Annotated in this window: 57 protein-coding genes (2 of these 57 only partly in view); 39 read left to right on the top strand and 18 right to left on the bottom strand. The window is 56.3% G+C overall.

All coding sequences use genetic code 11. The features are described 5' to 3' along the window. From CVE23_RS16455 to hmpA, 4 genes are all read right to left on the bottom strand, one after another. On the bottom strand, positions 1-833 hold the 5' portion of the coding sequence (locus CVE23_RS16455) for a polysaccharide lyase (protein ID WP_038919873.1). 346 nt of this gene lie to the left of the window's left edge; the window shows 833 of its 1,179 coding nt (coding positions 1-833); its start codon is at positions 831-833; its stop codon lies off the left edge, out of view. 527 nt (positions 834-1,360) lie between these two features. Beyond that, positions 1,361-2,563, bottom strand: a complete 1,203-nt coding sequence (gene pelE2 / locus CVE23_RS16450; protein ID WP_038919872.1) for a pectate lyase PelE2 — start codon at positions 2,561-2,563, stop codon at positions 1,361-1,363. Positions 2,564-2,980: 417 nt separating this feature from the next. After that, entirely contained in the window at positions 2,981-4,159 is a 1,179-nt protein-coding gene (gene pelA, locus CVE23_RS16445) for a pectate lyase PelA (RefSeq protein WP_100849976.1), read from the bottom strand. Positions 4,160-4,670: 511 nt separating this feature from the next. Continuing rightward, positions 4,671-5,858: an NO-inducible flavohemoprotein gene (gene hmpA, locus CVE23_RS16440; protein WP_229705559.1), complete on the bottom strand. Its 1,188-nt coding sequence runs from the start codon at positions 5,856-5,858 to the stop codon at positions 4,671-4,673. Between the two features lie 335 nt (positions 5,859-6,193). Here hmpA and glyA point away from each other — a divergent pair, with 335 nt between their 5' ends. From glyA to CVE23_RS16415, 5 genes are all read left to right on the top strand, one after another. Next, positions 6,194-7,447, top strand: a complete 1,254-nt coding sequence (glyA, locus tag CVE23_RS16435; RefSeq protein WP_038919869.1) for a serine hydroxymethyltransferase — start codon at positions 6,194-6,196, stop codon at positions 7,445-7,447. Between the two features lie 134 nt (positions 7,448-7,581). Then, complete coding sequence (locus CVE23_RS16430; RefSeq protein ID WP_100849974.1) at positions 7,582-8,730, top strand: 3-phenylpropionate MFS transporter; 1,149 nt, start codon at positions 7,582-7,584, stop codon at positions 8,728-8,730. A gap of 45 nt (positions 8,731-8,775) precedes the next feature. Continuing rightward, the gene (locus tag CVE23_RS16425; RefSeq protein WP_100849973.1) at positions 8,776-9,438 is read left to right on the top strand and encodes a DUF1007 family protein; all 663 of its coding nucleotides are present in this window, start codon (positions 8,776-8,778) and stop codon (positions 9,436-9,438) included. After that, on the top strand, positions 9,429-10,469 hold the full coding sequence (locus CVE23_RS16420; RefSeq protein WP_100849972.1) for a nickel/cobalt transporter: 1,041 nt from the start codon (positions 9,429-9,431) through the stop codon (positions 10,467-10,469). The genes CVE23_RS16425 and CVE23_RS16420 overlap by 10 nt, the downstream gene beginning before the upstream one ends. A gap of 192 nt (positions 10,470-10,661) precedes the next feature. After that, the gene (locus CVE23_RS16415) at positions 10,662-11,783 is read left to right on the top strand and encodes an ABC transporter substrate-binding protein (protein WP_038919865.1); all 1,122 of its coding nucleotides are present in this window, start codon (positions 10,662-10,664) and stop codon (positions 11,781-11,783) included. A gap of 133 nt (positions 11,784-11,916) precedes the next feature. Here the strand turns inward: CVE23_RS16415 and CVE23_RS16410 are convergent, their stop codons facing one another. The 4 genes from CVE23_RS16410 to suhB form a co-directional block, all read right to left on the bottom strand. Then, a complete protein-coding gene (locus tag CVE23_RS16410) occupies positions 11,917-12,708 on the bottom strand; it encodes an ABC transporter ATP-binding protein (protein ID WP_038666793.1) in 792 nt (263 codons plus the stop codon). Continuing rightward, positions 12,705-13,694 carry a FecCD family ABC transporter permease gene (locus tag CVE23_RS16405; protein ID WP_225622696.1) on the bottom strand — a complete coding sequence of 330 codons (990 nt, stop codon included), beginning with the start codon at positions 13,692-13,694 and terminating at the stop codon, positions 12,705-12,707. The genes CVE23_RS16410 and CVE23_RS16405 overlap by 4 nt, the downstream gene beginning before the upstream one ends. A gap of 96 nt (positions 13,695-13,790) precedes the next feature. After that, positions 13,791-14,915 carry an ABC transporter substrate-binding protein gene (locus tag CVE23_RS16400; protein WP_038919862.1) on the bottom strand — a complete coding sequence of 375 codons (1,125 nt, stop codon included), beginning with the start codon at positions 14,913-14,915 and terminating at the stop codon, positions 13,791-13,793. A 163-nt stretch (positions 14,916-15,078) separates the two neighbouring features. After that, the gene (gene suhB / locus CVE23_RS16395; RefSeq protein ID WP_038666804.1) at positions 15,079-15,882 is read right to left on the bottom strand and encodes an inositol-1-monophosphatase; all 804 of its coding nucleotides are present in this window, start codon (positions 15,880-15,882) and stop codon (positions 15,079-15,081) included. Between the two features lie 126 nt (positions 15,883-16,008). Between suhB and trmJ the strand changes: the two genes are divergently transcribed. The 11 genes from trmJ to sseB all read left to right on the top strand — a co-directional run bounded on the left by trmJ (position 16,009) and on the right by sseB (position 25,181). Then, positions 16,009-16,758 (top strand): tRNA (cytosine(32)/uridine(32)-2'-O)-methyltransferase TrmJ, encoded by a 750-nt coding sequence (gene trmJ, locus CVE23_RS16390; protein WP_100849971.1) that lies wholly within the window; start codon positions 16,009-16,011, stop codon positions 16,756-16,758. 125 nt (positions 16,759-16,883) lie between these two features. Beyond that, a complete protein-coding gene (iscR, locus tag CVE23_RS16385) occupies positions 16,884-17,378 on the top strand; it encodes a Fe-S cluster assembly transcriptional regulator IscR (RefSeq protein ID WP_013318968.1) in 495 nt (164 codons plus the stop codon). Positions 17,379-17,435: 57 nt separating this feature from the next. Beyond that, positions 17,436-18,650, top strand: a complete 1,215-nt coding sequence (gene iscS, locus CVE23_RS16380; protein ID WP_033569585.1) for a cysteine desulfurase — start codon at positions 17,436-17,438, stop codon at positions 18,648-18,650. Positions 18,651-18,674: 24 nt separating this feature from the next. After that, complete coding sequence (iscU, locus tag CVE23_RS16375) at positions 18,675-19,058, top strand: Fe-S cluster assembly scaffold IscU (RefSeq protein ID WP_013318966.1); 384 nt, start codon at positions 18,675-18,677, stop codon at positions 19,056-19,058. A 25-nt stretch (positions 19,059-19,083) separates the two neighbouring features. Continuing rightward, positions 19,084-19,407, top strand: coding sequence for an iron-sulfur cluster assembly protein IscA (gene iscA / locus CVE23_RS16370; RefSeq protein WP_033569586.1), 324 nt, complete (start codon positions 19,084-19,086; stop codon positions 19,405-19,407). Between the two features lie 97 nt (positions 19,408-19,504). Beyond that, on the top strand, positions 19,505-20,023 hold the full coding sequence (hscB, locus tag CVE23_RS16365) for a co-chaperone HscB (protein ID WP_100849970.1): 519 nt from the start codon (positions 19,505-19,507) through the stop codon (positions 20,021-20,023). A 78-nt stretch (positions 20,024-20,101) separates the two neighbouring features. Then, complete coding sequence (gene hscA, locus CVE23_RS16360; protein WP_038919860.1) at positions 20,102-21,952, top strand: Fe-S protein assembly chaperone HscA; 1,851 nt, start codon at positions 20,102-20,104, stop codon at positions 21,950-21,952. Between the two features lies 1 nt (position 21,953). After that, complete coding sequence (gene fdx / locus CVE23_RS16355; RefSeq protein ID WP_013318962.1) at positions 21,954-22,289, top strand: ISC system 2Fe-2S type ferredoxin; 336 nt, start codon at positions 21,954-21,956, stop codon at positions 22,287-22,289. An 11-nt stretch (positions 22,290-22,300) separates the two neighbouring features. Further along, positions 22,301-22,501, top strand: a complete 201-nt coding sequence (iscX, locus tag CVE23_RS16350) for a Fe-S cluster assembly protein IscX (protein WP_013318961.1) — start codon at positions 22,301-22,303, stop codon at positions 22,499-22,501. A gap of 99 nt (positions 22,502-22,600) precedes the next feature. Beyond that, a complete protein-coding gene (gene pepB, locus CVE23_RS16345; RefSeq protein ID WP_100849969.1) occupies positions 22,601-23,896 on the top strand; it encodes an aminopeptidase PepB in 1,296 nt (431 codons plus the stop codon). 487 nt (positions 23,897-24,383) lie between these two features. Further along, on the top strand, positions 24,384-25,181 hold the full coding sequence (sseB, locus tag CVE23_RS16335) for an enhanced serine sensitivity protein SseB (protein ID WP_038666825.1): 798 nt from the start codon (positions 24,384-24,386) through the stop codon (positions 25,179-25,181). Between the two features lie 80 nt (positions 25,182-25,261). On the opposite strand, the gene sseA is transcribed toward sseB, so the two are convergent. Continuing rightward, positions 25,262-26,116, bottom strand: coding sequence for a 3-mercaptopyruvate sulfurtransferase (gene sseA, locus CVE23_RS16330; protein WP_100849968.1), 855 nt, complete (start codon positions 26,114-26,116; stop codon positions 25,262-25,264). 281 nt (positions 26,117-26,397) lie between these two features. Here sseA and ndk point away from each other — a divergent pair, with 281 nt between their 5' ends. The 10 genes from ndk (at position 26,398) to CVE23_RS16280 (ending at position 36,486) form a co-directional block, all read left to right on the top strand. Then, positions 26,398-26,829 (top strand): nucleoside-diphosphate kinase, encoded by a 432-nt coding sequence (gene ndk, locus CVE23_RS16325; RefSeq protein WP_038669379.1) that lies wholly within the window; start codon positions 26,398-26,400, stop codon positions 26,827-26,829. Positions 26,830-27,001: 172 nt separating this feature from the next. After that, positions 27,002-28,180: a dual-specificity RNA methyltransferase RlmN gene (gene rlmN, locus CVE23_RS16320; protein ID WP_100849967.1), complete on the top strand. Its 1,179-nt coding sequence runs from the start codon at positions 27,002-27,004 to the stop codon at positions 28,178-28,180. Positions 28,181-28,380: 200 nt separating this feature from the next. Beyond that, the gene (gene pilW, locus CVE23_RS16315) at positions 28,381-29,136 is read left to right on the top strand and encodes a type IV pilus biogenesis/stability protein PilW (protein WP_100849966.1); all 756 of its coding nucleotides are present in this window, start codon (positions 28,381-28,383) and stop codon (positions 29,134-29,136) included. Beyond that, the gene (gene rodZ, locus CVE23_RS16310; protein WP_100849965.1) at positions 29,126-30,127 is read left to right on the top strand and encodes a cytoskeleton protein RodZ; all 1,002 of its coding nucleotides are present in this window, start codon (positions 29,126-29,128) and stop codon (positions 30,125-30,127) included. The genes pilW and rodZ overlap by 11 nt, the downstream gene beginning before the upstream one ends. A gap of 36 nt (positions 30,128-30,163) precedes the next feature. Beyond that, positions 30,164-31,285 carry a flavodoxin-dependent (E)-4-hydroxy-3-methylbut-2-enyl-diphosphate synthase gene (gene ispG, locus CVE23_RS16305; RefSeq protein ID WP_049854858.1) on the top strand — a complete coding sequence of 374 codons (1,122 nt, stop codon included), beginning with the start codon at positions 30,164-30,166 and terminating at the stop codon, positions 31,283-31,285. 152 nt (positions 31,286-31,437) lie between these two features. After that, positions 31,438-32,712, top strand: a complete 1,275-nt coding sequence (gene hisS, locus CVE23_RS16300) for a histidine--tRNA ligase (RefSeq protein WP_042860684.1) — start codon at positions 31,438-31,440, stop codon at positions 32,710-32,712. Positions 32,713-32,725: 13 nt separating this feature from the next. Further along, positions 32,726-33,346: a YfgM family protein gene (locus tag CVE23_RS16295; protein WP_038666844.1), complete on the top strand. Its 621-nt coding sequence runs from the start codon at positions 32,726-32,728 to the stop codon at positions 33,344-33,346. 10 nt (positions 33,347-33,356) lie between these two features. Continuing rightward, positions 33,357-34,538, top strand: a complete 1,182-nt coding sequence (gene bamB, locus CVE23_RS16290) for an outer membrane protein assembly factor BamB (RefSeq protein ID WP_038919851.1) — start codon at positions 33,357-33,359, stop codon at positions 34,536-34,538. Positions 34,539-34,678: 140 nt separating this feature from the next. After that, the gene (gene der, locus CVE23_RS16285) at positions 34,679-36,169 is read left to right on the top strand and encodes a ribosome biogenesis GTPase Der (protein ID WP_038919850.1); all 1,491 of its coding nucleotides are present in this window, start codon (positions 34,679-34,681) and stop codon (positions 36,167-36,169) included. A gap of 80 nt (positions 36,170-36,249) precedes the next feature. Next, entirely contained in the window at positions 36,250-36,486 is a 237-nt protein-coding gene (locus CVE23_RS16280; RefSeq protein ID WP_100849964.1) for a zinc ribbon domain-containing protein, read from the top strand. A 139-nt stretch (positions 36,487-36,625) separates the two neighbouring features. Here the strand turns inward: CVE23_RS16280 and CVE23_RS16270 are convergent, their stop codons facing one another. The 3 genes from CVE23_RS16270 to xseA all read right to left on the bottom strand — a co-directional run bounded on the left by CVE23_RS16270 (position 36,626) and on the right by xseA (position 39,501). After that, the gene (locus tag CVE23_RS16270) at positions 36,626-36,994 is read right to left on the bottom strand and encodes a protealysin inhibitor emfourin (protein WP_100849962.1); all 369 of its coding nucleotides are present in this window, start codon (positions 36,992-36,994) and stop codon (positions 36,626-36,628) included. Next, a complete protein-coding gene (locus tag CVE23_RS16265) occupies positions 36,975-38,024 on the bottom strand; it encodes a M4 family metallopeptidase (protein WP_049854861.1) in 1,050 nt (349 codons plus the stop codon). Before CVE23_RS16265 ends, CVE23_RS16270 begins: the two co-directional genes overlap by 20 nt. Before the next feature lie 91 nt (positions 38,025-38,115). Continuing rightward, positions 38,116-39,501 carry an exodeoxyribonuclease VII large subunit gene (gene xseA, locus CVE23_RS16260; RefSeq protein WP_049854862.1) on the bottom strand — a complete coding sequence of 462 codons (1,386 nt, stop codon included), beginning with the start codon at positions 39,499-39,501 and terminating at the stop codon, positions 38,116-38,118. Between the two features lie 171 nt (positions 39,502-39,672). Here xseA and guaB point away from each other — a divergent pair, with 171 nt between their 5' ends. Further along, entirely contained in the window at positions 39,673-41,136 is a 1,464-nt protein-coding gene (guaB, locus tag CVE23_RS16255) for an IMP dehydrogenase (RefSeq protein ID WP_038919844.1), read from the top strand. A gap of 87 nt (positions 41,137-41,223) precedes the next feature. Then, positions 41,224-42,801, top strand: a complete 1,578-nt coding sequence (gene guaA, locus CVE23_RS16250) for a glutamine-hydrolyzing GMP synthase (RefSeq protein WP_038666867.1) — start codon at positions 41,224-41,226, stop codon at positions 42,799-42,801. 408 nt (positions 42,802-43,209) lie between these two features. Here guaA and CVE23_RS16245 read toward each other — a convergent pair whose 3' ends face one another. Further along, on the bottom strand, positions 43,210-43,626 hold the full coding sequence (locus CVE23_RS16245; protein WP_100849961.1) for a winged helix-turn-helix transcriptional regulator: 417 nt from the start codon (positions 43,624-43,626) through the stop codon (positions 43,210-43,212). A gap of 87 nt (positions 43,627-43,713) precedes the next feature. On the opposite strand from CVE23_RS16245, the gene CVE23_RS22950 reads away from it, so the two are divergent. From CVE23_RS22950 to CVE23_RS16205, 8 genes are all read left to right on the top strand, one after another. Continuing rightward, positions 43,714-43,920, top strand: a complete 207-nt coding sequence (locus CVE23_RS22950; protein ID WP_188726088.1) for a hypothetical protein — start codon at positions 43,714-43,716, stop codon at positions 43,918-43,920. 1 nt (position 43,921) lies between these two features. Then, the gene (locus tag CVE23_RS16235) at positions 43,922-44,929 is read left to right on the top strand and encodes a zinc-dependent alcohol dehydrogenase family protein (RefSeq protein ID WP_100849960.1); all 1,008 of its coding nucleotides are present in this window, start codon (positions 43,922-43,924) and stop codon (positions 44,927-44,929) included. A gap of 29 nt (positions 44,930-44,958) precedes the next feature. Beyond that, complete coding sequence (locus CVE23_RS16230) at positions 44,959-45,189, top strand: hypothetical protein (protein WP_145958429.1); 231 nt, start codon at positions 44,959-44,961, stop codon at positions 45,187-45,189. A gap of 58 nt (positions 45,190-45,247) precedes the next feature. Further along, positions 45,248-46,177 (top strand): LysR family transcriptional regulator, encoded by a 930-nt coding sequence (locus CVE23_RS16225; protein WP_100849958.1) that lies wholly within the window; start codon positions 45,248-45,250, stop codon positions 46,175-46,177. A 159-nt stretch (positions 46,178-46,336) separates the two neighbouring features. After that, a complete protein-coding gene (locus CVE23_RS16220; RefSeq protein WP_100849957.1) occupies positions 46,337-47,506 on the top strand; it encodes an MFS transporter in 1,170 nt (389 codons plus the stop codon). A gap of 311 nt (positions 47,507-47,817) precedes the next feature. Further along, positions 47,818-48,879 carry an NAD-dependent epimerase/dehydratase family protein gene (locus CVE23_RS16215; RefSeq protein ID WP_100849956.1) on the top strand — a complete coding sequence of 354 codons (1,062 nt, stop codon included), beginning with the start codon at positions 47,818-47,820 and terminating at the stop codon, positions 48,877-48,879. 26 nt (positions 48,880-48,905) lie between these two features. Next, positions 48,906-49,922 (top strand): AraC family transcriptional regulator, encoded by a 1,017-nt coding sequence (locus CVE23_RS16210; protein ID WP_100849955.1) that lies wholly within the window; start codon positions 48,906-48,908, stop codon positions 49,920-49,922. Between the two features lie 59 nt (positions 49,923-49,981). Next, positions 49,982-50,956 (top strand): AraC family transcriptional regulator, encoded by a 975-nt coding sequence (locus tag CVE23_RS16205; protein WP_197724564.1) that lies wholly within the window; start codon positions 49,982-49,984, stop codon positions 50,954-50,956. 115 nt (positions 50,957-51,071) lie between these two features. Here CVE23_RS16205 and CVE23_RS23175 read toward each other — a convergent pair whose 3' ends face one another. Beyond that, positions 51,072-51,194, bottom strand: a complete 123-nt coding sequence (locus tag CVE23_RS23175; RefSeq protein ID WP_263864494.1) for a hypothetical protein — start codon at positions 51,192-51,194, stop codon at positions 51,072-51,074. 71 nt (positions 51,195-51,265) lie between these two features. Between CVE23_RS23175 and CVE23_RS16195 the strand changes: the two genes are divergently transcribed. Continuing rightward, complete coding sequence (locus CVE23_RS16195) at positions 51,266-51,763, top strand: substrate binding domain-containing protein (protein WP_100849954.1); 498 nt, start codon at positions 51,266-51,268, stop codon at positions 51,761-51,763. A gap of 139 nt (positions 51,764-51,902) precedes the next feature. Here CVE23_RS16195 and fabV read toward each other — a convergent pair whose 3' ends face one another. Beyond that, the gene (gene fabV / locus CVE23_RS16190; RefSeq protein ID WP_049854871.1) at positions 51,903-53,099 is read right to left on the bottom strand and encodes an enoyl-ACP reductase FabV; all 1,197 of its coding nucleotides are present in this window, start codon (positions 53,097-53,099) and stop codon (positions 51,903-51,905) included. Between the two features lie 37 nt (positions 53,100-53,136). Continuing rightward, on the bottom strand, positions 53,137-53,388 hold the full coding sequence (locus tag CVE23_RS16185) for a TetR/AcrR family transcriptional regulator (RefSeq protein WP_038919833.1): 252 nt from the start codon (positions 53,386-53,388) through the stop codon (positions 53,137-53,139). Positions 53,389-53,790: 402 nt separating this feature from the next. Here CVE23_RS16185 and CVE23_RS16180 point away from each other — a divergent pair, with 402 nt between their 5' ends. After that, positions 53,791-54,564, top strand: a complete 774-nt coding sequence (locus tag CVE23_RS16180) for a DUF3750 domain-containing protein (protein WP_038919832.1) — start codon at positions 53,791-53,793, stop codon at positions 54,562-54,564. Between the two features lie 90 nt (positions 54,565-54,654). Here CVE23_RS16180 and CVE23_RS16175 read toward each other — a convergent pair whose 3' ends face one another. Continuing rightward, a complete protein-coding gene (locus CVE23_RS16175) occupies positions 54,655-55,362 on the bottom strand; it encodes a hypothetical protein (protein ID WP_049854872.1) in 708 nt (235 codons plus the stop codon). A gap of 324 nt (positions 55,363-55,686) precedes the next feature. Here CVE23_RS16175 and CVE23_RS16170 point away from each other — a divergent pair, with 324 nt between their 5' ends. Next, positions 55,687-56,079 (top strand): VOC family protein, encoded by a 393-nt coding sequence (locus CVE23_RS16170; RefSeq protein WP_038919829.1) that lies wholly within the window; start codon positions 55,687-55,689, stop codon positions 56,077-56,079. A gap of 132 nt (positions 56,080-56,211) precedes the next feature. On the opposite strand, the gene CVE23_RS16165 is transcribed toward CVE23_RS16170, so the two are convergent. After that, positions 56,212-56,902: the 3' portion of an NAD(P)H-dependent oxidoreductase gene (locus tag CVE23_RS16165; RefSeq protein ID WP_100849953.1), read on the bottom strand. 92 nt of this gene lie beyond the right edge of the window; the window shows 691 of its 783 coding nt (coding positions 93-783); the start codon falls outside the window, past its right edge — the gene reads right to left on this strand; its stop codon occupies positions 56,212-56,214.

Below are 56,902 nucleotides of genomic sequence, written 5' to 3'. Positions count from 1 at the left end.
GCGTGGATGCTACCAAAGCGGACACGCGGAGTACGCTCGGTAACGCGGTCGAACACGTTGTTGTGGAAGGTCACGCGCAGTTTGCCGGAGTCCTGTGAGCCATTGCTGTCGCTGTGGCCGATCAGGATGGTTTTGTCGTGCAGTTCGAAGCGGCTGTAAGAAATGGTGACGAAGTCGGACCCTTTCTTGATATCCAGCGCGCCGTCGTGCTGTACGTATTTCTCACCGTTTTTGGTGGTGTATTTGTCATCGGTGAAGCTGCCGTCGCTGATGGTGACATGGTCAACCCAGACGTGGTCTGAGTTATCAATCACCGCGGCGTCCCACTCGGCGTTCCAACCATCCCCTGTTTCGTAATGCGGCGCCACATCCACCGGCGTTTCGAGATACAGGTTACGCAGAATAACGTTGCTGACGCCTTTCACTACCAGCGAACCGTTGGTGAACTTGCCGTTGCTGCCGATACCGATGATGGTGGTATTGGACGGAATGCTGATCTGGCTGCGGGCCTTCTGATCGTCAAAGCTGGTGTAGGCTTTGCCGCCGCTGATATCAATCGCCCCTGTTACCTGGATGATCTTGGGATCGGTATCCGTACCGTTCAGCGCCGCTTTGAATTCGCTGATGCTTTTTACTGCATAGATTTTGGCTGAGGTTGCTTTGGCGCCGCCGGTGGTGCCGTTGCTCTGCGTTGCCCAGCCGGTTGAGGCCGCTTCTGTCGCTTTAGTGGTTTGCAGGCTGGCTGCGTGGGCTGCGGAAGTCATCATCGCGGTGGCGATAATGGCTGCCAGTAGGCTTTTGGTTCCTGCAGAAGACACACGAGTGTTGTTCATAGACCGTTTCCTTGCGCTGTAGGCGCTAATCCAATTGCATTGTTGAAAATTAAAAAGTGTTTGTGAAAAAAATGAAATGCCATTTTGTCCTTTGGCAAGGCGGATTTTTAAGCGTTTTTGATTGTTTGTTTTGTGATCAAAATCTCGTTTTTTTTATGAGGGTGATTAATTTTATCTAAAGTGTGATCGAGACCGGTAACTTTTCATAATGGATGTTGAATTAAATTTTCTTTTAAATTCAGTGATATGGTCCGGTGTTTTTATCTGGAATAACTAAAATAGTTAACAATTGATTCGATTTTTATTAAATAGAATTTTATTAATATGAGGTTCTTACTAATGCCGGTTTATCTCTGTCTTTCATGGGAAACCCGGTCGGCTGCTGGATGGCGCGCCTGCGGCAAGGCTGGATTAGCCAGAACTGTATTGGGACGATCTTTGGAGAAAACAGCAGCGATATGAGTGATGGGGATGTGGGGAAAGTAAAAGGCCACTCTTGCAGTGGCCTTGTGCGATGGAGCGGAAAATTACAGTTTGCCGTAACCCGCGTTGCTGCTGATGCTGTTTGCCAGGCTGGTGGTAATGGTCTGGGCTGAATATTTGTACGGGATCTTGGCGGTATATGAACTGAAGCCAAAGCCGCAACCATTCAGATTGTACGAAGCGCCGTTGATGATCGAACCCTTATCAGAGAAGATCTTACCGTTAAACGCTTTGACCACGCTGCATTCCTTGTCGCGTCCGCTGATCTTCTTAAGGTTATCAATGGTAAACGCGTTGGACTCAGACAGCAGGCTACCGCTGGTGCCGATACCGAAGCTGTACTGATAGCGGTAGGCTTTGTGGTTGACGTCGCCAACGTAAACGTTGTTGTAAGCGTGGACGCTACCGAAGCGTACGCGCGGGGTACGTTCGCCGACCCGGTCAAACAGGTTGTTGTGGAAGGTCACGCGCAGTTTGCCGGAATCCTGCGAACCATTGTTGTCGCTGTGGCCGATCAGGATGGTTTTGTCGTGCAGTTCGAAGCGGCTGTTGGAAACGGTCACATAGTCGGAGCCGCGTTTGATATCCAGTGCGCCATCGTGCTGGACATATTTTTCGCCGTTTTTGGTGGTGTATTTGTCATCGGTGAAGCTGCCGTCGCTGATGGTAACATGGTCAACCCAGACGTGGTCTGTGCTGTCAATCACCACTGCGTCCCATTCTGCGTTCCAGCCATCCCCTTCTTCGTAATGCGGCGCTACGTCTACCGGCGTTTCGATATACAGATTACGCAGGATAACGTTGCTGACGCCTTTCACCACCAGCGAGCCGTTGGTGAATTTGCCTTTGCTGTCGATACCGATGATGGTGGTATTGGACGGAATGCTGATCTGGCTGCGGGCTTTTTGATCGTCAAAGCTGGTGTAGGCTTTGCCGCCGCTGATATCAATTGCCCCTGTTACCTGGATGATCTTGGGCGACGAATCGGTTCCGTTCAGCGCCGCTTTGAATTCGCTGATGTTTTTCACCGCGTAGATTTTGGATGATGACGCTTTGGCGCCGCCGGTAGTGCCGCCGCTCTGCGTCGCCCAACCGGTTGAGGCCGTTTCTGTCGCCTTGGCGGTTTGCAGGCTGGCAGCGGAAGCCACGGAAACCATCATGGTGGTGGCGATAATCGCCGCCAGCGCGCTTTTGGTTCCCAGGGCTGAACGTCCTGTTGTTTTCTGTGTTGAACGTGAGTTGTTCATGACAATTTTCCTTTTCCTTGTGTGCTCAGGGAGCGATCCAATGGTGTCTATTTGTTACTCGTGTGTCTAAAAACGAAATACCATTTCACCTTTTGTCTTGGCGAATGTTTATGCGCTTTTGGTGTCTATTTTGTGAGCTACATCACGACGATGGTAATAGCATTTATTAATAAAAAATAACCTATTGACTGCATTTGTAACTTTGTGTTACGTGAGTTTGTTTTTGTTTTTAATTAAAATCAATGAATTATGTTTTTAATCTCAATGCTTTGGGTGATTATAGTTAATTTATATTGATGATTTGGTCGGCGGCGTGAGCACGAAATTGGCATGAAGAAAGGGCAGGCGGATGAAGCCAGGGGGGACAAGTAAAAACGGCCGCCCGTGGGGCAGCCGTGGTGAACAAAAGAACGGGAATTACAGCTTGCCTGAACCGGCGTTGTCCGTAATGGATTGCGCCAGTTCGGTGGTCATCGGCTGAACGGCGTAAACGTAAGGAATCGCGCTGGTGTAGGCGCTGAAACCGCAACCGGACAGATCGGCGGCGCTGCCATTCAGGACGGAACCATTGTCGGAGAAAATGGAGCCGTTGAATTTCTTCACAACCTTGCACGCTTTGCTGGCGCTCAGGTTGGCGATGGTGAAGCTGTTGCCTTCGGACAGCACGCTGCCGCTGGTGCCGATACCAAAGCTGTACAGGTAACGGTACACCGGATCTTTTACGTCGCCTTTGAAGACGTTGTTGAAGCTGTGGACGCTACCGTAGCGTACGCGCGGCGCGCGCTCGGTTACGCGGTTGAACACGTTGTTAAACAGCGTGACGTGCAGCTTGCCTTTATCCTGAGCGGAGTTGGTGTCGCTGTGACCAATCAGCATGGTCTTGTCGTGCTGATCGAACAGGCTGTTGGAGATGGTAACGTAGTCGGAACCGCGTTTGATATCCAGCGCGCCATCGTGCTGGACGTAAGTTTCGCCGTCTTTGGTGGTGTACATGTCATCAGTAAAGCTGCCGTCACTAATGGTGACGTGGTCGACCCACACGTGGTGAGCGCCGTTGGTGATGTTCATGCCATCCCATTCGGCATTCCAACCGTCGCCTTTTTCGTAATGCGGTTCTACGTCAATTGGCGTCTGGATGTAGACGTTACGGATGATGACGTTATTGGTGCCGTCGGTACCGTCGATAATCAGAGAACCGTTGATGAATTTGGCGTCGGCGCCAATCCCGATCACGGTGGTGTTAGCCGGAATGTTGATCTGGCTGCGGGCTTTCTGGTCAGCAAAATCTTTGTAGGGCGTACCGCCGCTGATATCGACCGTGCCTTTGATCTGGATGATTTTTGCGACGGCGCCGGCGCTGAGTGCGCTGGTGAATTCGCTGATATTGGTAACGACGTAGATATTATCGCTGGTTGCGGCGGCGCCGCCGGTGGTGGAACCGTTTTGCGACGCCCAGCCAGCGGCGGGAGCGGATTCCAGCGCTTTGCTGTTAACCAGTTCGGCGGCGGAAACGCCAGAGGTCATCGCGCCGGCGATCAGTGCAGCCAGCAGATATGTTGAGGAGCGGGTAAAAGAACGTCCTGAAGCTTTGTTCATCGTATTTTCCTTACTAGAATCCTGTGTTGATTGTTAAAAATAATTTCCATATACATCGATGGGTTATTTTTATTTATTGCCCCCCAATGGCAGCCTGTTAGGCGTCTCATCACCTATTAATAATATTTAATTATCAATGTTGAAGTGTCGGCGATGCTGCCACTTAAGGGCCGCCAATGAATACGATCTATTTATTTGTTTTTCAATATCTGTTGATAATGAAATGGTGTTTTAAATGTAACATTGTGTTTTTTATTTCTTATTTATAAAGACATTCTTAACTATTTTTCCGTTCGGGAATAAAAAGCGAGCAGAGGGGCGGGAGCGTTGTTTTTCCTGGCCGGTTTTTATTTGTCAGCATGACGCGATGGTAAATGAAACGATTACGAAACAGCAGCGGTTAACCCGCCAGGTTATTTCTGCCCCGGTATTTGTTTTTGGGAAATAAATGGAAAATAGAACAGGCCGAATTACCGGCCTGCTGGTGTGAATGAATATAACCTTTTACCGGTTATATCACCTTGTGCGGACCAAAGCATTCGTAATGAATCTGCGATTCGGTAATCCCCAATTCCAGCAACTGCCGGGCGGCAAATTGCATAAAGGCGACCGGGCCGCATAAATAACAGTGCAGGTTTGTCACCGGCAGTGGTTCCGGAAGATCATTCAGCGCCATCAGTCCGTGAAAAACCTGCGCGGGAGGTGCTGCTTGCGATGATGCTTCCCGATACCAGACATAGGATTGCAACTGCGGCAGCGTCGCGGCAATGCCGGCGACTTCATCGGCAAAGGCATGTACCTCTGTATTTTCAGCCGCGTGCAACCAGAAGATATCCGCCTGATGCTGCTGATTTTTCAGACTATGCAACATGCTGAGCATCGGCGTTTGACCGACACCGGCGGAAATCAGCGCCACCGGCGTCTTTGGCGCGACCTCAAGATAGAAATCGCCGTGCGGGGCCGCCAGCTCAATCACATCGCCTTCACGGGCGACATCGTGCAAATAGCCCGATACGCTGCCCATCGTTTCCCGCTTGACCGCAATACGGTAATAGCGCCCGTTGGGTTCATTCGTTAGTGAGTACTGACGAATCTCCTGATATTCAAAACGTTTATCGCGGATGTATACCGCCAGATACTGACCGGGACGGAATGCGGCGACCGGGCCGCCATCCACCGGTTCCAGCGTAAAGCTGGTGATCAGGCTGCTCTGCGGCTGTTTCGCCACGATACGAAACGGTCGTGTGCCATGCCAGCCGCCGTGTTGTCCGGCGCTGTGCTGATAAATGTCGCTTTCCCGCTGAATAAACACATCCGCCAGCACGCCGTAGGCCTTGCCCCAGGCATCCAGCACCGCCTGACCGGGCTGGAACATTTCTTCCAGCGTTGCCAACAAGTGAGCGCCCACTATCTGGTACTGTTCCGGCCGGATATTGAAGCTGGCATGCTTTTGGGCGATGCGCTCTACCGCAGGCAACAGCGCCGGTAGGTTTTCGATATGTGTCGCGTAGGCGCAAATGGCATTAAACAGAGCTTCACGCTGATCGCCATTGCGCTGATTACTCATATTGAAGATATCTTTCAGTTCCGGATTATGGCGGAACATCCGCTGATAAAAGTGAGCGGTCAGCGCCGGGCCGGTTTCGGCCAGCAGGGGAATGGTGGATTTGATGGTGGCGATGGTTTGTTGATCCAGCATGGTGAACCTCATTGTTGTCTTTAAGTTGTATTTAAGATGCATCTTATTGAAAAGGGCGTTGCCTGTAAATCCCCTGTGGTGGTCAGGCGTGGGGCCGGGGTAACGCACAAGGGCAAAGGCGCATGAAAAAAATGCAGGTTGCGGATGAGAAAAAGTCAGCCAGAATGGCGAATCCCGGAAAGACGGAAAGCCTTGCGTAGCCTGTAGCTAATCGTTTGCGTAAAAACCTCTGTCAAGCCCTATCATCGCCAGTCAAAAACGGTTTACACTATGTGCCCACGGCCCTTTGGGTGATTTTTAATAAAGAAGCAAGTTAGCTGAGTCAGGAGATGCGGATGTTAAAGCGTGAAATGAACATTGCCGATTACGATGCCGAGCTATGGCAAGCAATGCAGCAAGAAGTGGTGCGTCAGGAAGAGCACATTGAACTGATTGCGTCAGAAAACTATACCAGTCCACGCGTCATGCAGGCCCAGGGGTCTCAGCTGACCAATAAATACGCCGAAGGGTATCCGGGCAAACGCTACTACGGCGGTTGCGAATACGTTGACGTGGTTGAACAACTGGCGATCGACCGCGCCAAGGAACTGTTTGGCGCCGACTACGCCAACGTACAGCCGCACTCCGGCTCTCAGGCTAACTTCGCTGTCTACACCGCGCTGCTGCAGCCGGGCGACACCATTCTGGGCATGAACCTGGCGCACGGCGGCCACCTGACTCACGGTTCACCGGTCAACCTGTCCGGTAAACTGTATAAGGTCGTGCCTTACGGTATCGATGACAGCGGCAAGATCAACTATGACGAAATGGCCGAGCTGGCCCGCACTCACCAGCCGAAAATGATCGTGGGCGGCTTCTCCGCGTATTCCGGCATCGTTGACTGGGCGAAAATGCGTGAAATCGCCGACAGCATCGGCGCTTATCTGTTCGTCGACATGGCGCACGTCGCTGGTCTGGTCGCCGCGGGCGTTTATCCGAACCCGGTTCCGCACGCTCACATCGTGACCACCACCACCCACAAAACCCTGGCGGGTCCGCGCGGCGGCCTGATCCTGGCTAAAGGCGGCGACGAAGATCTGTACAAGAAACTGAACTCCGCCGTATTCCCGGGCGGCCAGGGCGGCCCGTTGATGCACGTCATCGCCGGTAAAGCCGTGGCGCTGAAAGAAGCGATGGAGCCGGAGTTCAAAACCTACCAGCAGCAGGTAGCGAAAAACGCCAAAGCGATGGTAGAAGTGTTCCTGTCCCGCGGGTTCAACGTGGTGTCCGGCGGTACCGATAACCACCTGTTCCTGCTGGATCTGGTCAGCAAAAACCTGACCGGTAAAGACGCTGACGCGGCGTTGGGCCGCGCCAACATCACCGTAAACAAAAACAGCGTGCCGAACGATCCGAAGAGCCCGTTCGTGACCTCCGGTATCCGTATCGGTACGCCGGCGGCAACCCGTCGCGGTTTCAAAGAAGCGGAAGTGCGCGAACTGGCCGGCTGGATCTGCGATGTGCTGGACAACATCAGCGATGAAGCGGTTATTGAGCGCGTCAAACAGAAAGTGCTGGATATCTGCGCCCGTTTCCCGGTTTACGCCTGATAGCCTGCCTGATGCGTCCGAGTTGCTCGGGCGCGCCGCCAACGCCAGCCTTCGGGCTGGCGTTTGTTTTTCTGCTTCCCGTTGCTTCCGCTCCGGCTCTCTGACAGAGTAACCGACCGTAGAGGAGAGGCAATATGGTTCTGCAATCAACGTACTGGCTGGCGCTCGGCTATTTCACCTATTTTTTCAGCTATGGCATTTTTCTGCCATTCTGGGGCGGCTGGCTCAAAGGCGAGGGACTATCCGCCGAGGCGATCGGCATTCTGCTCGGCGCCGGGCTGGTGGCGCGGTTTGCCGGCAGCCTGTTCATTACCCCGCTGGTGAAAGACCCCGCCCGGCTGATTACCGTACTGCGGTTGCTGGCGTTGTTGTCAGTGCTGACCTCCATCGGATTCTGGCTGGGCAGCGCCTGGTTGTGGCTGATGCTGGTGATGATCGGCTTCAACCTGTTCTTCGCGCCATTGATTCCGCTTACGGATGCGCTGGCGGCGACCTGGCAAAAACAGATCCCGCTGGATTACGGCCGGGTGCGGGTGTGGGGCTCGGTTGCGTTTGTGATTGGCTCCGCCGTGACAGGGCAACTGGTGGCGGTTTGGGGGCATCAGGCGATTCTGGCGACACTGGCGGCGGGGCTGCTGTCGATGCTGCTGGGTATGGCGTTGCGGCCGCATGTGATGCCCGCCTCAGTCAAACGACACCAGACGCAGACGGCCGCCACGCCGTGGCTCGTCTTGCTGCGCGAACCGGCGGTCTGGCGCTTTCTGCTGAGCGTGTCCTTGTTACAGGGCGCTCATGCCGCCTACTACGGCTTTAGCGTCATTTACTGGCAGCAGGAGGGGTATTCGGCGGCGGTTATCGGTTATCTGTGGTCGCTGGGCGTGGTGGCGGAAATTGTCATTTTTGCGCTGAGCAAGCGTCTGTTTGGGCACTGGAGCGCGTCCGGGTTGCTGATGCTGTCCGCGCTGTGCGGCGTGGTGCGCTGGAGCCTGATGGGCGCGACGGTGTCGCTGCCGTGGCTTATCGTGATGCAGATTTTACATTGCGGCACCTTTACGGTTTGCCACCTGGCCGCCATGCGGTTTATCTCCTCACGCGACGATGCGGACGTGCTGCGCTTGCAGGCGGCCTATTCGGCGCTGGGCACCGGGGGCGCGGTCGCCGTGATGACGGTGGTGTCCGGCTTTCTGTTTGAGTACCTTCAGGGCGGAACCTTCTGGGTGATGGCGTTGCTGGTGCTGCCGGCGTTCATGCTGCGCCCGCAGGTGAGTACTCGCTCGCGCTGAGTAAAGCAGCGCATCAGTGACAGGCGAAAACGGTCAGGATAGAAAATGTTACATTATAACAATTTTGGCTTTTCATTCCGTTGGGTAAGCTGCCTGCTGTTGACCACGGTGGCGGTATCCGGCCCGGCGCTGGCCCATCCGCACAGTTTTATCGATATGAAAACCACCGTGGAAGGGAAAGACGATCAGATAACCGGATTGCGCATGAACTGGACTATGGATCCTATTACTTCCGCCGATTTGCTGTACGACGCCGGCAATGCCGCCAAAGACTCGGAGGTGTGGAAAAAACTGGCCGCCGAGGTGATGGCGAATGTGCTGGGGCAGCACTACTTCACGGATATTTATCGGGATGGAAAGTCGGTGAAATACCAGCCGTTGCCAACGGAATACCATCTCTCCCGCGCAGGCAACAAAGCGGTGCTGGAGTTTGTATTGCCGCTGGCTCACCCGCAACCGCTGGCGGGCGCGCCGTTACTGATTTCCACCTATGATCCCACCTATTTCGTGGATATGTCCTATAAGGACGATAACGCGATTCAGGTAGCCTCTGCGCTGGCCGCGCGTTGTAAAACCACGCTCATGACGCCCAAACCGGATGCGTCGCTCCAGTCCTACGCGCTGTCGCTGGACAAGAACGCCAAGCCGACCAAAGACGTGGAATTGGGAAAACAGTTTGCTCAACAGGTCACGTTGCAATGCCGGTAAATCATGCGCACGTGACCCGACATTATCTGCGCTGGTGGCCGCTGGCGCTGTTTTTACTGCTGACAGGCGCGGCGGCATGGCAGGCAATGGTCTGGTGGCCGTCGATTCTGATGCAAAGCATTGAATGGCAGAGGTCGCTGCATCAGCAAATGTCGGATTTGATGGAGCAAGTGCGGGCGCAACCTCATCAGGCCGGCTGGACGCTGGTGATGTTCAGCCTGGCGTATGGCGTGCTGCATGCGGTTGGCCCAGGTCATGGCAAAGTGGTGATCGCCACCTATCTGGCGACCCACCCGTCCCGGCTGAAAAGCAGTTTGCAACTGACCTTTGCCTCCGCTTTGTTGCAAGGGACGGTAGCGATCGTACTGGTGACGCTGGTGCTGGCGGTGTTGCAGCTTTCCAGCCGTGCTTTGCACATCGGCAGTTTCTGGATGGAGAAAAGCAGCTTTGTGCTGGTGGCCGGGCTCGGCGGCTGGCTGTGCCTGCGCGCATTCAGACGTCTGCGGGCGTTGCTGTTTTCCCGCGCCAAGCCGCGTATCCGCTCGTTAACGCCGCTTGATGCGTCGGCGTCCGGCGTCCGGCTGGCACCTGCCGTAGGCCATCAGCACGATGAACACTGCGGTTGCGGTCATCAGCACGTGCCGACGGCAGAGACGCTCAATCACGGCGATGGCTGGCGTACCCGTCTGATGGTGGTGTTGGCGATGGGATTGCGCCCGTGTTCCGGCGCGATACTGGTGTTGCTGTTCGCCAAAGTGCTGGACGTGTTTGTCTGGGGCGTGATCTCGGCCCTGACCATGGCGCTGGGGACCGCGCTTACCGTCTCGCTGCTGGGCGTGGCGGTGCTGTTCTGCCGCCGGCAACTAGAGCGTTTAAGCCGCGCCGGCGCGTTTTCCTCTCCACGCTGGCAAGCGCTTGTCTGGTCGGTGTTGTCGCTGGCGGGCGGTATGGCGCTGACCTTTGCCGGCATTGTACTTTACCTTTCCACGCAACCGGATGTGATGGGCGGGATTCGGCCGCTGATGGGGTAGCGCCCCGCCGCGAATCAAGCCTGTTTCGTTGCTCTACGGCGGTCATGTTTCCGCCGTTCGATCACCATCACGTATCGATAAATATCCTGTCTTTTCATGTAAAAAAGATTGCCCGAATGTAACCGTAACTTTATTATTTACATTGAATGATAATTACTCTCATTATCCGTAAAACAGGCAGGGAATAACAGAATGAAAAAGTGGTTGTGTGCCGTTGGCATGGCGTTGGGGCTGGTTTCGGCAGTCCGGGCTGCCCCCATTGTGGTGGAAGACGTTAGCGGCAGAAAAGTCGAGATCAAGTCTGAAGTTAAGCGCGTGATTCTGGGGGAAGGGCGGCAGATTTATCTGCTGGCGGCGTTTGATACCGATGCGCCGTTCCAGCGCGTGGTCGGCTGGCGTGACGACTTGCCGAAAGCCGACTATGACGGCTATCTGGCTTATGAACATAAATATCCGCAGATTAAACAACTGCCGACCTTCGGCGGCGCCAAAGACGGCACCTTCAATGTTGAGCAGGCGGTGAACCTGAAGCCGGATCTGGTGTTGATGAACCTGGAAGCGAAAGCCGCTACCGATGAAGCCAAACTGATTGAAAAACTCAGCGGTCTGGGCATTCCGGTGGTGTTTATCGACTTCCGCGAAAAACCGTTTGAAAACGCCGAGAAAAGCATTCGCATTATGGGCCAACTGCTGGGCAAACCGGCGCGCGCCGAAGAGATCGTTCAGTTCCGCCGTCAGCAGATTGATATCGTGACCGATCGCCTGAAGAACTATCAGGGGCCGCGTCCGAAGGTGATGATCGACCGCGCCGGTGGCTATGACGAAGAGTGCTGCATGTCATTCGGTAATGAAAACTTCGGGAAAATGGTGGAAGTCGCGGGCGGCATCAATATCGCCAAGGGCATTATCCCCGGTACTTTCGGCACCCTGAACCCGGAGCAGATTATCAGCGCGCGTCCGGACGTGGTGATCGTCACCGGCGCCAACTGGAAGAACTACAACACCGCCAACGGCTGGGTTGGCGTAGGGCCGGGGGCCGACCAGCAACAGGCGCTGCAGCGCTTGCAGAAGCTGATGGAACGCTCCGCATTCAAAACGCTGCCGGTCGCCACCAACGGCAAGGCGCATGCCATCTGGCATCAGTTCTATGACAGCCCGTATCAGTTTGTGGCGATTCAGGCGATGGCGAAGTGGCTGCACCCGGACTTGTTCAAAGATATCGATCCGGATGCCACCTTCCGTACCTTCCATGAGAAATTCCTGCCGTTGCCGTACCAGCCGGGTTACTGGGTGACGCTGCCGGCGAAATCCTGACCAGCGATGATGCCGCCTTTATCGGGCGGCTGATCGCAACAGAGCGGCAATAACCAAACGTGAAGAAAAAACGTGAATAACAAAACGCCCCGATCATCTGCATGGTCGGGGCGTTTTTTATGAGCTGCGTGGTTTACAAGGTTGGTTCGGCAACCAGCCCGTCAATCATCACCTGCGGAATACCGCGAGAGCAGCGTTCGATGCGGCCGCGAACGCCGTACACCTGCGCCAGGCTCTCTTCACTGATTACCTCGGCTGGCTCGCCATCGGCGATCAGCTTGCCGTCTTTGAGCATCAGCACGTGGTCGCCATGACGCAGCGCGATATTGATGTCATGCACCACCACTACCGTCACGATATTGCGCTTGCGGGTTTCCTGACGTACCAGATCCATCACGTGGAACTGGTAGTTGAGGTCGAGCGCGCTGAGCGGCTCATCCAGTAACAGCAGCGAAGGCTGACGGATAAGCGACTGCGCCAACCCGACCAGCTGTTTCTGACCGCCGGAAAGCTGGTCCAGATAGCTCATCGCCAGATGCGAAATGCCCAACTGCCTGAGCAGCGTCAGCACCTCGTCTTCGTTGCTGCTGTGATGCAACCCGCCGGACGCGCGCTGGGCGACGATAATCGATTCCAGTACGTGCAGATGCACGCCAGCAGGCAATGACTGCGGCAGATACACTACTTTTTCCGCCCGTTTGGCGAACGGCAACTGCATCAGGTTGACATCATCCAACAGCAGATCGCCTTGCGCTTGCCCCAGCCCGGCCAGTGCGCGCAGCAGCGTCGACTTGCCGCTGCCGTTCGGCCCCAGCAGTACGGTGATCCTGCCGCGCGGCAGCAGCGGAACCGACAGATCGTTAATGACGGTTCGTCTGGGGTAGCCCGCTGAAAAACGAGAAATCGCCAGTCCGTTGTGACTCATACGTTCCCCCGGTTACGCAGAATGATGCTGAGGAAGAAAGGAACCCCTACCAGCGAAGTGACAATCCCTACCGGAATGATGACGCCCGGCAGCAGGTTTTTGGATACAACGGATGCCAGCGACAGCACCAGCGCGCCGGTCAGGGCGCTGGCCGGCAAATAGAAGCGGTGATCCTCGCCGAAAATCATGCGGGCAATATGCGGCGCCACCAGACCGATGAAGCCAATCGGCCCGACGAACGCTACCGACAGCGCCGACAGGAAACTGATGCGCAGCAGCGTGGCCAGACGCAAACGGCGCACGTTGATGCCGAAACTGATGGCGCGATCTTCGCCCAAACGCAATGCGGTCAGCTTCCATGAGCTCATCATGGATAGCGGCATCACGATAGCCAACACCGCCAGCAGAATGCCGAGTTTTTCCCAGGATGAGCGCGCCAGGCTGCCCATGGTCCAGAACACCAGCCCCTGCAACGTATCTTCGTTGGCGATGAATTGCAGGATGGACACCAGCGCGTTAAAGGTGAACACCAGCGCGATCCCGAACAACACCACGCCGGATGTCGCTACCTTGGTCCAGCGGGTAATGCCGTCGAGCAGCAGCGCCGCCAGCAGCGCGAACAGGAAGGCGTTGGCTGAAATGAACCATTGCGCCGGAATACCCGGAATACCGATCCCCAATACGATTGCCAGCGCCGCGCCGAATGCCGCCGCGGAGGACACGCCCAGTGTGAACGGGCTGGCCAGCGGGTTGTTCAGGATGGTTTGCATCTCTGCGCCCGCCAGCCCCAACGCCAGACCGACCACCACCGCCATCAGCGCATACGGCAGGCGGATGTCCCAGACGATGACGCGGCTACCGGCGTCTGCGTTGGCGGGGTCGGTTAGCGTTTGCCACAGCACATCCAGCGGCAGGCCGGAAGGACCGAGCACAAAGTCCAGCAGCAGGGAGGCGACAATCGCTATGACCAGCACCGCCATCACCATCAGCCGATGGCGAATGATATGCCGATAATGGGTTAGCGCGCTGTTTTCAGCCGTGCTGACACGGCTGATAGGGGATTCGGTGGTTACACTCATGAATTACTCGGCCAGTTTGCGGGCAAACACAAAGTTGTTGTCAGGCAGGGTGGTGAAATGGCGAACGATATAGTGATAGGTATCGTCCGGGTTCAGCGTGCTGAACTGCTTCGGATACACCGCTTTGGCCAGATACTCCATACCGACGATGTTGTACGGATGGTTATAGAAGTGGTGGTATACCCCGTAAACCTGACCGGCTTTAATCGCAGGAACCTGGTCGATGCCGGTACGGCTCAGCAGCGCTTTGGCTTTGTCCTGAATGTCGCTGTTGCTGGCGTCATAGCCGAACGGCAGAATCTTGCTGGTGCCGTTGCCGCGTTTGGAACCGGTCATGATGTAGGTATCGGGTTTTTCGCTGATCACTTTTTCCAGTGAGACAAAGCCGGACGCGCCCGGCAACAGTCCGGAACCGATGTTCTTCGCGCCGATGCCTTCCAGCAAGCCGCCCCAGCCGCTGTGGGAATGGGTGAAGCAGCAGGCATCGGTGTTGCCGGCGATAGGCTCAATGAACACGTTAGGTTTGGTGGCGATGCCTGCAGTCACCTTCTGGATGTTGTCAAAGTGCTGGCGGTAAAAGTCGGTATACGCTTTGGCGTTTTCTTCACGGTTCAGCACCTTGCCAAGCAGATCGACGCTGGGCGCGGTATTTTTGGCCGGATTGATTTCATAATCCACAAACACCAGCGGAATGTGCAGCGCGTTCAGTTTGCCGATCACGCCGTTTTCCATCAGAGCCGGTTTGGCACGCAGTTGGGCGATCATCAGGTCAGGTTTTTTGGCCAGAATACTTTCCAGTTCCACTTCACCCTTGTCGCTGAAACCCATGTCCAGAATGCTTTCAGACTGCGGCCATTTGCCTTTCAGCAGATCCCAGGTGGCGGTGTCCTGTTTTTTCGGCAAATTGTTCCAGGCGACCAGACGGTTAAACGGGTTATCGCGGTCCAGCAGCGCCATCGCCATGATATCGCGGCCGTCCTGCAGCACAATGCGCTGTGGTTCCTGTTTGATGGTGACGCTTTGTCCGTCGATATCAGTAACGGTGAGGGGATATTGGGTGGCGAAGCTGGTGAAGGAGGTGGTCAGTGTGGTAGCCAGCAAAAGGTGACGCCATGATTTCTTTAACATGATTCTTCCTGTCATGAACTGCTGATAGACGGGGATAATCCCCGACGCAAATGAATGAGTTTAATAATTATTATCATATAAAATTAAACTTTCACTCAACAGGGCTGAGTTGTAAAGAAAAATAATAGCAGGGGCATGCCTGACGACATGCCCACAGAAGGTGTTAACGCTTCAGCGCGTCGCTCAGTTGCTCGCGGATGGTCGACAGCAGGGATTTCACCACGCGCGGGTTACCGGCGACGATGTTGCCGGAAGCGAGGTAGTTGTGGCCGCCGATGAAGTCGGTAATGATGCCGCCGGCTTCACGCACCAGCAGTTCGCCGCCAGCGAAGTCCCACGGTTTCAGACCGATTTCAAAGAACCCGTCCACACGGCCGGCCGCTACATAAGCCAGATCGAGCGCGGCGGAACCGGTGCGGCGGAAGTCGGCGCACTGGCCGAACAGCGCTTCCAGTACGCGCAGATAGCTGGCGCTGTGCTGTTTGTGCTTAAACGGGAAACCGGTCGCGAGAATAGTGCCGTCCAGATCGCGGGCGTTGCTGCCGCGCAGACGGTAGCCGTTCAACTGGGTACCCTGACCGCGGGTGGCGGTGAACAGCTCATTACGCATCGGATCGTAGACCACGGCCACTTCGGTGCGGCCTTTGACGCGAACGGCGATGGAAACGGCAAAATGGGGAAGACGTTTGATGAAGTTGGTGGTGCCATCCAGGGGATCGATAATCCATTGTACGTCCTGATCTTCGCCAACCAGTTCACCACATTCTTCACCAATAATGGTGTGCTGCGGATAGGCTTTGCGGATGACCTCAATAATCAGGCGTTCTGCATCACGGTCAACGTTGGTGACAAAATCGTTACTGCCTTTCTGGCTGGCCTCAACGGCGTCAGGCGTTTCATAGTTTTTAGCTATCAGGTTGCCGCCTTTGCGCGCTGCGCGCACGGCGATGTTAAGCATCGGATGCATGGTATCGTCCACAAGAATGTTAAAGAACAGAAAACGGCGCGGAGTATAGCAGATAGCGGGAGAAAGAGAAAACAGAGAAGTTTGTGTTAATATACGCCGGTTTTCGTTTCATATGACAGAGTCCGCATGTTACAGAATATACGCATTGTGCTGGTGGAAACTTCACATACCGGCAATATGGGGTCAACGGCCAGGGCGATGAAAACCATGGGGTTGACCAATCTCTGGCTGGTCAATCCGCTGGTCAAACCCGATTCGCAGGCCATTTCGTTGTCTGCCGGCGCCAGTGATGTTATTGGCAACGCCACCATCGTTGATTCTCTCGATCAGGCGCTGGAAGGCTGTAGTCTGGTGGTGGGCACCAGCGCCCGTTCCCGTACCTTGCCCTGGCCGATGTTGGAGCCGCGCGAGTGCGGCGTGCGCAGTATTCAGGAAGCGCAGCGCGCGCCGGTGGCGATTGTGTTCGGTCGCGAGCGCGTGGGGCTGACGAATGAGGAACTGCAGAAATGCCACTACCATGTGGCGATCCCCGCTAATCCGGAGTACAGCTCGCTCAATCTGGCGATGGCGGTACAGATCCTGTCCTATGAGGTGCGCGTCGCCTGGCTGGATCGCCAGCAACAGGGCGAGCCGGCGCATGAGGAGAGTCCATACCCGCTGGCGGATGATCTGGAGCGCTTTTATCAGCATCTGGAAGAGACGCTGCTGCACACCGGTTTCATTCGCCAGGCGCATCAGGGGCAGGTGATGAACAAGCTGCGCCGGTTGTTTACCCGCGCCCGTCCGGAAAACCAGGAGCTCAATATTCTGCGCGGCATCCTGAGCGCGATCACCAAGACCGCCTCGTCGACGGACAAGCCGCAGGACAATAGTTGAGTTATTTACTCGGTTAAATAGTTGACTGAAACACTCGGGAATGTCAGACTCATGACTGTGCTATGTATGATTGACTCATAATACTTGTCTTAATAATACATGTTTATCTTACGGATACCATTAACATGAGACTGACATCTAAAGGCCGCTACGCCGTTACCGCCATGCTCGATGTGGCGCTGCATTCAAAAGAAGGCCCGGTTCCACTGGCTGACATCTCTGAACGTCAGGGTATTTCGCTTTCTTATCTGGAACAGCTGTTTTCTCGCCTGCGCAAGCATGGGTTGGTTGCCAGCGTGCGTGGCCCGGGCGGCGGCTATTTGTTGGGTAAAGATGCCGCCGAAATCGCTGTCGGTTCGGTCATCTCCGCCGTGGATGAATCCGTGGACGCCACCCGCTGCCAGGGGAAAGAAGGGTGTCAGGGCGGCGATCGCTGTCTGACCCATACGCTGTGGCGCGATCTGAGCGACCGCATCAGCGAGTTCCTCAACAACATCACCCTGGATGAACTGGTTAATAACAAAGAGATTCTGGACGTCGCGGATCGTCAGGATGCTGACGTGCGTCGTACCGCCAACGGACGCATACAAGAAACCATTAACGTCAACTTGCGTGCCTGAAAAAAAAAGAACAAAACGCCTTGAACGTTTTGAAGTGATGTACGGAGTTTAAGAGCAATGAAGTTACCGATTTATCTGGATTATTCCGCCACGACGCCGGTCGATCCGCGCGTGGCTGAAAAAATGATGCAGTTTCTGACCCTGGACGGCACGTTCGGCAACCCCGCTTCCCGCTCCCACCGTTTTGGCTGGCAGGCGGAAGAGGCGGTGGATATCGCTCGTAACCAGATTGCCGAACTGGTCGGCGCGGATCCGCGTGAGATCGTTTTTACTTCCGGCGCCACCGAGTCCGACAACCTGGCTATCAAGGGCGCGGCGAACTTCTACCAGAAGAAAGGCAAGCACATCATCACCAGCAAGACGGAACACAAAGCCGTGCTGGATACCTGCCGCCAGCTGGAGCGCGAAGGGTTTGAAGTGACTTATCTGGCGCCGCAGCGTAACGGCATCATCGACTTGAAAGAGCTGGAAGCCGCCATGCGCGATGACACCATCGTGGTGTCCATTATGCATGTGAACAACGAAATCGGCGTGGTGCAGGATATCGCCGCTATCGGCGAAATGTGCCGTAGCCGCGGCATCATTTTCCATGTCGACGCGACCCAGAGCGTGGGTAAACTGCCGATTGACCTCAGCCAGTTGAAAGTCGACCTGATGTCCTTCTCCGGCCACAAGATTTACGGCCCGAAAGGGATTGGCGCGCTGTATGTGCGTCGCAAGCCGCGCGTGCGCATCGAAGCGCAGATGCACGGCGGCGGCCACGAGCGCGGCATGCGTTCCGGCACCCTGCCGGTGCACCAGATCGTGGGCATGGGCGAAGCCTACCGCATCGCCAAAGAAGAAATGGCGGAAGAAGCGGCACGCCTGCGTAGCCTGCGCGATCGCCTGTGGAACGGTATCAACGATATCGAGGAAGTATACCTGAACGGCGACCTGGAACAGGGCGCGCCGAATATCCTGAACGTCAGCTTCAACTACGTGGAAGGCGAATCGCTGATCATGGCGTTGAAAGATCTGGCGGTGTCTTCCGGCTCGGCCTGTACTTCCGCCAGCCTGGAGCCTTCCTATGTGCTGCGCGCGCTGGGGATGAACGATGAACTGGCGCACAGTTCCATCCGTTTCTCACTGGGCCGCTTCACTACTGAAGAAGAAATTGACTACACCATCGATCTGGTTCGCAAATCCATCGGCCGCCTGCGCGACTTGTCTCCGCTGTGGGAAATGTTCAAGCAGGGCGTGGATATCGGCAGCATCGAATGGGCGCATCATTAATTCGCAGGAATCAGGACGTATATTATGGCTTACAGCGAAAAAGTAATTGATCACTATGAAAACCCGCGCAACGTCGGCTCGTTTGATTCGTCGGATCCGAGCATCGGCAGCGGTATGGTAGGCGCACCGGCCTGCGGCGACGTCATGAAGCTGCAGATTAAGGTTAACGAGCAGGGAATCATCGAAGATGCCCGCTTCAAAACCTACGGTTGCGGTTCCGCTATCGCCTCCAGCTCGCTGGTGACCGAGTGGGTGAAGGGCAAGAGCCTGAACGAAGCCGAATCCATTAAAAACACCCAGATCGCCGAAGAACTGGAACTGCCGCCGGTGAAAATCCACTGCTCGATTTTGGCTGAAGACGCCATCAAGGCCGCCATCGCCGATTACAAGAGCAAACGCGACAAATAACGGGCAGATGAATTAGAGGTTTGCTATGTCGATTTCCCTGAGCGACAGCGCTGCGCAACGCGTCAATGCCTTTATGGTCAATCGCGGCAAAGGCATCGGCCTGCGTCTGGGTGTGAGAACATCCGGTTGTTCCGGTATGGCGTATGTGCTGGAATTTGTTGATGAACTGAACACCGATGATGTGGTGTTTGAAGACAAGGGCGTGAAGGTCATTATTGATGGCAAAAGCCTGGTCTACCTTGACGGCACCGAACTGGATTTCGTCAAGGAAGGGCTGAACGAAGGCTTCAAATTCAATAACCCTAACGTTTCCAGCGAGTGCGGTTGCGGCGAAAGCTTTAACGTCTGACCGCCGGTCGGCCTGTTGACCGACTCCCGCCGCTTTGTGTGCTCCGGCATGTAAAGCGGCGGGCGCGCATTGATTGTCTGCGAACTCAGAGCACACTATGGATTACTTTACTTTATTCGGGCTGCCGATTCGCTATAACGTGGATGGCAGCCTGCTTGCTTCCCGGTTTCAGGAACTGCAGCGCCAGTTTCATCCCGACCGCTTCGCCGCCAGCCCGGAACGTGAACGCATGATGGCGTTACAACAGGCTGCGACCATCAATAATGCCTATCAGGCGCTGAAACATCCGCTGAAACGCGCGGAGTATATGTTATCTTTGCACGGTTTTGATTTAAGCAACGAGCAGCATACGCTTCATGACACCGCATTCCTGATGGAGCAGATGGAACTGCGCGAAGAGTTGGACGAGATTGAACGTCGTCCGGATGCGGAAATCGCATTGGCGGCATTTGCACAGCGTCTGAATGGGATGATCCGTCAGCGCAGCGAGCAAATGCAGCGCGAACTGGATGAAGAATTCTGGCCGGATGCGGCGGATACGTTACGTAAACTGCGCTTTTTTGATCGACTCCGGCAGCAGGTTGAACAACTCGAAGAACAATTGCTGGAACGATAAGTAAAATTCAATCCGGCGGGACCGTCGTTGGCCATATGGCCGTATCGTCGCCCGCCCGCCAATTGATGGAAGCTCAATATGGCCTTATTACAAATCAGTGAGCCGGGGCTGAGTGCGGCGCCGCATCAGCGTCGTCTGGCCGTCGGGATTGATCTGGGGACCACCCATTCCCTGGTCGCCACCGTCCGCAGCGGTGAGACGCAAACGCTGCCCGATCATGACGGACGCGATCTGTTGCCGTCTGTCGTCCACTACCATGCCGACGGGCTGACCGTTGGTTGGGAAGCGCGCCAGCAGGCGGCGGCCGACCCGGTAAACACCGTCAGTTCCGTCAAGCGGCTGATGGGACGCTCGCTCTCCGATATCCGTCAGCGCTATCCCCATTTGCCTTATCGGTTTGAAGCCAGTGAAAATGGCCTGCCGGTGTTGCAGACCGCCGCCGGCCCGCGCAACCCGATTCAGGTGTCGGCCGATATCCTGACGGCGCTGACCCGGCGTGCCGAAGAGGCGCTGAATGGGCTGCCTGACGGGGTGGTGATCACCGTACCGGCCTATTTTGACGACGCCCAGCGTCAGGGCACCAAAGACGCGGCCCGGCTGGCCGGTCTGCATGTGTTGCGCTTGCTTAACGAACCTACCGCGGCGGCGATTGCCTACGGGCTGGATTCCGGCCAGGAAGGCGTGATCGCCGTGTATGATCTGGGCGGCGGCACTTTCGACATCTCTATTCTGCGTCTTAGCCGCGGCGTGTTTGAAGTGCTGGCCACCGGCGGCGACTCCGCGCTGGGCGGCGATGATTTCGACCACTTGCTGGTCGAGTGGATTCGCGAGCAGGCCGGGATCACGGCCCGAGACGATCATCAATTGCAGCAGGTGCTGCTCAATACCGCCATACAGACCAAGATTGCCTTGAGCGACGCACAAACCGTGCCGGTATCGGTGGCGGGCTGGCAAGGCGACATCACCCGCGAGCAGTTCAACACGCTGATTGCGCCGCTGGTGAAACGCACGCTGTTGTCCTGCCGTCGCACGCTGAAAGACGCCGGCGTTGACGCGGATGAGGTGAAAGAGGTGGTAATGGTCGGCGGCTCCACCCGTGTGCCGCTGGTGCGTGAGCAGGTAGGCGAATTCTTCGGCCGCACGCCGCTGACGTCTATCGATCCGGACAAGGTGGTGGCTATCGGCGCCGCGATTCAGGCCGATATTCTGGTGGGCAACAAGCCCGACAGCGAAATGCTGCTGCTGGACGTGATTCCGCTGTCGCTGGGGTTGGAAACCATGGGCGGGCTGGTCGAGAAAGTTATTCCGCGCAATACCACCATCCCGGCGGCGCGCGCGCAGGAATTCACCACCTTCAAGGACGGCCAGACCGCGATGATGATCCATGTGTTGCAGGGCGAGCGTGAGCTGGTGCAGGATTGCCGTTCGCTGGGGCGTTTCACGCTGCGCGGCATCCCGCCGATGCCTGCCGGCGGCGCGCATATCCGGGTGACGTTCCAGGTGGACGCCGACGGGTTGCTGAGCGTGACCGCGATGGAAAAATCCACCGGGGTGGAAGCCTCCATCCAGGTGAAGCCGTCCTACGGTTTGAGCGACGACGAGATCGCCGCCATGATTACCGATTCCATGCAGAACGCGCAGAGCGACATCGGCGCGCGTCTGCTGGCCGAGCAGCGCGTGGAAGCGGCGCGCGTGCTGGAAAGCCTCAATAGCGCGCTGGCGACGGATGCCGCCTTGTTGAACGACGAAGAGCGAGCCGCGATCGACGTCGCCAGCCTTCAACTGCAACAGGCCGCGCAGGAAACCGACGCCTCAGCCATTGAGGCCGCGATTAAAACATTAGATCAACAAACCCAGGAATTCGCTGCCCGCCGTATGGATGAGTCTATCCGCCGCGCACTGGCGGGGCATTCCGTGGACGAGGTATAACATGCCCAAGATTGTTTTTCTGCCGCATCAGGACTTGTGTCCGGAAGGGGCAGTTCTGGAAGCGAGCAGTGGTGAAACTATTCTGAACGTGGCGTTGCGCAATGGCATCGAGATTGAGCACGCTTGCGAAAAATCCTGTGCCTGCACCACCTGTCACTGTATCGTCCGTGAAGGATTTGATTCGTTGGCGGAAAGCACCGAAGACGAAGACGACATGCTGGATAAAGCCTGGGGGCTGGAACCGGAAAGCCGTCTGGGCTGCCAGGCGCGCGTCGCCGATGAAGATCTGGTGGTGGAAATTCCGCGTTATACCATTAACCACGCACGCGAGCATTGATAGGGGGAGTCATGGGACTGAAGTGGACCGATAGCCGTGAAATCGGCGAAGCGCTGTACGATCTCTATCCTGATGTCGATCCGAAGACCGTGCGTTTCACCGATTTGCACCGCTGGATTTGCGAACTGGATGAGTTTGACGACGAGCCGGAAGCCTCTAACGAAAAAATCCTGGAAGCGATCCTGCTGGTGTGGCTGGACGAAGCCGAATAACCAAACTGGTCAACGGGCTGCCTTGAGGCGGCCCGTTTTCTCTTTTTTATCATGGCGATAATGGGCTGATGATAATCAGGCCCAATCTGGAGTAGATGTATGACAACTGAAGCGATGCTGATTACGCTTTCCCATCAGCCAGCGGACGCCCGCTGGGGTGAGAAAGCCTCGTTAACCGCCAATGAGCAGGGATTTACCATTCATCTGTCCGGCGATAAACCGCTGACCGTCATCCAGCGCGCGGCCCGCAAAATCGACGGGCAGGGCATTAAACACGTCAAACTGGCCGGTGAAGGCTGGGATCTGGAAAGCAGCTGGGCGTTCTGGCAGGGATATCGCGGTCCGAAAGGCAAACGCGCGGTGGAGTGGGCGACACTGGCGGACGCGCAGCGGCAGGAGCTGGATCGTCGTCTGAAGATCGTTGACTGGGTGCGCGACACCATCAACCTGCCGGCGGAAGATCTGGGGCCGGAACAGCTAGCGACCCGCGCTATCGACCTGCTGTGCAGCGTGGCGGGCGAGGCGATTTCTTACCGCATTACCAAAGGCGAGGATCTGCGTGAGCAGAACTATGCCGGCCTGCACACGGTAGGGCGTGGTTCCGAACGTTCGCCGGTATTGCTGGCGCTGGATTATAACCCGAGCGGCAAGGCGGATGCGCCGGTGCTGGCCTGTCTGGTCGGTAAAGGCATCACCTTTGATACCGGCGGCTACAGCCTGAAAGGCAGCAGCTTCATGGATTCCATGAAGTCCGATATGGGCGGTGCGGCGACGGTGACCGGCGCACTGGCGCTGGCGGCGGCCCGCGGCCTGCAGCAACGCGTGAAACTGTACCTGTGCTGCGCCGACAACATGGTGAGCGGCAATTCGTTCCGTCTGGGCGATATCATCCGCTATCGCAACGGTAAAACCGTCGAAGTGATGAATACCGATGCCGAAGGGCGTCTGGTGCTGGCTGACGGCCTGATTGACGCGTCTGAACAGAACCCGCAGTGGATTGTTGACTGCGCGACCCTGACCGGCGCCGCCAAAACCGCGCTGGGCAATGATTATCACGCGCTGTTCAGTTTCGACGACGCGATGATCGATTCACTGATGGACAGCGCCCGCCGTGAAGGCGAACCGTTCTGGCGCCTGCCGCTGGAAGAATTCCACCGCCAGCATTTGCCGTCCAACTTCGCCGAGCTGAATAACGTGGCCGGCGCGGCGCATACCGCGGGCGCCAGTACGGCGGCGGCGTTTCTGTCTCACTTTGTGAAAAACTATCAGCAAGGCTGGCTGCATATTGACTGTTCCGCCACCTACCGCAAGTCGGCGGTAGAACAGTGGTCTGCCGGCGCAACCGGTCTGGGCGTGCGCACGCTGGCCGACTTCCTGCTAAGCAAAGCGGGTTGAGCTGTTAACAAACAGCAGTGTTGTCTTATGAACAATGATGTTTGTTTGAGCAGTGAATGGTTTCGTGCGGGATAAACGGCGTAGTTTCTTTGTTATTACATCGCACGCACGACAAGGAGAGGCTCAGACGCCGCCTCTCCTTGACCACTGGCTGGTGGCTAAACTGTGCCGCTGATGCGGTACCTTCGGTGTTCGCCTTCGCTGTTCGGACCGCCCGTGACGCGTTGACTCGCCACATGCTGTGGCTCGCCCTGCGGGCCAGCGTAAACGCTGTTCAAAAACGCTTTTCGCGTTTTTGTCAGACGCGGCACGGGCTTGCGCGGCGTCCCTGCCGCGCATCCGGCGAAGTCGCTCGCCTCAGCACAGTTTTGGACGCCAGAAAGCCCTTTCATCCTGCACTTACAAGGCGTGTCAGCAAGCTGCAACAAGGACAATGCTTTCCCCCTGGTGTTGTGCTTACTGCTAGCGTTAAGCGTTGAGGAGAGTTATGGAGTTTTCACCCCACAATCGGCTGGAAGAGGTGTTAAAGCTGGCCGCATCGGAACCGGCGCACCGGCCCGAGTTTTTCAGCGAACTGCTGGAGGCCACGGTGTATGTGCTGGGCCACAGCGAAGAAGACCAAACGTTTGGCGAAGGCAGCCTGCAGGCAGGCAGCGGGCTGCAGTTGCAGCACTGGGAAAAACCGGACGGCCATTCCGCGATTCCGTTCTTCTCGTCGCTGGAGGCGCTGCAACTGGCGGTGACCGACGAGCAGGCGTTTCTGGCGCTGCCGGTCAGAACGCTGTTTGATATCACCCGTGGCGCAACGCTGTTTCTGAACCCCAAGCTGCCGTATGGCAAAGAATTTCTGCCGCAGGAGATCGAGCACTTGTTGTCCGGCGAGGGCAGTAGTCTGGTGCAGCAGCACATTCTGGATGGCGGCACCGAACTGAAAATCGGTATTCCGGCCGAGATGCCGGCGCAGATGATCGATTCTCTGACCCAACTGTTCAGCAAACACCGTAACGTAAAACGGGCGTTTTTGGCGCAGATTCAGGAGCCGGATGAAGAGCAGCCGCACCTGCTGATCGGTCTGGATGCTGATGGCGACGACTTAGACGAGTTGATTCAGGCGGCCGGATCGGTGGCGACCGATACCCAGCCGGACGATCGTCCGATCGATCTCTGTCTGGTGAGCAATGAGCAACCCGGCATCAGCCACTTCCTGATTCGCCATACCACGCCGTTTTACGAGCGGAAATGGGGCAGTTTCCTGCGCGAGTTCAAGAATAGCGGCCAGGCATAGCTCACGGCTAAAGGCGGAACGAAACGAATAAAAAAACGGCACGGGCGGATTTGCCCTGTGCCGTTTTTTTTACCGGCGAATCACCCGGTGACGACGGGCACGTCGTCCCGTGCGCCCCATTCGCTCCACGAACCGTCATAGAGCGAAACCTGCGGCGCGTTGAGCACAAACAGCGCCAGCATCACCACCGATGCCGTCACGCCGGAGCCGCAGCTGGCGACAATCGGGCGGCGGATGTCGACGCCGGCCTGATGAAAGATAGCGGCCAGCTCGTCTGTCGGCTTCAGCGCGCCGCTCTCAACCAGCAAGTTCCACGGAACGTTGAAACTCCCCGGAATATGACCGCAGCGCAGCCCCGGCCGCGGTTCGTCCACCTCGCCGAGAAAACGGGGAGCGGGGCGGGCATCGACAATCTGCTCGTCGCCGGTTTGACACAGGGTCAGCACGTCATCCAGCGAACGAATGGCGCCGGCGGCGGGCGTCCGGGCGTGAAACACCTGGGCGGTCGGCGAGACGTCGCCCTGTTCCAGCGGCAGCCCTTGCTGCTTCCAGCCCGCCAGACCGCCGCTCAGGATCGAGATGCGGGCAGCGCCTGCCAGCCGCAGCATCCACCAGGCGCGCGGCGCGGAAAACAGGTTGCCTTCATCGTAAATCACCAGATGCTGCTGCTCGTTCAGCCCCAGTTTGCCCAGCGCGTCGGCAAAGGCGGCGATGTCCGGCATCATGTGCGGCAGCGGGGTCTGATGGTCGGAAAGGGATTCGATATCGAAAAAGACGGCGCCCGGCAGATGCTCCGCCCGGTATTCGGCGGCGATATCGCGCGTATCATTGCCCGGCGGCAACATGCGGGCGTCAATCAGGGCGATATCAGCATCGTGGCGATGGTCGTTCAGCCAGGACGCGCTAACAAACAGTCCGGCGGCGGATGTGGACATAAAACCTCCCCGTGTGGGCCGGTTCTTCGGCCCCGAATGAGACAAGATATTGCATTGTCTGGAATTTTTTTGACCCGGGCAAGACGTCTGACGTTAACGCCGCGTCTGGATCAATCCTGTTATATACGTATGGGTAATCAGGATAAATTTTTTTTACGAAAATGTTATTTTCCCGATGGGAAAGTCATGGCGGTGCCTCTATAATCTGCGCCACTTTACACTGGCTGGTATTATAATTTTATCAAACCGGCTGTTACTGAATGTTGTTGGATGAGGCCAATATGACGGTAGAACGTACCTTCTCTATTATCAAACCGAACGCAGTTGCCAAAAACGCAATCGGCGCGATTTACGCCCGTTTTGAAAGCGCGGGTTTCACTATTATTGCTTCTAAAATGCTGCACCTGAGCCGTGAGCAGGCGGAAGGTTTCTACGCCGAGCATCAGGGCAAACCGTTCTTTGACGGTCTGGTGGATTTCATGACCTCCGGTCCGATCATGGTTCAGGTACTGCAGGCCGAAAACGCGGTGCAGCGTAACCGCGATATCATGGGCGCCACCAACCCGGCCAACGCACTGGCTGGCACGCTGCGTGCGGATTACGCCGACAGCTTCACCGAAAACGCGGTGCACGGCTCTGATTCCGTAGAGTCCGCCGAGCGTGAAATCGCTTATTTCTTCAGCGCGGACGAAGTTTTCCCGCGTACCCGCTAATTCTGGCGAAACACCGCCTTCCCCGGTAAAAAATGCGGCTGAGGTAGCGCGGGTGTTATAAAATTTGTACAATGCCGCGCCCCGGATGAGCACGTGCTCAGCCGGGGCGTTTCTTTATTATCCGTTTCCCTTTCGCGCCATAACGTGTAACAACGAGGCCATGAGTCAATTTATGTCTGAGCAAACCGTATCTCCCGTCGTCGCTGTGGCTGACGCCATCGCCGTTGCCGCTAACAGCAATGAAAAAATCAACCTGCTGGATTTCAACCGTCAGCAAATGCGCGCTTTTTTCGCCGAACTGGGTGAAAAGCCGTTCCGCGCCGATCAGGTCATGAAATGGATCTATCACTACTGCTGTGATGATTTTAACCAGATGACCGACATTAATAAGGTGCTGCGCGGCAAGCTGCAGGCGATTGCGGAAATTCGGGCGCCCGAGGTGGTGGACGAACAACGCTCTTCCGATGGCACCATCAAGTGGGCGATTCTGGTTGACGGTCAGCGCGTGGAAACGGTGTACATTCCGGAAGAGGATCGCGCCACGCTGTGCGTCTCCTCGCAGGTTGGCTGCGCGCTGGAGTGCAAATTCTGTTCTACGGCGCAGCAGGGCTTCAACCGCAACCTGCGCGTATCCGAAATTATCGGGCAGGTATGGCGCGCGGCGAAAATTATCGGCGCCGCTAAAGTGACCGGTCAGCGCCCGATCACCAACGTGGTGATGATGGGGATGGGCGAACCGCTGCTGAACCTGACCAATGTGGTGCCGGCGATGGAAATCATGCTGGATGATTTTGGTTTCGGCCTGTCCAAACGCCGCGTTACGCTGTCGACTTCCGGCGTGGTGCCGGCGCTGGATAAGCTCGGCGACATGATCGACGTAGCGCTGGCGATTTCCCTGCATGCGCCGACCGATGAAATCCGTAACGAAATCATGCCGATCAACAAAAAGTATGATATCGAAACCTTCTTGTCCGCCGTGCGTCGCTATCTGGAGAAATCCAACGCCAATCAGGGGCGTGTGACCGTGGAATACGTGATGCTGGATCACATCAACGACGGTACCGAGCATGCCCACCAACTGGCCGAGTGCCTGAAAGATACGCCGTGCAAGATCAACCTGATTCCCTGGAACCCGTTCCCCGGCGCACCTTACGGCCGCAGTTCCAACAGCCGTGTCGATCGTTTTTCCAAGGTGCTGATGGAGTACGGCTTCACCACCATCGTGCGTAAAACCCGCGGTGATGATATTGATGCCGCCTGCGGTCAATTGGCGGGAGAAGTGGTGGATCGCACCAAACGTACGCTGAAGAAAAAGATGCAACACGACACGATTGCGGTAAAAACCGTCTGAAATTGACGTCAAATCAACCTGCCTTCTCAGGAAAGCAGGTGATAAATGCGTTTTCGGGGCTTATCATACGGTGTGGTCATTGATGACCTACAACTGCACCGGGTAGGCCGCCATCGGTGGCGGGCTGTCACGGGTGGCAGATTGCGGTAACATGTCACGGATTCGACGAGCCAGGATGGCTCGCGAGAGGAGTGTCAGGGATGAAACGGATGTTACTGGGTAAAGCCGTGGCGTTGGCCGCAGGCATGGGATTGCTGGCTGGATGCGCGCAAACGCCATCGCAACAGGTGAGTCCCGCGGCGGCGCAGACGCGGTTGCAACTGGGACTGGAGTATCTGGCCCGTAATAATCTTGATGCCGCGCGCGACAATCTGCAAAAAGCGGAACAACTCGCGCCGGATGATTACCGGACCCAGTTGGGAATGGCGCTGTACGAGCAGCGCATCGGCGAGAATCAGGCCGCTGAGACACGTTATCGTCGCCTGCTGCGGCAGGCGCCCGCCAACGGCGGCGTAATGAATAATTACGGTGCGTTTCTCTGTGGTTTAGGGCAGTATGTAGCGGCGCAACGGCAGTTCGCAGCTGCGGCGCAACTCCCTGATTACCATCAGGTTGCCGATGCACTTGAGAACGCGGGATATTGTTTCCTCAATGCCGGTAAGCCGGATGAGGCGAGTCAGTGGCTCAGCCGTGCGCTGAGATACGATCCCGCCAGGGGAAACCGGCTTCTGGCGGAAGCGAACAGCCGCTTTGCCGCCGGGCGCTATGATCAGGCGCGATTGCTCCTGAATATTTACCAGCCATTGCTTACGGCAAACGCCGAAAGCCTGTGGCTACAGATTCGTTTCGCCGCGCTGGCGGGGCATCATGACGAGGTTAAACGTTATGGCGGATTGCTGGCGCGAAGTTTTCCACAATCCAAACAGTACCAGCAGTTCTTAGCTAATGAATACTGAAGCCACTCAAGATAATACTGCAGCAACGATAATGACCCCTGGCGAACGTTTGCGTGAAGCGCGCGAGCGGTTGGGACTGACGCAACAGGTTGTTGCAGAACGGTTGTGCCTGAAAGTGTCGACCGTTCGCGAAATAGAAGACAACAATACGCCCGCTGGCCTTGCTCCTACCTTTTTGCGCGGTTATATCCGCTCTTATGCCCGACTGGTTCACCTCCCTGAAGACGAATTGCTGCCGATGCTGGAAAAACAGGTCGTGCCGAGTCGCGTCTCCAATGTGGCGCCGATGCAGAGCCTGGCGTTGGGCAAAAGCCGCAAGAAGCGCGATGGCTGGCTGATGCTGTTCACCTGGTTGATTCTGCTTGGCGTACTGGGCCTGACGGTGGCCTGGTGGTGGCAGAACCATCAGGCGCAGCAGCAGGAAATCAATTCGATGGTGGATCACGCCAACGCGTCCCAAAACCGTAAAGACGGGCAGACCGCTGATGCGAACAGCGATCCGGAACCGGTGGATAACGATGAAAGCGTGGCGGGCGCGCCGTCCGGCAACGGGCAGCCTATCGTACTTAACCCGCCTGCCGCCGCGCCTTCACAGCCTGCCGTTGCTACGCCAGTCGCTCCGACGACTAACGCGCCTGCCAGTGCGGCGCCTCAGGCTTCGACATCGGTTTCAGATCAGCCGTTGCTGAATCAGTCTGCCACCGCGCCGGCCAGTACTGCGCCAGCGGCTGATGCTTCCGGCGCGCCGGGTGCCATCGTGATGCGCTTTACCGCGGATTGCTGGCTGGAAGTGGTCGATGCGGCCGGCAAGAAACTGTTCAGCGGCGTACAGCGTAACGGCAATGTGCTGAACCTGACCGGCCAGGCGCCGTACCGGTTAAAAATCGGCGCGCCGGGCGCGGTGCAGGTCGAGTTTCAGGGCAAACCGGTGGATTTGAGCCGTTTTGTCAAAAGCCATCAGGTGGCTCGTATTACGCTGACGGCTCAGTAATCGTGCCGTCGCACTGGCAATTGTGGAGAAGAAGTGATGCATAACCCCGCACCCATCAACCGCCGCAAATCAACCCGGATTTACGTCGGCAAGGTGCCTGTCGGTGATGGCGCGCCGATTGCAGTGCAGTCGATGACCAATACCCGCACTACCGACGTTGACGCCACGGTCAGGCAGATCAAGTCGCTGGAAAGGGTTGGCGTGGACATCGTGCGCGTCTCGGTACCGACTATGGACGCCGCCGAAGCATTTCGTCTGATTAAACAACAGGTGGATGTGCCGCTGGTGGCGGATATCCATTTTGACTACCGTATCGCGCTGAAAGTGGCGGAATACGGGGTCGATTGCCTGCGCATCAATCCCGGCAATATCGGTAGCGAAGAGCGTATCCGTTCGGTAGTGGATTGCGCGCGCGACAAAAATATTCCGATCCGCATTGGCGTGAACGCCGGTTCGCTGGAAAAGGATCTGCAGGAAAAATACGGCGAACCGACGCCGGAAGCGCTGCTGGAATCCGCCATGCGCCATGTGGATATTCTCGATCGCCTCAATTTCCATACCTTCAAGGTCAGCGTCAAAGCGTCGGACGTGTTCCTGGCGGTGCAGTCCTACCGCTTGCTGGCGTCCCGTATCGATCAGCCGTTGCATCTGGGGATCACCGAAGCAGGCGGCGCGCGCAGCGGCGCGGTGAAATCCGCTATCGGCCTTGGATTGCTGCTTTCTGAAGGTATCGGCGATACGCTGCGCGTCTCGCTGGCGGCCGATCCGGTGGAAGAGGTCAAGGTCGGTTTCGATATTCTCAAGTCTCTGCGTATCCGTTCCCGCGGCATCAATTTCATTGCCTGCCCGACCTGCTCTCGTCAGGAATTCGACGTGATCGGCACGGTGAACGCGTTGGAACAGCGGCTGGAAGACATCGTCACGCCGATGGATGTATCGATTATCGGTTGCGTGGTCAACGGTCCAGGCGAAGCGCTGGTATCGACGCTGGGCGTAACCGGCGGCAACAAGAAGAGCGGTTTTTACGAAGACGGCGTCCGGCAGAAAGAACGTTTTGACAACGACGATATGATCGACCAACTGGAAGCCAGGATCCGCGCCAAGGCGTCTATGCTGGATGAAAAACAGCGTATCGCCGTCAATATGGTGGATAAGTGATCCGGTCTGCACGAATGCGATCCGGCACCAATTCCTGAATTGAAGCGCCCGATGATAGCGGCAGCGACATTGAAGACATTGCGTCGTTGCTCCTATAATCGGGTCTATTTTTTAAAAGCGCATTAATTTCTGAAAACGCATAGAGAACTGACGTGGCAAAGAATATTCAAGCCATCCGTGGCATGAACGACTACCTGCCAGCCGAAACGGCACTGTGGCAGCGTATTGAAGACAGCCTGAAACAGGTACTCCGCGGGTACGGCTATAGCGAAATCCGTATGCCGATCGTCGAGCAGACCTCGCTGTTCAAACGTGCGATCGGCGAAGTAACCGATGTGGTTGAAAAGGAAATGTACACTTTTGAGGACCGCAACGGCGACAGCCTGACTTTGCGTCCCGAAGGCACGGCAGGGTGTGTCCGCGCCGGAATCGAGCACGGCATTCTGTACAATCAAGAGCAGCGGCTGTGGTATATCGGCCCGATGTTCCGCCACGAGCGTCCGCAGAAAGGGCGTTATCGCCAGTTCCATCAGTTGGGATGTGAAGTGTTTGGTCTGAAAGGACCGGATGTGGATGCGGAACTAATTCTGATGACCGCCCGCTGGTGGCGCGTGCTGGGTATCGATCAGCACGTCAGTCTGGAACTGAACTCGATCGGCTCTTTGGACGCCCGCGCCCGCTACCGCGAAGCGCTGATTGCCTTCCTGGAAGAGCACAAAGATCAGCTGGATGAAGACTGCCTGCGTCGTATGTATACCAATCCGCTGCGTGTGCTCGACTCCAAGAATGCTCAGGTGCAGGCGTTGCTGGATAACGCACCGGTGCTGACCGATTATCTGGATGACGACTCTCGCGCGCATTTCGATGAATTGTGTGAACTTTTAACCCAGTCCGGCATCCCATATAAGGTTAATCCGCGGCTGGTTCGCGGACTGGACTATTACAACCGTACCGTTTTCGAATGGGTTACCAGCAGTCTGGGGTCTCAGGGGACGGTGTGCGGCGGCGGTCGTTATGACGGTATGGTCGAACAGCTTGGCGGCTCCAGTACGCCGGCGGTGGGGTTTGCCATGGGGCTGGAACGTCTGGTGCTGCTGGTGCAGACCGTCAATCCGGCGTTCGCGGCGCAGCCTGGCGTAGACGCGTACCTGATTTCATCCGGTGCCGGCACGCAGCATGCGGCGATTCAGCTGGCGGAAAAAGTGCGCGACGCGCTGCCGCAGTTGAAGCTGATGACCAACTACGGCGGCGGTAATTTCAAGAAACAGTTTGCCCGCGCGGACAAGAGCGGGGCGCGGGTTGCGCTGGTGCTGGGCGAAACCGAAGTGGCTGCCGGGCAGGTGGTGGTGAAAAACCTGACCAGCGGCGAGCAGGAAACCCTGGCTCAGGCGGATGTGGCGGCGCGTCTGGCGGCGTTACTGAATTAAGGAGAAAGGCAGCGTGGAAGTCTATAGCACTGAAAACGAGCAGGTTGAGGCGATTCGCCGCTTCTTTATCGAGAATGGCAAGGCGTTGGCTATCGGCGTGGTGCTGGGTATCGGCGCCCTGGTAGGCTGGCGTTTCTGGCAAAACCATCAGGAAAGCAACGCGATGGCGGCTTCCGCTGCCTATCAGCAAGTGACCGAATCTCTGTCTGCCGGTACGCCGGAAGGCGTTGCCGGCGCTGAAAAGTTTGTCACCGGCGATCATGGCAATTACGGCGCGCTGGCTTCGCTGGCGCTGGCGCACCAGTTCGTTGAAAAAAATGATATCGCCAAAGCCGAGCAGCAGCTCCGTCAGGCATTGAGCCAGACCAAAGATGGCGATTTGCAGGCGCTGATCAATCTGCGCCTGGCTCGCGTACTGTTGCAGCAGAAGAAGCCGGATGATGCGTTGAAAACGCTCGATGCCATCAAGCTGGAAGGCTGGACGGCGATGGTAGCGGATGTTCGCGGCGACGTACTGGCGAGCAAAGGCGACAATCAGGGCGCGCGTGATGCCTACAACAAAGGCATGGCGGCGAAACCTTCTCAGGGGCTGCAATCCCTGTTACGTATCAAACTGAACAATCTGCCCAGCTAAGAGGGACTTCATGCAACTGCGTAAAACACTTTTGGTCGGACTGGTTTCCGTCACCCTGCTGAGCGGCTGTTCGCTGTTTGATCGCGAGGAAGACGTGGTCAAAATGTCTCCGCTGCCGCAGGTGACCAACCAGTTTACCCCCACCAAAGTCTGGAGTCGCTCCGTTGGAGACGGTACCGGTGAGTTCTACTCCAACCTGCATCCGACCTGGCAGGACAGCCGCGTGTATGCGGCCGATCGTCACGGCACGGTAAAAGCGCTGGATCTTAATAGCGGCGAAGAGAAATGGCGCGCCGATCTGGCGGAGAAAACCGGTCTGCTGTCCAGCAACCGTCCGGCGCTGCTGTCGGGCGGCGTGGCTGTGTCGGGCAACCATGTTTATGTCGGTAGCGAACGCGCGCAGCTGTTCGCCCTGAACGCTGACGACGGTACTGTGCAGTGGCAGACCAAAGTGGCGGGTGAAGTATTATCCAGCCCGGTGGTCAGCGATGGCGTGGTGATCATTCATACCAGCAACGGCATGCTGCAGGCGCTCAGCGAGTCTGACGGCACCATCAAATGGACCGTGAATCTGGATATGCCGTCGCTGTCGCTGCGCGGCGAGTCTGCGCCGGTGACGGCGTTTGGCGCGGCGATTGTCGGTGGCGACAACGGGCGCGTCAGCGCGGTAATGATCAATCAGGGTCAGTTGATTTGGCAGCAACGTATCTCCCAGCCGGGCGGCGCGACTGAAATCGCTCGTCTGAACGACGTCGACACCACGCCGGTCGTGGCAGGCAACGTGGTGTATGCACTGGGATATAATGGCAACCTGACCGCACTGGATCTGCGTTCCGGGCAGATTACCTGGAAGCGTGAAATTGGTTCGGTGAATGATTTCATCGTCGATGGCGATCGTATTTATCTGGTCGATCAGGACGATCGCATTACGGCGCTGAACACCAACGGCGGCGTGGTGATCTGGCGGCAGGGCGATCTGCTGCACCGTAACCTGACGGCGCCGGCGTTGTATAATGGATATCTGGTGGTCGGCGATGCCGAAGGCTATCTGCACTGGGTCAACACGACTGACGGCCGCTTTGTGGTCCAGCAGAAAGTGGATAGCTCCGGCCTGCTGAGCAAGCCGGTGGTCGCCAGCGACAAGCTGCTGGTGCAGGCTAAAGGCGGCGAGGTTTACGCCTTTACCCGTTAACCGCTTCGCATGACCGGGACGGGCGGTGTATCCGCCATCCCCATAACGGCTCCTGATACTGTCAGGGGCCGTTTCGTCTTTTATCATCAGCAGTCCTTTCTGCTGTAACGAATTGAAATATAAGCAATGAGGTTGTAACAATGATACCTGTCGTCGCGCTGGTCGGGCGCCCGAATGTGGGGAAGTCCACGCTGTTTAACCGTTTAACGCGTACCCGTGACGCATTGGTGGCGGATTTCCCTGGGCTGACGCGTGACCGCAAGTATGGTCGTGCTGAGGTGGAGGGAAATGAATTCATTATTATCGATACCGGCGGTATCGACGGTAATGAAGATGGCGTGGAAACGCGCATGGCCGAGCAGTCGCTGCTGGCGATTGAAGAAGCGGATATCGTGCTGTTTCTGGTGGATGCCCGCGATGGCCTGATGCCGGCGGATCACGCCATTGCTCAGCATTTGCGTACGCGTGAAAAAGACACGTTTCTGGTTGCCAACAAAGTCGATGGCATCGATATCGATACCGGTATTGCCGATTTCTATTCGCTCGGGCTGGGCGAGGTGTATCCGATTGCGGCGTCGCATGGTCGTGGCGTCACTTCTCTGCTGGAAAAGGTGCTGTTGCCGTTTGCCGTCGATCCGGTGCAGGAAACGCGTGAACTGACCGAAGAAGAAGCGAACGCGGCTTACTGGGCGGAACAGCTCGGTGAAGGCGACGGCGATGGCGAAGAAGGTGAAGACGATGCGCTGAATCTGGAGGGGCTGCCGATTAAACTGGCTATCGTCGGCCGTCCGAATGTCGGTAAGTCAACGTTGACCAACCGTATTCTCGGGGAAGAGCGGGTGGTGGTGTACGACATGCCGGGCACCACGCGCGACAGTATCTACATCCCGATGGAGCGCGATGGTCGCGACTACGTGCTGATCGATACCGCCGGGGTACGTAAACGCGGCAAGATTACCGATGCCGTTGAGAAGTTCTCGGTGATCAAGACATTGCAGGCGATCGAAGACGCTAACGTGGTGTTGTTGGTGATTGACGCCCGCGAAGGGATTTCCGATCAGGATCTGTCGCTGCTGGGCTTTATCCTCAATTCCGGCCGTTCGCTGGTCATTGTGGTGAACAAGTGGGATGGACTGTCGCAGGAGGTCAAGGAGCAGGTGAAGGAAACCCTCGACCTGCGCCTCGGTTTCATTGATTTTGCCCGCATTCACTTTATTTCGGCGCTGCATGGTAGCGGTGTGGGCAACCTGTTTGAATCCGTCAACGAAGCCTACGAGTGTTCCACCCGCCGTGTGGGAACCGCGATGCTGACCCGCATCATGCAGATGGCGGCGGACGACCACCAGCCGCCGTTAGTGCGTGGCCGTCGTGTGAAGCTGAAATACGCCCATGCCGGGGGATACAATCCGCCGATCGTAGTGATCCACGGCAATCAGGTCAAAGATCTGCCTGATTCCTACAAGCGCTACCTGATGAACTACTACCGGCGCTCGCTGGATGTCATGGGAACGCCGATTCGTATTCAGTTCAAGGAAGGGGAAAACCCGTTCGCCGACAAACGCAACACGCTGACGCCGAATCAGCTGCGCAAGCGTAAACGCCTGATGCAGCACCTCAAGAAAGGCAAGTAAGCATAGCGGTGTAAACCCGCTGTTATATCGGGGCAGGAGCGATTCTGCCCCGTTTTTCATGTGTGATCCGGAGAAGGGCGATGGACGCTTATTGTCCCGAGTGTCAGCAGCCGATGGTGTGGCGCGGCAATGAACAGTACCGTTGTGAGGCTTGCCAGCGAGATTTGCTGCGTTTGGCGCTGTGTCCGCAATGCGAACAGCCGTTGCAGGTATTGCGCGCCTGTGGGACGGAAAGTTATCTGTGCGCCGACGGCCACGGGCTGATTTCACGTTCCCGCGTGGTCATTCGTTACCAGCCTAAGAGCCTATCTCAATAGGCGTAATTGGCGCAGCCAGTTTGGACACGGACAGTGCGGAGAACCCGGAGCGTACACGTAGTACGTGAGGATTTCGAGCACTGCCCAGGTTCAAAATGGCAAGTAAAATAGCCCTATTGGGATAGGCTCTAAGTAGCCGTCAGGAGGTTTGATCGTCGTCCAGACCATTGCGCCACAAGGCTTCCAGCTCTGATGGCGCGCTCTGCTCGGGGATCAGCAATACCCAGTCCGTTTGGCGGATATCCGGCGTATTGCAGTAGTGAATATGGATACGGTAGTAGAACTGATCTCCGCTGCCGGGAGAGTCTGGCTGACCGGGTTGCTGCGCGGCCGGCAGAACGTCACGCAGCATGGCGCAGAGTTTCTCCTTCTTGGCGGCGGGGACTTCGGCCAGCGCGAAGCGGCGCAGGCCGGCCAGTCTGGGTATCCAGGCGAAACCGCCCTCGCGCGCCAGTTCAATAATCACATCATCCGTCAAATCGGGCAGGTTATTCCTGTTCGTGCTCATTAAGAATTCCCGTGTCGACCCCGACCTGATGCCAGGCACGCAGCACAGCGTCGGCTACCGCTTCATTAAAGCGCTTTTTGGCGTGTTCCACGGTAAATCTGGCAAAGATGGAGAAATCCGCATTTTGCGGCAGCGCTTTGTCGCACAGGGCGTCGTACCAGATACGCCCGGTTTTTTCCCAGGAGTAGCCGCCCAGCGCCATAGCCGCCAGATAGAAGGCACGGTTGGGAATTCCGGAGTTCAGGTGTACGCCGCCGTTGTCCTCGCGGGTATTGACGAAATCCCGCATATGGGCAGGTTGTGGGTCGGTGCCCAGCAACAGGTCGTCATAGGCGGTGCCGGGACGAGCCATGGAACGCAGGCCCTTACCATCGATGCCGTCGGCCAGCAGTCCTTCACCAATAATCCAGTCCGCCTGCTGTACCTTCTGATTGCGGTAGTACTGTTTGACCATAGAGCCAAACACGTCCGCGAGTGATTCGTTAAGCGCGCCGGACTGGCGGAAGTACAGCAGGTTGCTTTCACTTTCCACCACGCCATGCGACAGCTCATGGGCGATCACATCCAGCGCGATAGTGAAACGATTGAAGATTTTGCCGTCGCCGTCGCCAAACACCATCTGCTGCCCGTTCCAGAACGCATTCTGGTAATCCTTGCCGTAGTGGACGCTGCCGATCAGCGGCAATCCTTTGTTGTCCAAAGAGTTACGACCGAAGATTTTCCAGAAGAAGTCATAGGTAATGCCCAGATAGGTATAGGCTTCATCAACAGTGATATCGCCATTTCCCGGCTGACCTTCCGTCCGTACTCGTTTGCCGGGCAATGTCTGCTGGTGCTCTGCGTCGTAGATATTGCGCTGTATCTTGCCGGCAGGGTGTTCCTCATGGTCATCGGGGTGGATGACTGGGGCCACCATCAGTGACTGCACGTGCATCAGAGTTTGTTGCGCGCAACGACGTTCCTCATCCGATCCATTGTTGATAATGCGATGCAGAATATAGGGCGGAATGATGTTACGGGCGGATTGCATACTTCATCTCCTTATGCCTTGCAGTATGGTTTGCAACATATTATCAACACTGATCTATCACAGTTATGACACGATAAGTATAGCCTAATCACTAAATATTTTTCGTCTGGCGTCTGACGCGCGGTTTAGTAGATTCTTTTTTGATTTCAGTGATCTGACTCTCTACCCAGCCATCCTGCAGCCGAGTTTTCAAGATATCGCCCTTGATGGCCTGAGCAGTGTGTTTCATGACTTTGCCATCCGGGGCGGTGGTGACGCTGTAGCCGCGGGCCAGCGTTGCCAGTGGGCTGACGGCTTCGAGATGGGAACAGGCTTCGCCAAATCGTTGTTTATGCTGATTAAGTTGCTTTTCCAGCGCGGATTGCATGCGGTAGCGCAACTGTTGTACCTGCTGCTGCGCACGGTGCAGGCGGGGTTGCGGCTGGTGCTGCCGTAGCCGCAGGACAACACGTTCCTGACGGCGAGTCTGTTGACGCAGTTGCAACTGGATGGCTTCGTCCAGACGCTGGCGCAGGCGAAGTAATTGCGTCTGCTGGCGGGCCAGACGCAGTTGCGGATGTTGCTGATGCAGTCGATGCTGCAACCTGACGAATTGCTGCTGACGTTGCGCCAGATAGTAGTCCATCGCCATTTCCAGCCGCTGGCGCTGAGACTGAATCTGCCGCAGCAGCTCCAGTTGGTTACGGCTGACCAGTTCCGCTGCCGCGGAAGGCGTCGGCGCGCGCAGATCCGCCACGAAGTCGGCGATGGTCACATCGGTTTCGTGACCGACCGCGCTGACAATCGGGATGCGGCTGGCAAAAATAGCTCGCGCCACCCGCTCATCGTTGAAGCTCCACAGGTCTTCCAGCGATCCGCCGCCGCGGCCGACGATCAGCACATCGCATTCCTGACGCAGGTTGGCTAGCTCAATGGCCCGCACAATTTGAGCCGGCGCATCCACGCCCTGCACCGCCGTCGGGTAGACAACCACCGGCAGCGAAGGGTCGCGCCGTTGCAGAATATGCAGGATATCGTGCAGCGCCGCGCCGCTGGCGGAGGTAATGACGCCAACCTGACGCGCCGGTTTGGGCAGCAATTGCTTGTACTGTTGATCGAATAGCCCTTCCGCCGACAGGCGCTGTTTCAACTGCTCGAATTGCTGTTGCAGCAGGCCGTCGCCTGCCGGGTGCATGCTTTCAGCCAGCAACTGGTAGTCGCCGCGCGGTTCGTACAGCGTGATGGTGGCGCGAATCAGCACCTGCTGCCCGTTTTGCGGTCGGAAGGTGACTCGCCGATTGCTGGTGCGAAACATGGCGCAACGCACCTGAGCGCGCTCGTCTTTCAGCGTAAAGTACCAGTGACCGGAGGAGGGCTGGGAGAAATTGGATATTTCACCGGAGAGCCAGACCTGGCCCATTTCACCTTCCAGCAACTGTTTTACCGTCTGATTCAGGCGGCTGACGGTAAATATGGCGGATGACGGCAATGAGGACATTGTGACCCGGATCAAATAGTAAAACAGAGAGTTAATCCATCAATACTACCGGTCAGTGGGCGGTTCGCAAGCATTTTTATAAAAAAATACTGGAGGCAATCGATTTCGCCCTGTATAATGCCGCGGCAATATTTTATCTAATTCCCATCCCATTTCCGGTGAGATATTGCCATGTTACGTATCGCTAAAGAAGCTCTGACCTTCGATGATGTTCTCCTCGTTCCAGCCCATTCCACGGTTCTGCCCAACACGGCCGATCTGAGCACGCAACTGACTCAGCGCATTCGTCTGAACATTCCCATGCTGTCCGCCGCAATGGATACCGTGACCGAGTCCGGGCTGGCTATTGCGCTGGCGCAGGAAGGCGGCATCGGTTTTATTCACAAGAACATGCCGATTGAGCGTCAGGCGGAAGAAGTCAGCCGCGTGAAGCGCCATGAAAGCGGCGTGGTGGTCGATCCGCAGACCGTAACCCCGGAAACCACGCTGCGTCAGGTGAAAGAACTCACTGAACGCAATGGTTTCGCCGGTTATCCGGTGGTAACGAAAGGCAATGAGCTGGTCGGTATCATCACCGGTCGTGACGTGCGTTTCGTCACCGATCTGGACCGCCCGGTCAGCGCGGTCATGACCCCGAAAGAACGTCTGGTGACGGTAAAAGAGGGCGAAGCCCGCGAGGTGGTGTTGCAGAAAATGCACGAGCGCCGCATCGAAAAAGCGCTGGTGGTGGATGCGCAATTCCGTCTGGTCGGGATGATCACGGTAAAAGATTTCCAGAAAGCTGAACGTAAGCCGAACGCCTGTAAAGACGAACACGGTCGTCTGCGCGTGGGTGCAGCAGTTGGCGCCGGCGCCGGTAACGAAGAGCGTATCGACGCGCTGGTCGCCGCCGGTGTGGACGTGTTGTTGATCGACTCCTCGCACGGTCACTCCGAAGGCGTGTTGCAGCGTATCCGCGAAACCCGCGCCAAATACCCGGAACTGCAGATTATCGGCGGTAACGTGGCGACGGGCGCTGGCGCACGCGCGCTGGCCGAAGCCGGCGTGAGCGCGGTGAAAGTGGGTATCGGCCCTGGCTCCATCTGTACGACCCGTATCGTGACCGGCGTGGGCGTACCGCAGATTACCGCGATTGCCGATGCGGTTGACGCGCTGGAAGGCACCGGCATTCCGGTGATTGCCGACGGCGGTATCCGTTTCTCCGGCGACATCGCCAAAGCCATCGCCGCCGGCGCCGCCTGCGTGATGGTCGGTTCCATGCTGGCCGGCACCGAAGAATCGCCGGGCGAGATCGAACTGTATCAGGGCCGCGCGTTTAAATCTTACCGCGGCATGGGCTCTCTGGGCGCGATGTCCAAAGGGTCGTCCGACCGTTACTTCCAGTCTGACAATGCCGCCGACAAACTGGTGCCGGAAGGTATCGAAGGCCGCGTGGCTTATAAAGGCCGCCTGAAAGAGATCGTACACCAGCAGATGGGCGGCCTGCGCTCCTGTATGGGCCTGACCGGTTGCCCGACCATCGACGCGCTGCGCACCAAAGCCGAATTTGTGCGCATCAGCGGCGCCGGTATTCAGGAAAGTCACGTTCATGATGTGACCATCACCAAAGAGTCGCCGAACTATCGCATGGGCTAAGCGCGTTACCGGCTGATTTAATGTTACGAACCCGGTAAACTTGCCGGGTTCAATTTTTCTTTCGCTCCGTAGTGGAATACGCCTCTCATGACAGAAAACATTCATCAACATCGCATTCTTATTCTGGATTTCGGTTCGCAATACACGCAGCTGGTGGCACGTCGCGTGCGTGAGCTGGGCGTATACTGCGAACTGTGGGCATGGGATGTCACCGAAGCGCAGATTCGCGAGTTCAACCCGAATGGCATCATCCTTTCCGGCGGCCCGGAAAGTACCACCGAGTTCAATAGCCCGCGCGCGCCGGAATATGTTTTCCAGGCAGGCGTGCCGGTACTGGGCGTATGCTACGGCATGCAGACTATGGCGATGCAACTGGGCGGCAAGGTCGAAGGCTCCAGCGAGCGTGAGTTCGGTTATGCGCAGGTGGAAGTCAAGACCAACAGCGCGCTGATCCGCGACATTCAGGATGCCGTCAGCGCCAGCGGCGCACCGTTGCTGGATGTGTGGATGAGCCACGGCGACAAAGTCACCGCCATCCCGGCTGACTTCGTGACCGTTGCCAGCACCGACACCTGCCCGTATGCCATCATGGCTAACGAAGAAAAACGTTTTTACGGCGTGCAGTTCCACCCGGAAGTGACCCACACCCGTCAGGGCCAGCGTATGCTGGAGCGTTTTGTGCGCGACATCTGCCAGTGTGAGGCGCTGTGGACCCCGGCAAAAATCATCGACGACGCAGTTGAACGCATCCGCGTGCAGGTTGGTAAAGACAAGGTGATTCTCGGCCTGTCCGGCGGTGTCGATTCCTCGGTGACCGCATTGCTGTTGCACCGCGCCATCGGCGATCGCCTGACCTGCGTGTTCGTAGACAACGGTCTGCTGCGCCTGAACGAAGCCGAGCAGGTGATGGAGATGTTCGGCGATCAGTTCGGCCTGAACATTGTCCATGTGCCGGCGGAAGAGCGTTTCCTGTCCGCACTGGCGGGCATTGACGACCCGGAAGCCAAACGCAAAACCATCGGCCGCGTATTTGTGGACGTGTTCGACGAAGAAGCGGGTAAGCTGACCGACGTGAAATGGCTGGCGCAAGGCACCATCTATCCGGACGTGATCGAGTCCGCCGCTTCCGCCACCGGCAAAGCGCACGTCATCAAATCGCACCACAACGTCGGCGGTTTGCCGGACGACATGGCGCTGGGGCTGGTTGAGCCGCTGAAAGAGCTGTTCAAAGACGAAGTGCGCAAGATTGGTCTGGAACTGGGCCTGCCGTACAACATGCTGTACCGTCATCCGTTCCCGGGGCCGGGTTTGGGTGTGCGCGTACTGGGCGAAGTGAAGAAAGAGTACTGCGATCTGCTGCGCCGTGCTGACGCTATCTTCATCGAAGAGCTGCACAAAGCGGACCTGTACGACAAAGTCAGCCAGGCATTCACCGTGTTCCTGCCGGTGCGTTCCGTCGGCGTAATGGGCGACGGCCGCAAATACGACTGGGTCGTTTCACTGCGCGCGGTTGAAACCATCGACTTTATGACCGCGCACTGGGCGCACCTGCCGTACGAATTCCTCGGCCGCGTCTCCAACCGCATCATCAACGAAGTCGACGGGATTTCAAGGGTCGTCTATGACGTGTCCGGCAAGCCGCCGGCTACGATCGAGTGGGAATGATCCAAGTTTCTTCAGAAACTATCGCCAACTATCGAAAAATCACCACAACAGTTTGATTCTTCATTAAATTGATTGTGGTGACTATCGGTGGCTACCGCCAGTCAGCAGAACCGGCTGGCGGTAGAGGCGACGGTAAGCCAAAAGACCCGGATTAACACCCTGCCGTTGATGATTGATTCTGTTTCGGTCGTGACGGTAAACATTCCCTCCCGAAGTTAGGCGTGATGCTCTCCGACGCCGCACTGCGTACTCTCAAGCCCAAAGCCAGGCCGTAAAGGTTTCCGACCGGAACGGCATGTATGTCATGGTATCGACTGCCGGTACCGTCACTCCCTGACAAGCGAGCCGTCCATTTCCTCTCGTGACATAGCATTGCGTTGACCTGGCGGTTTTAGTCTGGGCTTTGCTTTATTCCCCTATGCCATTTGACCGTCTGGCGTCCATCACACGATGCAAGTGAGTTTCTATCCAGTCGGTAAGAACCGACACTTGCTCTGCGGCCTCTGAACCTAGAGGCGTCAGGCTGTACTCGACATGAGGCGGCACGACTGGATAGGAAACACGGTGGATGAATCCATCCATCTCCAGGCATTGCAATGTTTGCGCCAGCATTTTTTCACTCACTTTGGGTGAACGCCGTCGCAGCTCACTAAAGCGCAGTGTGCTACCGCGTAAAGCCAGCAGGATGAGTACCCCCCACAGACTCGTCATGTGCTTCAGTACTTCTCTTGAAGGGCAATCCACGGTCTGCAATTCGCCTCGACGGACTTGCTCTGATAATGAAGGTTGCAGGCCATCGATCTGAAAAACTGGCAAATCACTCATATACTTACCTTTTTGTGCGTACTTTCTAAAAGTTAGTTAGGAATATACACTTGCGCCTCAGTCAAAACAACCACACAGGAACGCATCATGATTCTGGTTACTGGCGCCTCTGGCCATCTTGGTCAACGGGTGCTTCATCATCTTATTGAAACACTTGCCATTCCGATCTCCGGCATCGTTGCCGCCGGTCGTGTTGCTACGGTCACGGACGATTTCCAGCAAATCACCGGAATCGCACCACAAACTTTCAGCGACTGGCTGAATGCTAATCAAACCTGGTTGGGGGAGCTCTGACATGAAAGCAGTTGTTTCTAATGCAGCACGTGGACTTGATGGCTTGCGTATTGTGGAAATGGACGATCCGGGATTGCCAGGCTCGGGTGAAATCCGGGTCCATATCCACGCCAGTTCGCTCAATTACCATGACCTCGGTGTCGTCAGTGGTCATATGCCGGTAGCGGATAACCGTATTCCCATGTCTGATGGGGCAGGTATCGTGGAGGCTGTCGGAGACGGCGTGACTGAATTTGCCGTGGGTGACCACGTGGTCTCAACGTTTTTCCCCCAATGGCTGGATGGAGTGCCCACCGTCGCAGGTTTTGCGACAACGCCGGGAGATGGTGTCGATGGCTTTGCGCGTGAATACGTCGTCATGCCAGCCACCGCTTTTACCCGCGCTCCTCTGGGTTACAGTCATGTTGAAGCGGCGACGCTGACCACCGCAGGCCTGACTGCCTGGCGTGCTCTGGTGGTTAATGGTCAGATCAAGGCTGGCGACAGCGTCCTCGTCATGGGTACGGGGGGCGTTTCAATCTTCGCGTTGCAGTTTGCCAAGGCGCTGGGCGCCACGGTCATTGCAACGTCGTCGTCCGATGAAAAGCTGGCCCGTGTGCAGCAGTTGGGAGCTGATCATCTGATCAACTACCGCAAAGACCCCGAGTGGGGGACGAGCGTACAGGCCATCACCAATGGGCGAGGCGTTGATCACGTTATTGAAGTTGGCGGTGCCGGAACCTTAACGCAATCCATCCAGGCTGGGCGCGTCGGTGGGCATATTGCCTTGATTGGCGTGTTGAGCGGCACTAACGGCGTGGTGCCGACTGCCGAGTTGCTGATTCGTCAGCAACGCCTGCAAGGGCTCATCGTTGGCAACCGTCAGCATCAACAGGATCTTGTGCGTGCGATTGACGTGATTGGCGTCAAGCCTGTCATCGATCGTACTTTCCCGCTGGCAAATATTGCCGATGCCTTCCGTTTGCAGCAGGCAGGCGGTCACTTTGGCAAGATTGTCCTTGAAATCTGATGGGCGTTACTGCAGTGAAACATTCGTTGATGAAAAAAATGATCATCGCCATATCGTTTGCCAGCCTGTTCAGTGGGGTAGCGCAAGCCGGTGAAGCGCCGGCGTCGACAGTGTCTCCGTCAGTGAAAGCAAATCAATCCGCTAGCAACAAGCAGCGCGTGACCGATTATATGCATGCCTTGTTTGTCGAGCGGGATCTGGGGAAGGTTGAAACGTTCTGGGGTAAGGAAATGATCCAGCATAACCCCACGATGATTTAAGCTTGGTGTAGAGTCAGACATTGATAAACTCACGCTTTTCCATCAATGAGTCAACTTTATGGCTACCTTGTTTTCAGCAGAATCCTTGCGGGGTATTACCAACTTTGTTATCGCGGCACAGTCCCGTAGCTTTACTGAAGCCGCCGAACACTTGGGCATTACCAAATCTGCGGTAGGAAAAAGCATCGCCCGGCTTGAAGAAAGACTGGGTACTCAGCTCTTTCACCGCTCCACGCGCAAGCTGAGCCTGACGAGTGATGGAGAGGCTTATCTGAAAAGTTGCCTGTCGGCGCTGGATATTCTGGACTCGGCTGAACACGCGCTGTGCAGAAAGCAGGAAGTGCCTGCCGGCTCGGTGCGTATAGACATGCCGGCCTCATTTGGTCGAAATCTGATGATGCCGGTGCTGCTGGATGTTCTGGCCCGCTATCCTGCTCTGCGACTCATTCTTACTTTTAACGATCGGCTGATTGACCCGGTGGAGGAGGGGATTGACCTGATTCTGCGTCTGGGCGAACTGCAAAGTACCGATGAGCTGATTGCTCGGCGTCTCAGCAGACAGCGGCTCATTCTGTGCGCCGCGCCTGCCTACCTTGAACGCTACGGGGAACCTGCCGATGTGGAGTCCCTGAAAAAGCACAGCTGCATTATGGGATATCGGCGGGGCGCGCCGCTTGCCTGGCGTTTCAGGGCTGAAGACCAGCGGGAAATTCGTTTTGTGTCAGCTACGGCCCATGAGATCAGCGACGGGGATGCGAAACTTCAGGCCTGTCTGGCGGGCGCGGGAATAGCTCAGTTCCCGGAGGCTATGGTTATCCGGTATCTTGAGCAGAGCCTTCTCGTGCCTCTCCTGGCTGAATACACTCCCGAGCCCGTCGAACTGAACATCGTCTGGCCCAGAACAAAACACCTTTTCCCCAAGATACGGCTTATCGTCGATGAGCTACTTAAAAAAGCTGAAGGCGGACACTTCGGACCGTTAAGGTAGAATTCATGTCTACACTCAGGCGATTTTTGGGATGTTTATCACCTTTACATAAACTTTTACTCTGTCATTTCCGTTGCTGCCTGCACCGATACGCAGGTTTACCGGTATGTCACCCCGCGTGTCGGTACAGGCAGTTTTTTTCTGAACAGGATATTTGTTATGCCATTAGCTCTTCTGGCTCTGGCGATAGGTGCATTCGGTATCGGAACCACTGAATTCATTATTGCCGGCCTTCTCCCCGTTATAGCCAAAGAATTTAGCGTCAGCATTCCCGTTGCCGGCAACCTGGCAACCGCCTATGCGTTGGGCGTGTTTGTTTTCGCCCCGGCACTGATTGTTCTGGGAGCCAAAGTACCGCGAAAAGCCATGCTCGTTTTTCTGATGCTGCTGTTTGTAGCGGGTAACCTCATCACCGCTTTTGCCCCTTCCATGAGCATGGCGATTCTGGGCAGGATCATCACCTCCATGACGCACGGCGCCTTCTTTGGTATTGGCTCAATTATCGCCGCAGACATGGTTGCGCCCTCTAAACGCGTCAGGGCAATCGCATTCATGTTTATGGGACTGACGCTGGCTAACCTGATAGGCGTACCAGCCGGGACGTGGATTGGGCAGCACATTTCGTGGCGCGACTCTTTTATGGTTATCGCTGTTATCGGGGCCATAACGGCTATCAGCGTGGTTACGCTTATTCCGCATCAGCCCCGGCCGGAAAACCAGAATTTTGCCCAGGAGTTTTATGCATTTCGTAACGTCAACGTACTGCTGGCAATGGGGATCACCATTTTCGGACCGGGGGCTTTTTTCACCTCCGTAACCTACATTGCGCCGATGATGACCGAGCTGGCCGGATACCGTGAAAGCAGCCTGGCCTGGCTGATGCTGCTCTTCGGTTTGGGGCTGTTTGTCGGCAACCAACTGGGCGGGCGATATGCCGATCGCGCCTTAATGCCCATGCTTTACGTGACGTTGGCGGCGCAGGCGGTGGTGCTGGCGATTTTTACTTTCAGCGTTCACAGCCAGATAATCTCTGCTGTCTGTATTTTTCTGATGGCGGCTTTTGGGTTCGCGACCGTTTCGCCTATCCAGAAACTGGTCATGGATAAAGCCAGGGCAGCCGGTGCGCCGACTCTCGCATCTGCCGTCAATATTGGGCTTTTCAACCTCGGGAACGCCGTTGGCGCATGGCTTGGCGGAGCCGTCATCGCCGCCGGCTTTGGCTTGCAGTCACCGAACGGGGCCGGTGCCGTACTGTCTGCCATCGCGCTTATCCTTGCCGTTTTATCCGGCCTGACGGATAAAACAGGCCATACTGCCGAGCAGTGCTGAAGACGCCGCCGCAGAGGTTGTGATCACCGGGAAAGCTATTGCGAAAGCAATGGCTTTCCCGCAGAACCCTGACATTGAATCCTCAATGGGATAATGCTGAGGCAGGCGCGATGACGCGGAACAGCAGGTCTCTTCTGAAAACCACCGCCGGAATCGCCACTCTGGCGCGCGTTGAAGAATGTTGGCGCGCATTGCATATCACCTGGCGCGGGCTGCGAGTGTTCTGGCGCGTATTACGAGAGAGAATGTCCTCAGGATTTGCCGGCTGACACGTGGCCGCCTGGCATGCATCACACTATGAGGAATTCATCATGCTCGACATCGATAAAACCAAACCCGTTATGGTGACCGGCGCAACGGGCTATGTCGCCGGCTGGCTCGTCAAGCGCCTGCTGGAAGAAGGCGTCACCGTTCACGCCGCCGTGCGAGACCCGAACGATGTCCGGAAGATCGGGCATCTGAATGATATGGCGGCAGGCAAACCCGGTACGCTTCGCTTCTTCAAGGCGGATTTGCTTGAACCGGGGTCGTATGCGGAAGCCATGAAGGGGTGCGGTATCGTGTTTCATACCGCGTCCCCGTTTAAGCTCGATATTCGTAATCCCCAGAAAGAGCTGGTTGATCCGGCCCGGCTTGGGACGCGAAACGTGCTGGAAACCGTCAACAAGGTCGAGTCAGTCAGACGTGTTGTTCTGACCAGCAGCTGCGCGGCGATTTACGGCGATAATGCCGATATCGAGAATACGCCGAATCACATTCTGACGGAGGAGATCTGGAATACCAGTTCGTCGCTGGAACATGTTCCCTATTCTTATTCCAAGACCGTCGCAGAGCGTGACGCCTGGGATATCACCACAAAACAGTTGCGCTGGGATTTGGTTGTCATCAATCCAAGCCTGGTTATCGGCCCGGGGACCAATCCGTATGGCACCTCGGAGAGTTTCAATGTGGTGCGACAGTTGGGGAATGGGCGAATGAAAGCCGGTATTCCCGATATCGGCTGTGGCGTGGTCGATGTGCGGGACCTGGCCGAAGCCCACCTGCGGGCGGCTTACCTGCCTGGCGCCAGAGGGCGGTTCATCATTTCCGGGCACAATACCTCGCTTCCGGAGATTGCCCGCGCGCTGCTGCCGAAATACCAGGCTTACCCCATTCCGCGCCGCATTCTGCCCAAATGGCTGGTCTGGCTGGTCGCCCCGCTGGCCGACAAGAGCACCACGCGTAAGTTCGTGTCCCGCAACGTTGGATATTCATGGCAGGCGGATACCAATAAGAGCGTTCGCGAGCTTATGATGGTTTACCGGCCGCTGCAAATATCAATTCAGGATATGTTTCAGCAGATGATCGATAGCAACCAGATTCCTGGGTATTAAGTGTCCGTTGTTTGGGGAGAGCAGAGATGAAACGCGCCACGCACTTTTACGTTCAGCCCGGCTGGCGATTGCTGATGTGCGATATGGGGTTCAATCCCGATCATGTGCTGCGCTTGGCCGGCCTTCCGGCGGACTTGCTTTCCCGTAAGGAGGCAAGCATCACCGCCGCACAATATTTTCAGTTGTGGCAAGCCCTTGAGGATTCGGCCGGGGCGGTTGCGTTGCCGCTCAAGGTTGGGCAGGCGATTTCCGTCGAAGCCTTCGATCCTCCGATTTTCGCGAGCCTGTGCAGCCCCAATCTCAATGTTGCCATGCAACGCCTCTCTTCGTTCAAGAGACTTGTCGGTCCTTTGATCCTGACGGTCGATGTCGGCCCCGTACAGACATCCGTAACACTGGAGTGCTACGGGAACGAGGGGCAGATTCCGAAAAGTCTGGCGCTCGGCGAGCTGGTCTTCATCACGCAATTGGTCAGGCTGGGCACGCGTCATCGGGTGGTTCCGCGAGAGGTGATTCTGCCGGCTATTCCTGAGCGCCTTGATGACTATGTCGATTATTTTGGTGTATTGCCGCGCAAAGGGGCGGCGATTCGCGTCTCTTTTTCGCATCAGGATGGCGTCCGGCCGTTTCTTACCGAGAACGAGCCGATGTGGAAGCATTTCGAACCCGGCTTACGCAAGCGGTTGTCGTCTCTGGATGCGATGGCGACGATGCGCGACCGCGTCAAGGCGATGCTGCTTGAAAGTTTGCCTGCCGGAGAGTACTCGATCGAAGTCGTGGCAAAACGTCTGGCGATGAGTCGGCGCTCGTTGCAGCGGCAACTGAGCGAAGAATCGACCAGCTTCACCGAAGTTCTGAACCTCACCCGCCAGCAACTGGCGCAACATTACCTCGGTCACCTTAGTATTTCGCAAGGCGAAATTGCCTTTCTGCTCGGGTTTCGGGATGCCAACTCGTTTATCCGAGCCTTCAAGGTGTGGACTGGCGTGACCCCAGGGGAGTACCGGTATCGCGTGGCCGCTGATGCGGTAAAGACAGCCTGATGCCTGTTCCAATACAGCGGCGGTAGCGAGATAGCCTCTTTTTTCACGGCTGGCGTCGGATGGTGATCGTGAACCGATTCGCCCCTGTAGCCAGATCGTCTTATTTCATTCACAGGAGATTTATCATCAAGTCGGTATGCCATCCTCATGACATGCGTATTCCCCTGACGGCTCTGATTGAGGGATGTACCCGCTGGGTGCCGGACGAAGGGGAGGAGGTTACCGGAATTCCGGGGCTCAGTTTCTACCGGAGCCTGCGACCGACCGTGCCGCACGCCGGCATGTACGAAGCCAATCTTTCCATTGTGGTTCAGGGCCGCAAGCAAGTCGTGTTGGGTCAGGAGCCTTATGAGTACGATGCGTCCCACTTCCTGATTAACTCGCTTGAGCTTCCGGTGGTAGCCAGAGTGATTGAAGCCAGTCCGGAACAGCCCTATTTATCGTTGCTGCTGAATATTGATTTGGTCGTTGTGCGTCAGTTAATGGTGGATATGAACCTGCCGCTCGCGCTGACCCATTCTCCCGCGAAGGCAATAGGACTCGGCGCGACGTTTTTTGAACTGCTGGATGCGGTTTTACGGTTGGCGCGTCTTATCGATCGTCCGGACGATATTCCTGTGCTTTCCGGGCAGATTCAACGCGAGATCCTGTATCGGCTGTTAATTTCAGAACAAGGCCCGCGCCTTCGTCAGATGGCCTTTGCAGACAGTCATGGTTTCCAGATTGGGCAATCTATAGCCTGGCTCAAACACCATTTTCGGGAACCGTTTCGCATAGAACAACTGGCCTCGGCGGCGGGGATGGCCGTTTCTACATTGCACCACCATTTCCGTGCAACGGTCGGTATGACGCCTCTCCAGTATCAAAAACATCTTCGATTGCAGGAAGCACGGAGACTGATGCTGATTGAGGGAGCGGATGCCGGTACGGCGGCGATCCACGTGGGTTATGAAAGCCAGTCGCAATTTACGAGGGAGTACCGCCGTATGTTCGGCAATTCCCCCATGCAGGATATCAAGTCCCTGCGCCGATGACGCAATACCGATATTTTCCCGCCGCCAGAGGATCAGGCAAAAAATAGGCAGGATCGCGTTAACGGATTTGCGGGCGTTCTTTTAAAAATACAGGACATAGATGAAGCCGGGGATCTTACCGTCCCGCATCGTTCATCGGCGCATGGGCATGCAGGCGCTCGACGAAATCCGGGTTCGCCAGCACCATCTGTCCGTAGGATTCCATATCCTTCAGCAGCGCCTCATTGCCTTGAACCATGATATGCAGGTACGCCAGTCCCAACTGGTTGAGCTCAGTGACCAGATAGCGATACCTGTCGGGTTGACCTTGTGGCGGAGCCTTTTGACGTCGCCATTCGTATCGGAGAGCAAAAGGATTCGAACCTGATTGCTCGCCAGCTCGCGAGTCTGCCGGCTTACCTGTATGCCTCGCCCCGCTATCTGGCGGCGTCCGGCGAGCCGTCGCATCCGCATGAGCTCGGGCGGCATGAATGTCTGGGGTTTCCGAAAAATGGCCTGTGGAACTTGAGTCATCCCGCAACGGCGGAAAATGCCGAAGTGACGGTAAGCGCGAGGTTTGTGCTCAATAACGTCGGCATGATCCGGCGTCTCGCCGTATTTGGTCAGGGGATTGTGCTGTTGCCGGAGGAAGTGGTCGCCGAGGATGTGGCTATGGGACAACTGCAACGTATACTGCCGCAATGGCAGGGGGCGCCGGTATCCGTCTATGCGCTGACTGAAACACGGCTGTTGCCGGCGAAAACGCAGCGTTTCATTGAATTCCTGCGGGAGCGGCTGGGAACGGGCTCAGCCAAAAAATCCAGATAATGAAGCGAAATACCGCGACCTGATGCTGATTCCTGCCCGGTTGCACATCAACGGCAACCGGGATTACATCGCTTCTGACGGGGTTCGACGGTTTTATCGCGCAGCCGCGTCGCCCCGATTTAAGACTGTCAGAAATAGATTATTTCTCAATCAGGCTGGGGATGAGGACGTTCGGATTGACATCCTCAGCGTAATCCACCCCGTCAATATTAAAACCAAACAGCCGCAGAAATTCCTCTTTATAACCGGCAAAGTCGGTGACCTGATAAAGATTATCGGCAGTCACATTGTGCCAGTGTTGGTTGACGTAAGCCTGAATGTCCGTGGCCAGTTCTTTATAGTCGGTACGCAGGCGGCCTTCGGCGTCAATAATGGGGGAGGCGCTATACAGCGAATCGCTGAAAAGCCCGTAAATCTGTTCGATGCATCCCTCATGCGTTCCCTTTTCTTTCATCACTTTGAAAAGTAATGACAAGTAAAGCGGCATGATGGGGATCGCCGAGCTGGCCTGGGTGACGACGGCCTTCAGTACGGATACGTAGGCATCCCCACCGATATCAGCTAAGGTTTCTCGGATATTTAATACTTTTTTATCCAGGTCTTTTTTAGCGGCGCCGATTGAACCATTCCAGTAGATGGCATGCGTGATGTCCGCGCCAAGATAAGTAAACGCCGTTGTTTTGGCGCCATGAGCCAATACGCCGGCTTCGTTGAGCGCATCTATCCACATTTGCCAGTCTTCGCCCCCCATCACCGCTACCGTATTCTCGATCTCTTCCGCGGTTGCCGCTTCGAGCGCGAATTCTTTCACCAGTTCTTTGTCGGTATCAATGCCCGGTAAACGAATGTCGGCTCCGATCGGTTTTAACACGGATGAATAGACCTGACCGGTTTTGGGGTGGGTACGTCTGGGCGCGGCGAGGCTGTAAATCACCAAATCGACCTGGCCGAGGTCACGTTTAATGGTGTCGATGGTTAACGTTTTTATCTCATCGGAAAACGCATCGCCGTTGATGCTTTTGGCATAAAGCCCTTTCTCGTGAGCAAACTTTTCAAACGCAGCGGTGTTATACCACCCTGCGGTTCCCGGTTTACTCTCGCTTCCCGGGCGTTCAAATGCGATGCCGAGGGTGTCCGCACCGGCGCCAAATGCGGCGGTGATGCGCGCCGCCAGGCCATATCCGGTAGAGGCGCCGATAATCAGCACCTTTTTGGGGCCATTCGCGACGGGATTATTGGCGGTGACATAATCGATTTGCTGTTTGACGTTGGCTTCACATCCAGCTGGATGGGCGGTAATGCAGATGAAACCTTTAATCCGTGGTTTGATAACCATAGATGTTCTCCTGAGTAATTTAGATATTGTCTTATCACTAAAAAAGAAACCGACAGTCGCCATGCTTACAGCATGGCGATAAACAGGGGTTCTTTATTTTGGTATGGGCATAACCGGTTGATTTGGAAACAAGCGCCTCGCGCTGAATCATGTCTGTCGTGGCGGCGCTGAAACCATCGGTCAGGAATATTTTGCGCGCGGCTTCCAGAACGTGCCGCGCTTTAGGACGACGCTCGCCGTGATTGGCCCGTGTATCAACGCCATGTAGATTGGCTGCATCGGTTTGCATACTGGGGGTTTCCATTCTGCCCTCTCAGAGCGTTGAACACGGATAATTGAACACGGACAGTTGAACATGACTAGCTGAACACGGAATTTCCGGATCGTACCGTACCGTTTAGTTCGATTCAATGCGTGCAGCGCTATAGCGATACGACTGGGGCGAGGCAATCGTAAAGGAAAGGGGAATTATTTTTTATAAATCAGACTACTGCCGGATATCGCTCCGGTTGCTACAGGAGCAATACCGCTGCGTGAATCGCGGTGGCGGCGGTAAGTCGCTTGGGAAAACCACCGCTCGTATTTCCTGTCGCCCGTTCTGCTTCGGCTGCTGCGGTTGTGGTTAGACAGCGCGGCGCGATAGGCTTAATCTGCTTTAATTCCCCCCGCGTTTCATGGAGAAACCCCATCAATGCACTACCTCAAAGTCGTGGGCTTCGTTTTTATCGGCGTGTTGATCCTGTCGTTTGGACAAAGCCTGGCGCAGGCCACGTGGGGCACAGAACGAGTATCCGGAAAAAACATCTGGGCGTCGCGGCGCGATTCGGCCGGCGTGGCGCCGGATCCGGCGGCTTTACGCGATACCGCGATCGTACAGGTTTATACCGCGCCAACCTACGGCTGGCGCGGGCTGGTGGCGGTTCACCCCTGGATCATCGTCAAACAAGCCGGGGAAACCCGCTACCAGCGTTATGAGGTGATCGGCTGGGGCGGCGATGATGTGATCCGCCGTAACTATACCGTCCCTGACGGATTCTGGTTTGGTTCAACGCCGCGGTTGCTGGTTGAACACCGCGGGGCAAGCGCGGCAGAGATGATCCCGAAGATCGAGGCGGCGATCAAAAGTTACCCCTGGCCGCATACCTATCACGCCTGGCCCGGCCCCAACAGCAATACCTTTATGGCGCATATCGGCCGGGAAGTGCCGGAACTGAAGCTGGATCTGCCAGCCAACGCCATCGGTAAGGATTTTCGGGCGTTAACGCATCCGGTTGGGTTGCCGCCCTCGGGAAGAGGCGTGCAGGTGTCGTTGCTGGGCGTACTGGGCCTGACGCTGGGCGTGGAGGAGGGCGTTGAAGTCAACATTCTGGGGGCCAACCTGGGGGTGGATTTCAACCCGCCGGCGCTGCGTTTGCCGTTTATCGGCCGCCTGGGGTATGACAATACCAAAACGCACGAAGGGTGACCGTCATGCCTGACCCAGAATGTATCCACCGACAATATGTGGATACATTCGCGTTCAGCTCCGATTCGGCATACGTATCAGGACGCTTTTTTAGGGGTACTGAACCAGCGTCCCCCCAACCATTTCAATGATTTTGTTACGGTCATCCTTACCCGACGACGTATAGTAGCGGTCAGCAAACCAGCGCTGCTTACCTGTGCCATGCGCAAATTCCTGTGTGACTTCCGCATCGTTTTTCATGACCCCATTGATGACGATGCCCAGACTGACGCAAATACCATCGGGCACCTGACTGCCAGCGCGGGGGGGTAATCCATGAGTACGATAAATGATCCGGCAATTTGCGAGGCCGTTGGGGTTAAATTGCGACACGCTGACGCCAGTAGCGGCTCCCCGATTAACCAGTCTTTGTAGCACCGCTTCATACCCTGCGTGCCACATGTTGACGTTATGGGATATTGGGGTCAGATAGGCGGCGTGGTTGCTTTGCCCGCCGCATTCGCCATTGACCAAATGGCCCTGAATCCAAATTGAGTTGTCCGGCGCGGGGTTTGCAGGCATCCAGCCATTCAGACCGGAGGGATTGTTCCAGTCTGGGGGGACTAAACTGGCCTGATTGACATAAATCAGTTGCCCCCAGGTTCCATAGTGATTAATGACGGGGCCAAACTGGTAACTATGTACGCCGCCGCCCAGATTGCTACCAAACGCCTGGCCTGATTGATCCGCCCAGCCGTTGATATTGCCATTATCCATCACATTATCAGCATCACCGGTATACCAGCCATTGATTGGCATTGTTTACTCCATAACACCTAAGGTGTGAATTGTGGATTGGAGATGTGACTCTATCGGCGAACGGGGGAAGAAACCTGGGCGGGATGATGGACAATAGCGCGGTATTTATTTTCTGCGCCTTATTATTACCCGATGGCGTCATACCGACTTCACGCGGGTTCTAGCCAATAAAAAATCACTTTTAATGAATAACTAAGCGTTGGCTTATAGATCTGGATCATCTTTTCCCACAGGCAACGCGATTATGTTGGTCATTCCGCCTCGTCGGACGTGAGGTAAATCGGGGCGGAAAACCACAGAATTCAATCGCCAAAGGGAGGGAACATGCTGGATCATTTGAGTATTCCGGTGTCGGATCTGCGTCGTAGCCGGCGGTTTTATGAACAGGCGTTAAAGCCATTAGGGTATGAGCAGGTCAAAGACATGAAATTCGCCGTTAGTTTCGGCGTGTTGATGGGGTACGGCCAGTCTTCAGATCCTGGCGGTGAATTCTGGATTTTTCAGGGCGAGGTAGCGTCGCGTCCGCCGGTGCATTTTGCCTTCAGCGCAGAATCAAGAGCGGAGGTGGATGCGTTTTTCGCCGCGGCGGTGGCGGCGGGAGGCGAGGATAATGGCCAGCCCGGCGTGCGGGCCAAATACCATCCTGATTACTACGCCGCCTTTGTGCGCGACCCGGACGGTTACAACATCGAAGCGGTGTATCACCGGGCGCCGTAACGGGTAGATGGCCTGCCGCAGGCAGGCTACCCCGATCAAAACCGTGGCGGGAAAGGGAAGACGTTCTCTCTTCCCAAAAGCGGATTTCCCAAAAGCGGATTTCCCAAAAACGAATTCCCCAAAAACGAAAGATCAGGCGCGGTCGATGTGGATGCCAAAGCCGCTGCGGTCGGGCTGGATGTCCGGTTTCAGCGTTAATGCCGGGATAGCGTAGTCGCCGGCATTCTGTTGCCGAAACCGTATTGGTTCGTCGCGCCACAGCATATCCAGACGCTGTTTCAACGCATCGCAGGTTTGCGCGTAGCGCGCGTCATCCATCCGGCTGGTGTGGTAGACCACAAACGGCGGCATCACCTCAAAGCCAGGGTAATACAACACGCCGTGCTGGATGGGAAACAGCAAATCGTCGATCGGCCCATTGATGCCGCGCGGACCGTAGTGCGATTCCCAGCCGCCGGTGGTGACCAGCAACATGGCGCGTTTGCCTTGCATTGACCCCTCCCCGTAGCGATCCCCCCAGTGTGTTGCCGAATGCTCCCCGACGCCATAGGCAAAACCGTAGGCGTAGACCCGGTCGATCCAGCCTTTGAGAATCGCGGGCATGGTGAACCACCACAGCGGGAACTGCAGAATGACGGTATCGGCCCAACGCAGTTTGTCCTGCTCGCGGGCGATATCCGGCGACTGTGTGCCCTGAGTAAATGCCCGCTGTGAATCCAGCGACGGGTGGAACGGGGCCTCCGCCTGCCGGTCGGTGTTGTCGAAGGCATCCAGCGTGGTTTTCCACTGCATGGCGTACAGATCGGATACCTGAACCTGATGA

Source organism: Dickeya fangzhongdai (assembly GCF_002812485.1).
Classification (GTDB): domain Bacteria; phylum Pseudomonadota; class Gammaproteobacteria; order Enterobacterales; family Enterobacteriaceae; genus Dickeya; species Dickeya fangzhongdai.
Note: the sequence above shows the minus strand (reverse complement) of the source record. Positions and strands in the feature narration are given on the sequence as shown.

Bases quoted from the DNA above. Each gene is read 5' to 3' on its own strand.
- pelE2 (WP_038919872.1), bottom strand. From the start codon at position 2,563: ATGAACAACTCACGTTCAACACAGAAAACAACAGGACGTTCAGCCCTG.
- pelA (WP_100849976.1), bottom strand. From the start codon at position 4,159: ATGAACAAAGCTTCAGGACGTTCTTTTACCCGCTCCTCAACATATCTG.
- hmpA (WP_229705559.1), bottom strand. From the start codon at position 5,858: ATGCTGGATCAACAAACCATCGCCACCATCAAATCCACCATTCCCCTG.
- glyA (WP_038919869.1), top strand. From the start codon at position 6,194: ATGTTAAAGCGTGAAATGAACATTGCCGATTACGATGCCGAGCTATGG.
- CVE23_RS16430 (WP_100849974.1), top strand. From the start codon at position 7,582: ATGGTTCTGCAATCAACGTACTGGCTGGCGCTCGGCTATTTCACCTAT.
- CVE23_RS16425 (WP_100849973.1), top strand. From the start codon at position 8,776: ATGTTACATTATAACAATTTTGGCTTTTCATTCCGTTGGGTAAGCTGC.
- CVE23_RS16420 (WP_100849972.1), top strand. From the start codon at position 9,429: ATGCCGGTAAATCATGCGCACGTGACCCGACATTATCTGCGCTGGTGG.
- CVE23_RS16415 (WP_038919865.1), top strand. From the start codon at position 10,662: ATGAAAAAGTGGTTGTGTGCCGTTGGCATGGCGTTGGGGCTGGTTTCG.
- CVE23_RS16410 (WP_038666793.1), bottom strand. From the start codon at position 12,708: ATGAGTCACAACGGACTGGCGATTTCTCGTTTTTCAGCGGGCTACCCC.
- CVE23_RS16405 (WP_225622696.1), bottom strand. From the start codon at position 13,694: ATGGTGATGGCGGTGCTGGTCATAGCGATTGTCGCCTCCCTGCTGCTG.
- CVE23_RS16400 (WP_038919862.1), bottom strand. From the start codon at position 14,915: ATGTTAAAGAAATCATGGCGTCACCTTTTGCTGGCTACCACACTGACC.
- suhB (WP_038666804.1), bottom strand. From the start codon at position 15,882: ATGCATCCGATGCTTAACATCGCCGTGCGCGCAGCGCGCAAAGGCGGC.
- trmJ (WP_100849971.1), top strand. From the start codon at position 16,009: ATGTTACAGAATATACGCATTGTGCTGGTGGAAACTTCACATACCGGC.
- iscR (WP_013318968.1), top strand. From the start codon at position 16,884: ATGAGACTGACATCTAAAGGCCGCTACGCCGTTACCGCCATGCTCGAT.
- iscS (WP_033569585.1), top strand. From the start codon at position 17,436: ATGAAGTTACCGATTTATCTGGATTATTCCGCCACGACGCCGGTCGAT.
- iscU (WP_013318966.1), top strand. From the start codon at position 18,675: ATGGCTTACAGCGAAAAAGTAATTGATCACTATGAAAACCCGCGCAAC.
- iscA (WP_033569586.1), top strand. From the start codon at position 19,084: ATGTCGATTTCCCTGAGCGACAGCGCTGCGCAACGCGTCAATGCCTTT.
- hscB (WP_100849970.1), top strand. From the start codon at position 19,505: ATGGATTACTTTACTTTATTCGGGCTGCCGATTCGCTATAACGTGGAT.
- hscA (WP_038919860.1), top strand. From the start codon at position 20,102: ATGGCCTTATTACAAATCAGTGAGCCGGGGCTGAGTGCGGCGCCGCAT.
- fdx (WP_013318962.1), top strand. From the start codon at position 21,954: ATGCCCAAGATTGTTTTTCTGCCGCATCAGGACTTGTGTCCGGAAGGG.
- iscX (WP_013318961.1), top strand. From the start codon at position 22,301: ATGGGACTGAAGTGGACCGATAGCCGTGAAATCGGCGAAGCGCTGTAC.
- pepB (WP_100849969.1), top strand. From the start codon at position 22,601: ATGACAACTGAAGCGATGCTGATTACGCTTTCCCATCAGCCAGCGGAC.
- sseB (WP_038666825.1), top strand. From the start codon at position 24,384: ATGGAGTTTTCACCCCACAATCGGCTGGAAGAGGTGTTAAAGCTGGCC.
- sseA (WP_100849968.1), bottom strand. From the start codon at position 26,116: ATGTCCACATCCGCCGCCGGACTGTTTGTTAGCGCGTCCTGGCTGAAC.
- ndk (WP_038669379.1), top strand. From the start codon at position 26,398: ATGACGGTAGAACGTACCTTCTCTATTATCAAACCGAACGCAGTTGCC.
- rlmN (WP_100849967.1), top strand. From the start codon at position 27,002: ATGTCTGAGCAAACCGTATCTCCCGTCGTCGCTGTGGCTGACGCCATC.
- pilW (WP_100849966.1), top strand. From the start codon at position 28,381: ATGAAACGGATGTTACTGGGTAAAGCCGTGGCGTTGGCCGCAGGCATG.
- rodZ (WP_100849965.1), top strand. From the start codon at position 29,126: ATGAATACTGAAGCCACTCAAGATAATACTGCAGCAACGATAATGACC.
- ispG (WP_049854858.1), top strand. From the start codon at position 30,164: ATGCATAACCCCGCACCCATCAACCGCCGCAAATCAACCCGGATTTAC.
- bamB (WP_038919851.1), top strand. From the start codon at position 33,357: ATGCAACTGCGTAAAACACTTTTGGTCGGACTGGTTTCCGTCACCCTG.
- der (WP_038919850.1), top strand. From the start codon at position 34,679: ATGATACCTGTCGTCGCGCTGGTCGGGCGCCCGAATGTGGGGAAGTCC.
- CVE23_RS16280 (WP_100849964.1), top strand. From the start codon at position 36,250: ATGGACGCTTATTGTCCCGAGTGTCAGCAGCCGATGGTGTGGCGCGGC.
- CVE23_RS16270 (WP_100849962.1), bottom strand. From the start codon at position 36,994: ATGAGCACGAACAGGAATAACCTGCCCGATTTGACGGATGATGTGATT.
- CVE23_RS16265 (WP_049854861.1), bottom strand. From the start codon at position 38,024: ATGCAATCCGCCCGTAACATCATTCCGCCCTATATTCTGCATCGCATT.
- xseA (WP_049854862.1), bottom strand. From the start codon at position 39,501: ATGTCCTCATTGCCGTCATCCGCCATATTTACCGTCAGCCGCCTGAAT.
- guaB (WP_038919844.1), top strand. From the start codon at position 39,673: ATGTTACGTATCGCTAAAGAAGCTCTGACCTTCGATGATGTTCTCCTC.
- guaA (WP_038666867.1), top strand. From the start codon at position 41,224: ATGACAGAAAACATTCATCAACATCGCATTCTTATTCTGGATTTCGGT.
- CVE23_RS16245 (WP_100849961.1), bottom strand. From the start codon at position 43,626: ATGAGTGATTTGCCAGTTTTTCAGATCGATGGCCTGCAACCTTCATTA.
- CVE23_RS22950 (WP_188726088.1), top strand. From the start codon at position 43,714: ATGATTCTGGTTACTGGCGCCTCTGGCCATCTTGGTCAACGGGTGCTT.
- CVE23_RS16235 (WP_100849960.1), top strand. From the start codon at position 43,922: ATGAAAGCAGTTGTTTCTAATGCAGCACGTGGACTTGATGGCTTGCGT.
- CVE23_RS16230 (WP_145958429.1), top strand. From the start codon at position 44,959: ATGAAAAAAATGATCATCGCCATATCGTTTGCCAGCCTGTTCAGTGGG.
- CVE23_RS16225 (WP_100849958.1), top strand. From the start codon at position 45,248: ATGGCTACCTTGTTTTCAGCAGAATCCTTGCGGGGTATTACCAACTTT.
- CVE23_RS16220 (WP_100849957.1), top strand. From the start codon at position 46,337: ATGCCATTAGCTCTTCTGGCTCTGGCGATAGGTGCATTCGGTATCGGA.
- CVE23_RS16215 (WP_100849956.1), top strand. From the start codon at position 47,818: ATGCTCGACATCGATAAAACCAAACCCGTTATGGTGACCGGCGCAACG.
- CVE23_RS16210 (WP_100849955.1), top strand. From the start codon at position 48,906: ATGAAACGCGCCACGCACTTTTACGTTCAGCCCGGCTGGCGATTGCTG.
- CVE23_RS16205 (WP_197724564.1), top strand. From the start codon at position 49,982: ATGGTGATCGTGAACCGATTCGCCCCTGTAGCCAGATCGTCTTATTTC.
- CVE23_RS23175 (WP_263864494.1), bottom strand. From the start codon at position 51,194: ATGGTTCAAGGCAATGAGGCGCTGCTGAAGGATATGGAATCCTACGGA.
- fabV (WP_049854871.1), bottom strand. From the start codon at position 53,099: ATGGTTATCAAACCACGGATTAAAGGTTTCATCTGCATTACCGCCCAT.
- CVE23_RS16185 (WP_038919833.1), bottom strand. From the start codon at position 53,388: ATGCAAACCGATGCAGCCAATCTACATGGCGTTGATACACGGGCCAAT.
- CVE23_RS16180 (WP_038919832.1), top strand. From the start codon at position 53,791: ATGCACTACCTCAAAGTCGTGGGCTTCGTTTTTATCGGCGTGTTGATC.
- CVE23_RS16175 (WP_049854872.1), bottom strand. From the start codon at position 55,362: ATGCCAATCAATGGCTGGTATACCGGTGATGCTGATAATGTGATGGAT.
- CVE23_RS16170 (WP_038919829.1), top strand. From the start codon at position 55,687: ATGCTGGATCATTTGAGTATTCCGGTGTCGGATCTGCGTCGTAGCCGG.